A 57,671-nucleotide genomic window follows, 5' to 3' on the forward strand; every position below is an offset into this window, starting at 1 on the left:
GAAGACCGTTGTAAAAATTAATACCGTAAGCCTGCTGTACCGCACGGCTTCGGTGCTGGCCGAGCGGCAAGTGCACCCGGCGGCGAGCGTGCAACTGGGCATGTTTTACACCCCCAACACCGGCAAGATGTTCGACGACCGGGAGCTGTCGGGCTTTGGCATCACGCCCGAGGTGCGGTTTTATACCTCTGGCATCGCACTGCAAGGGTTCTACCTAGGGCTGTACACCCGCTACCAGCACTTTCAGGCGCACGAGGACATCAAGCAATCAATGTTCCCAACTCGCCCCGAAGACAACAACCTACCCGGACGGCCCATTGAGGGTTCCATCAACGCCGTCGGACTGGGCATGACGGCCGGTTATCAATTTGCTTTAACCAAACGCCTCCGGCTCGACCCATTCGTGGGCCTGGGTTTCAACATAGCCTTCAGCAACGTAACCACGCCGGGCTTTACCAACCACGAGTTTTACACCGCCCGAACCCACGACGGCGCCGAGCCACGACTGGGGCTGGCCGTGGGCTACGCGTTTTAGGACTTCGCGCGCAAGGCCGGCCGCTGCGTGATTTCGTGGTAGCAAATCACGTCCTCGGCGAAGTAGTGCAGCACCATGCTTTGGCGCGTGCGGTGGGCATCCTGAATGGGGGTGCCGCCGTGCAGCAGGTTGGCGTGCCACAGCAGCACGTCGCCGGCTTGGGCGTGGAACTCCTCAGGCTGTAGCTGGTTTTGCTGCACCACGGCATCGATGGCGTTTTCGTAGGCTTTGTAGGCCGATTCGCCGATGGTGAAGTGCGTGTTGTCGTGGGGGTAATCGTTGTTGAGCACGTAGGGCAGGCGGTGGCTGCCGGGGTAATAGAACACCGGGCCGTTGCTGGCGTCGATGTTCTCTAGGGCAATCCAGGCGGCCACCATGTACCCTAGGGGGTAGGTGGTCATGTGGATGGTATCGGAGTGGGCGCGCTGCTGACTGCCCTGGATGAAGTTGATGCTCTGGAACGGCTGCGTTACCGGTTTGCCCAGCAAAAAGCTGAGAACCGCGTGCAGCTCGGGCTTGGCTACAATGCGCCTTATCGCCTCCGATTGGTGAATGGCGAACATGATTTTGACGTGGCTGTAGCGCCAGTTGGCTTCGCCTTGCCCAATTAGCCGCTCAATTTCGCTGTTTATGGTGGCTACCTCATCGGCTGTAAAAAAGCCGCGCAATACCATGTAGCCGCGTTCCGACCACGACCGAATACCCTCCTGAATAGCCAGCGAAAACTGCTCGAATCCGGGGTAGCTGGCAGCCACTTGGCGGCTGTCGTGCACATCGAAGCGCGGCGGCTCGCCGGCACCTAGGGCTTTGAAGTCGTCGGACGATACAGACTGGTACACCCGCTTGCGCAACCCGTAGCGGCGGTACAACTGCTCGTTATGGCGCAGCTTGCGCTGGTGCAGAAAGTTGTAAACCGTGTAAGTAAGCTTCAGGGAGCGAAGCTGATTGCGCAGGTAATCGAGCATTGGTAAGCTGCCATTATCAGTTCCGAAGTTACCGAAAAGCTATTGGTGTGGTCTTATGCCGCAGCATGAAGGAATTGTAAAGCGCGTTTATCGCAGTTAGTGCGTTCTTTGCTCAGGAGGCGTAAATGGCACTGCGCTCCAAAATGTATGCGCATTGCTTTCGACCTAGACAATACCCTTATTCGTGGCGTACATGCCTTCCCGCCGGAAGCTCCCAAACGCCGCATGTTGGCTTGGTTATTTGGCAAAGAGCAACTGCGGCAAGGTATAGAAGAGCTCTGCGCTTACTGCCAGCAGCAGGGGCACGAGGTATGGGTATACACAACCTCCTACCGCAGCCTGGCATACATCCGGCGGTTGTTCTGGCTCTACGGCATTCAATTAAATGGGGTAATCAACCAAGCCCGGCACAACCGGGAAGCTCGTGTACAATGCAGCAAACATCCGCCGAGCTTTGGCATTGATTTGCTGATTGATGATGCTTCGGGTGTAGGAATTGAAGGAGACCGTTACGGGTTTCGGGTTATAATTATTGATCCGAAGGATGAGCAATGGACTGCTCGAGTTCGATCAGCTTTGCAGGAGAACCTTGCCAAGTAAGCCTTTGTACGCGTTTATGTCAGATACTAAACAACAGCTATACACCGCCTGCCAAACCTACGTGCAGCAGCGCATCGGTACTTGCCAGGCAGCCATACACACGGCGCAGGAGTCCGCCAACAGCGAAACCAAAAGCAGCGCCGGCGACAAGTACGAAACCGGCCGGGCCATGGCCCAAAACGAGCGCGACCGAAACGCTGTGCAGCTGCACGAGGCCAAGAAGCTACTGGCCGAGCTCGAGCGCATCGACCCCGATAAGCCTTGCGACGCTGTGCGGCCGGGTGCCTTGGTACGCACCAGCCTGGGGCAGTTTTACGTGGGCATCAGCGCCGGCAAGCTCGCCATTGATGGGGCTGAATACTTCGCGGTATCGGCTGCGGCGCCCATTGCGGCGGCGCTCAGCGGCAAGCGCGCGGGCGAGGAGGCCACTTTCAACGGAAAGAAGATCCGCATCGAGGCCGTAGAGTAAAGAAAAGTACCTTTGTTTGCCTGTGCCGCCCATTGCAGCAGGCACTTTCGCTAGCATGTCTTCTTTTCAGCCCCGCTCTCTTGCTCTCCTAGGTTCCACCGGCTCCATCGGCACGCAAACCCTCGAGGTAGTTCGTGCGCACCCCGGTCGTTTTCGGGTGGTGGCCCTTACGGCACAGCGCAGCACCGATTTACTGGTGGCGCAAGCCCGCGAGTTTCGGCCCGCTGTGGTGGTAATTGGCGACGGAACCCAATACGCCACAGTACGCGAAGCCCTGGCCAACCAGCCCGAAACGCAGGTGCTAACCGGGCACGATGCCTTGGCCGAAGTAGCCAGTCGCCCCGATGTGGATGTGGTACTAACGGCCTTGGTGGGTTACGCTGGCTTGCTGCCTACTGTAGCAGCCCTAAAGGCCGGTAAAACCATTGCACTTGCCAACAAAGAAACCCTGGTAGTAGCCGGGCAGCTGGTTACAACCTTAGCTAAGCAGTTCGGCTCGGCCATTTACCCCGTCGACTCAGAACACTCGGCCATTTTCCAGTGCTTAGTAGGGGAGGCGCCCGGCTCGGTGGAGAAGATTATTCTCACGGCATCGGGTGGGCCTTTCCGGGGGCGCTCGGCGCAGGAGTTGGCTACCGTAACCAAGGCCCAAGCCCTGAAGCACCCCAACTGGGACATGGGCGCCAAAATCACTATCGATTCGGCTTCGTTGATGAACAAGGGCTTGGAGGTGATTGAAGCCAAGTGGCTGTTTGGGCTGACGGATGAGCAGATTGAAGTGGTGGTGCACCCGCAAAGCATCATTCACTCGCTGGTGCAGTTCCGCGATGGTTCGCTGAAGGCGCAACTCGGCCTGCCCGACATGAAGCTGCCCATTCAGTACGCCCTAGGTTACCCCGAGCGCCTGCCCAACGACTTCCCTAGGTTCAGCTTCCTCGATTACCCGCAGCTCACCTTCGAGCGGCCCGATGGCGACACCTTCCGCAACCTGCCGCTGGCGTTCGAGGCCATGCGCCGGGGCGGCAACGCGCCGTGCGTGCTCAACGCCGCCAATGAGGTAGCCGTAGCCGCTTTCCTGCGCGACCAAATCGGCTTCCTGCAACTGCCCGATGTGGTCGAAAACTGCCTCGCGCGCGTTTCGTACCTTGCCGAGCCTTCGCTCGACGACTATGTATTCACCGATGCCGAAACTCGGCGGGTAGCTTCGGAGTTGGTAAAGTAACTTTACGATTCGCGCGTCATCCTGAGCTAAAGACCTTATCACGTGAGGCCGTCATGCTGAGCGAAGTCAATGCATGACGGCCTAAATAACTGTCTGAATGAAAAAAGGCTCTTCGCTTTGCTCAGGCTGACGACCACAAAAAACTGACAACTAACAACGAATGGATATTCTGGTAATGGCTGGCCAGCTGCTGCTGGGTCTCACCATTTTGGTGGGCGTGCACGAAGCAGGGCACATGCTGACGGCCAAGTGGTTTGGAATGCGCGTGGAGAAGTTCTCCATCGGCTTTCCGCCCAAAATTTTCGGCAAAACCATCGGCGAAACCGAATACATGCTGGGCGCTGTGCCCCTTGGTGGCTTCGTGAAAATCACGGGCATGGTGGATGAGTCGCTCGATACCGAGAGCCTCAGTCAAGAGCCCAAGCCCTACGAGTTTCGGGCCAAGCCAGCCTGGCAGCGCCTGATTGTGATGCTCGGCGGCATTATCGTAAACGTGCTCACGGGCATCCTCATCTTCTCGCTGCTCACCTATAAGTACGGCGAAAGCTACCTGCCCGCTTCGGAAGCGCAACGTTTTGGCGTGGTGCCCAACGAGCTGGGTAAGCAAATCGGTTTCCGGCCCGGCGACCGTATCGTGAAGATCAACGGCCGTCCGTTCGAGCAGTTCACCGATGTGTACGACGTGGACGTGGTGCTTGGCAACGGCAGCTACTACACCGTAGAGCGTGGCGGCCAGCTTATTGATATCCCGGTGCCGAAGGACTTCATGGACAAGATGGCCGACCAAGACCAGGCCTTGTTCGTGCAGCCGCTCGACCCCTTTGTGGTGGATGAAGTGGTACCGGGCGGCCCTGCCTCAAAAGGTGGTTTGCTGCCCTCCGACCGCATTGTGCGCGTGGGCAGCACCAGCATTCAGTTTTTTCCGGAGCTACAAGCAGCCCTGAAAGCCAACGCCGGCAAAGCAACCCCGGTGGTGGTGGAGCGCGGCGATGAAACCGTTACGCTCACGCTGAACGTGGACGAAGAGGGCAAGGTAGGTTTTCGGCCTAAGTCGTTGCTGAAGTATAACACCCGCGAGTACAGCCTAGTTGAAGCCATTCCGGCCGGTACCAAGCAGGCCTTTGGCATTGTGGGGGCGCAAGTGAAGGCCTTCGGCAAAATCTTCCGCGGCGAGGCTTCGGTAAGCAAGTCCCTAGGCGGCCCCATTGAAATTGCGCAGCAGTACGGCGGCCGTTTCGATTGGCTTAAGTTTTGGACCCTGACGGGCATGCTCTCGATGGTGTTGGCTTTCATGAACCTGCTGCCCATTCCGGCGCTGGATGGTGGCCACGTAATGTTCCTGACCTACGAAATGCTGTCGGGTCGCAAGCCTTCCGATAAGTTCCTTGAAAACGCGCAGAAGGTAGGCATGGTGCTGCTGCTCTCGCTGATGGCCTTTGTGCTCATCATCAACCCGTTCATCAAGTACGTGCTGTAGCCCTTCGGTAAGCTGCTCGTTACCGTTGTAATGCCATCTTCTTTGTAAGATGGCATTACTTTTTCTAGGCGGTTGTTAAGCCATTATCCCGCTACTTTCTTCCTTACACATGCGTCGTTTTGTTGTTTTCCTAGGTGCCTTACTGATAACCCTTGCGGCGTGGGCCCACCCGTACCATGCCAGCATCATGGAAGCCAAGCTAAATTCCAAAACGCAGCAGCTTGAAATAGCCCTGAAGGTGTTTACCGACGACTTGGAAACCGGCTTGTCGCAAGGAGCGGCGCGCCCTCTGCGCCTGCTCGAAACACCTGCTGCCCAACTCACGCCCGTTATCAGCAATTACCTGCGGCGCAGCATCACGGTGGGTACCAAACCCGGCGAAGCCTTGCCCCTGAACTACCTAGGAATGGAGCGCGAGAAAGATGCCCACTGGATTTATTTCAGCGTGAAGCTGAACAAGCGTACCCAAGCCATCAACCTCAGCCACCGCCTACTGATGGAACAATTCTCCGATCAGATGAACATTGTGAACCTCGAGGCCAACGGTAAGAAACAAAGCGCGCTGTTCCGCAGCGGCAACGAAACGCAGCGCATAAGCTTGTAGCCGTTCCCTTGGCTGTCATTGCGAGGAGGCACGACGAAGCAATCGGTCCTGAGCTGGGCACTACCGCTCACCCAGCACCAAGCGAAATCTACCTAGGGCAGCAGCTCTTCCCAGCTTGGGTTCAGGCTGGCCACAGCGTCCAGCTTTCAGCTGCTTCTCGCGTGCAATGGCTGCGTTAATGTCGGTGTGCTCTTCGAAGTAGATGAGCTTGGTTACGTTGTAGCGCTTGGTAAACCCTTTGTGCGCTCCGGACCGATGCTCGGCCATACGGCGCCCTAGGTCATTGGTAACGCCGACGTAGAGCACCGTGTGGTTTTGATTGTGATGATGTACACAAAGTAACGGTGGTCGCCCATGCCCAGTTTACGCTTGGTGCTGGGTGAGGAGTTGTGCCCTGCCCAGGGCCGATTGCTTCGTCCTTCGTCCTCGCAATGACAGCAGGTTATTGAAAAAAACCGCGGGCCCGGAGCTGATGCAGCTCCGGGCCCGCGGTTTTCGTGTAGGTACCTAGGGGCTAGTTCCAGCCGCCAGCATCTTTGTCGGCGGGTTTCTGCTCCGATTCGGGCTTGATCAGGCGGAACTCCACGCGGCGGTTGATGCGCATGTCTTCCTCGGTTACTTCCTCCTTCAGTGGCTCGGTGCTGCCGTAGCCGCGGCTATCGATGCGGTTGGGCTTGAGCTTGCCTTTGGTTTCGATGTAGCGGCGAATCGCGTCGGCGCGGTCTTGCGAAAGTTTCTCGTTCACGTCGGGGTCGCCTTTGGCGTCGGTGTGGCCCGAAATGCGCAAGCGGTGGTTGGGGTGGTCCACCATAAACACCACGATGCGGTCGAGGGTGACGTGCATCGAAGGGAGGATGTTCGATTTGCCTTGGTCGAACTCGATGTTGCGGAAAATCAGCGGGATGTTATAATCGATGCTGGTAGTCATCAGCTTCATCACCGTATCCTGCTTCAGGCTGAATTGCTTCTCGACGGTAAAGTACTCGGGGCTCTGAATGAGCATCACGTACTTCGAGCCGTCGATGAGGTCGAAATCGAAAGAGCCATCGGGGCGGATGTACTTCGAGGCCACCTCAATGCCGTTGTCCACGTCGATGATGCTCACGATGCCGCTCAGGGGCTTTTGCGTTACCGAATCGACGAGCGTACCCTCGAAGCGCGTGGTGGCCAGCGGCTGGGCCTCCATGGGCAGCGGGAAAGAGTACAGGTCGAGGTTCTTCATATTCTTTTCCTCCGAGCGGGCGTAATACAGGTTCTTCGATTCGCCGTCGATGGTGAAGTAGTACTCCGAGCCCTTGCCGTTCACCAGCGGGCCGATGTTAATGGGCTCCTGCCAGCGGCCTTTGGTGCGGTAGGCTTTGTAAATGTCGAAGTCGCCGAAGTTCAGCAGCTGCCCGCGCGACGAAAAGTACAGCACGTTGTAGAGCGGGTGGTAAAAGGGGCTTACCTCGCTTTCGCGCGTGTTGATAATGGGGCCCATGTTCTGGGCCTTGGCCCACTGCCCGTTCTTCAGCTTGTGGGTAAACCAGATGTCCGACATGCCGAAACCTCCCAGGCGGTCGGAGGCGAAGTACAAGGTGTCCTCGGTGCGCGACAGGGTGGGCTGCGAGTCCCAAGCCGTGGAGTTTACCTGCATACCTAGGCTTTGCGGCACCGTCCACTGGCCGTTCTTGAAGTGGCTCACGAACAAGTCGCAGTTGCCGTGGCAACTGGGGCACTCGCAGCGCGAAAAGTACATGGTGGTGCCGTCCTTGGTCAGGCAGGCCGAGCCCTCGTTGTAAGGCGAGCTGATGGGCTTGGGCAAAGCTTCGGCATCCGACCACGACTCGCCCTGGCGCTTGGCCATATACAGCTCCTCATCCACAATGTTGTGCAGGCCGCGCGTTTTGCGTTTCGAGGAGAAGATGAGTTGCTCCGAGTCGTCGTGGTAGCTGGGGCCGTAGTCCTCAACCTGCGAGTTGATGCCCTGGCCCATGTTGGTGTACACGCCCTTGGGCGGCCGGAAGGTGGCAATGTTCTTCCGGTACTCCACAATGTCGTAGTACGTTTTCAAGGGCACGTACAAGTCGGCGTCCTTCTTCTCCAGGGAGTCGTAGTACAGCTGAATTTTCGTGACGTCCTGCCGATGATGCTTAAGCGCCAGGCGGTAGTATGCCTTGGCCTTGTCCTCGTTGCCGGCGCGCTCAAACAGCTGCCCCAAGCGCCAGAGCATCATGTTATCCTTGTAGAAGTTCTCGATGCCGAAGTTGGCTACGTATTGCTCCAGCATGTTGCGGGCCGAAGTCCAGCTTTTGCGCTTTTCGGCACGGGCTATTTCGCGCAGCGCCTTTTTATCCTGGAAATAAGCAACGCGGTTGACGTTGATAAAGTCCGGGGTAGCATCGGGGCGCACCCGGAGCTGACGAACTTTGCCCGAAAGGGCACGCTGGCGGTATGGCTTATTTTGCGCTGCGAGCACACTCGCAAAACACAAACCCACCAGCAGCAGAAAAAGCGGGCGTATCAGACGAAACATATGGAGGTAGTCGGCACGGAAGCCCAACGTGGAGAGGGAGCTACGGCCTTCAAAAATATAGCTTTTAGCTGATGACGCAGTGCTTGGCTGACGCCTTGTCGGGGGCAAAGTGCTGCCATGGCGGCTGCTTGTGCCCTAGGTGCACGTGGCACGGCACTTGACAAAGAGGTATCTTCGTTTAGTGGACGGCCGCGTGGCTGCTTTTTGCTGCCAATCTGGCGCTGCTGTCGTTTCCTTCTCTATGTCGAAAAATTCGAATCCGCGCTTTCCAGCTTCCTTCCTGCTCATGACCGAAGACCCTGACGGAATGGTGTCGGTAGTTTCGTCCGACTCGGAGCAGGAACCCTCGGCGCAAAGCGAAGCGCCGGAAAAGCTGCCCATTTTGCCGGTGCGCAACACGGTGCTGTTTCCCGGGGTAGTGCTGCCGGTTACGGTTACGCGCAAAAAAAGCATTCGGCTGGTGCGCAAAGCCTACAAAGGCGATAAGCTGATTGGGGTAATAGCCCAAAAGAACTCCAATGCCGAAGACCCCGTGCTAGCCGACCTCTACGAGGTGGGTACCATGGCGCGTATTCTGAAGCTGTTGGAGCTTCCCGACGGCAACACCACCATTATCATTCAGGGCCAGCAGCGTTTCCGGTTGGGCGAAATGGTGCAAACCACGCCCTACTTTACGGCGCAGGTAGATTACCTGCCCGAGCTGCTGCCCACCCGCCAAACCAAAGAAGTAAAAGCCTTGATGGCCTCGCTGAAAGATGCGGCCACCAAGATGCTGAAGCTGAACCCCGAAATCCCGCAGGAGGCACAGGTTGCCCTCGACAACATCGAGTCGCCGGGCTTTTTGATTCACTTCCTGTCCTCTAACCTCAACGTAGAGGTTGGCCAAAAGCAGCGCCTGCTTGAGATAAACGAAGCCGTGGAGCGCGGCACGCAGCTGCTCGAGCTGCTGCTGAAGGAAATTCAGCTGCTCGAAATTAAGCACGAAATCCAGAGCAAGGTCCACACCGATATCGACCAGCAGCAGCGCGACTACTTTCTGCGCCAGCAGCTGAAGGTGCTGCAAGACGAACTCGGTCACGAAGGCCCCGACCAAGAGCTGGATAAGCTGCGCCAGCGTGCCAAGGACAAAAAATGGCCCGAAGGGGTGGCCAAGCACTTCCAGAAAGAGCTGGATAAGCTGAGCCGCATGAATCCGGCCGCCGCCGAGTACCCGGTGAGCCTGAACTACGTGGAGTTCCTGCTCGATTTGCCCTGGGCCGAGTACACCAAGGACAACTTCAACCTGAAGCGCACCCGCAAAATTCTCGACCAGGACCACTACGGCCTGGAGAAGGTAAAGGAGCGCATCTTGGAGTATTTGGCTGTGCTGAAGCTGAAGCAAGATTTGCGCGCGCCCATCCTGTGCTTGTACGGCCCTCCTGGCGTGGGCAAAACTTCCCTAGGTCGCTCTATCGCTACGGCCCTAGGGCGGAAGTACGTGCGCCTGTCGCTGGGCGGCGTGCGCGACGAAGCCGAAATCCGCGGGCACCGCAAAACCTACGTGGGCGCCATGCCGGGCCGTATCGTGTCGCAGATTAAGAAAGCCGGCGCCTCCAACCCGGTAATGATCCTGGACGAGGTGGATAAGCTGTCGTCGGACTTCCGCGGCGACCCCCAAGCGGCGCTGCTTGAGGTGCTCGATCCGGAGCAGAACTCGACTTTCACCGACAATTACCTGGAGGTGGAGTACGACCTCTCGCGCGTGCTATTCATTGCCACCGCCAACTCGCTCGATACCATTCACCCGGCCCTGCGCGACCGGATGGAAATTATCGACTTGACGGGCTACACGCTGGAAGAGAAAACCCAGATTGCCAAAAAGCACCTCTGGCCCAAGCAAGTAAGCGAGCACGGCCTCACCCAAAAGGATGTAACCATCAGCACCGCCGCCGTGCAGCGCGTGATTGATGATTACACACGCGAATCGGGCGTGCGCAGCTTGGAGCGTAAGCTGGGTGCGCTGGCGCGCAACATTGCCAAGCACAAGGCTATGGATGAGGCCTTCCCGGCCAAGCTGGAGCCCGATGATGTAAGCAAAATCCTAGGTGCTGCCATCTTCGACCGCGACCTGTACCAGGACAACGAAACCGCCGGGGTGGTAACCGGCTTGGCCTGGACCTCGGTAGGCGGCGACATCCTGTTCGTGGAAAGCCTGCTGAGCCGCGGCCGCGGCAAGCTCACGCTCTCGGGCCAGCTGGGCGACGTGATGAAGGAATCGGCCGTAACGGCGCTTAGCTACCTGCGCAGCCGCGCCGAGGAGCTGGGCATCGACTACCGCCTGTTCGATCAGTACGACCTGCACATCCACTTCCCCGAGGGCGCGGTGCCCAAGGATGGTCCGTCGGCCGGTATTGCCATTTTCACCAGCATTGCCTCGGTGTACACACAGCGCAAAATTCGCTCGCACTTGGCCATGACGGGCGAAATAACCCTGCGCGGTAAGGTACTGCCGGTAGGCGGCATCAAGGAAAAGCTGCTGGCCGCCAAGCGCGCCGGCATCCGCGACGTGATTTTGTGCGAGAAAAACCGCAAGGATCTGCAGGATATCCCGGCCGAGTACCTCAAGGGCATTACCATTCACTACGTCGATCAGGTTGATGACGTGGTGCGCGTAGCCTTGCTCGACGAACTGGTGAAAAAGCCGCTGAAGCTGACGGTACGCGACGAAACCGCCGCCCCCGCTCCGCTGCACGAGGTAGAAGTACACTAACCTGGTAGCTACTCCAGACGAAACGGCGCCGCACTACGTTAGTGCGGCGCCGTTTTGCTTCGTGGCGTGCGCTACATCCGCCGCTAGCCGGCTATCTTAGCTACGATGATTCGACCTGTACGCCGTTTCCTAGGTGCTCTGTTGGTGTTGCCTGCTTTGCTGCTGGGCAGCGAGGCGTACGCGCAAATAGGTGGGCAGCGGGCCTTTGCTTCCCTAGGTCTGCCACCTACAGCTTACCTAGCCGGGGTAGGAGGGGTAAGCGTTTCGGGCCGCAACAACGACCCCGGTATGCTCTACGGCAACCCGGCCCTGCTCAACAGCGACATGGACGGCCGCCTGGCCCTGAGCTACGGCGACTACCTGGCCGACATCCGGCAGAGCACGGCCGCCTACGTGCGCAATACCGAGCGGCTTGGGCGCTGGGGCTTCGGGCTGTCGTACCTGAGCTACGGCGACTTTGAGATGTACGACCCGGCCGGCACGCCCCTAGGTCAGTTTTCCGTCAACGATTACCACCTAAGCCTCACCAACGCCCACACCTTCGGCAACTTTACCATGGGCGCTACGGCGCGCTTGGCGGTAGCCGGTATTGCGGGCAACCACTCGGTGGCGGTGCTTACCGATGTAGGCAGCGTATTTAGGCACCCCGAGCAGGACTTTACCGTTGGCTTGGCCGTGAAGAACCTAGGCTACCAGCTGAAGCCATTTGAGGGCAGCAGCCGCGAACCAATGCCGTTTGACGTGCAGCTGGGCGCCAGCATCAAGCCCGAGCACATGCCCGTGCGCTTCACCATCACGGCGCACCACCTGTATCAGCTCGACATCGTGTACCTCGATACGCTGCAGCAACGCCGCCAAAGCCTCGATGGGCAGCAAGAAACACCCAAAAAAAGCCTAGGCGACAAAATTGCCCGGCACTTTGTGGTAGGCGGCGAGCTGATTTTGGGCAAGGGCCTGAACGTGCGCGTGGGCTACAATCACCTGCGCCGCCGTGAGCTGCGCCTCGATAATGCGTCGGGAGGGGCCGGCTTCTCGTTTGGCGCCCTGCTGAAACTTGGTGCCTACCAGTTCGAATACACGCGGGCGCTCTACCACGTTTCGGGCGGCACCAACTACCTCACGTTGTCGCGCAACGTGCACGAGCTGTTCGGCAAAAAGGAGTAATACCGTTTCGCTTGCTGTCATTGCGAGAAGACACGACGAAGCAATCGGTCCTGAGCTGGGCACGACCTTTCACCCAGTACCAACCGAAAACTACGTAGCGCGGGCTCTGTAAGTCCGCGTCCCAGGTTGGCAATTTCTATTTCTGACCTAGGACGGCGGCCCGTGTAGCGTGGGCTTCAGCCCGCGTTTGCGTGAACGATTGGTTCTGAGCGGTATTGCCTCAACGATTTCGTGCTGGCAAACGCGGGCTGAAGCCCACGCTACACCGCGCTACACGCAGCTAATCAGATTCCTATCCGGGGACGCGGACTTGCAGGGCCCGCGCTACATCGTTCTGCCACACCCTACGCTGTTTCCTCTTAGTGCTGGGTGACAGGTCGTGCCCTGCTCGAGACCGATTGCTTCGTCGTTCCTCCTCGCAATGACAGCTAGCGGAACGGTGCTACTTGCCTGCACCTGCCAGAACGGCACGCCTAGGTTTTCGTCACAGTTTTTGTAGCCTGGGCAACCCTTACCACATTGCTCAGTATCTAATCAGCTGGCGCGCCCTAAGCGCGGCCCCTTGCTCATGCTCGATTCTGCGACTTTCCTTACCCCGGCTCAAATTGTAGCCGAACTCGATAAATACATAGTTGGCCAGCACGATGCCAAGCGCAACGTAGCCATTGCGCTGCGCAACCGCTGGCGCCGCCTGCACGCGCCGCAGGAGATGCAGCGCGAAATTGTGCCCAACAACATTCTGATGATTGGCTCGACGGGCGTCGGCAAAACCGAAATTGCCCGCCGCTTGGCTGCCATTGCCGATGCGCCGTTCACCAAAGTAGAGGCCTCCAAGTTCACGGAGGTAGGCTATGTAGGCCGCGACGTGGAAAGCATGGTGCGCGACCTAGCCGAGCAGGCCGTGCATTTGGTAAAGCAACGCCGCAAAGAGGCCGTAAAAGTTCAGGCCGCGCAGGCCGTCGAAGATGCCATTCTCGATGCACTGATTCCGCCTATTCAAGGTGTGGGCACGTCGGTGGTGAACAAGCCAGGCGTGGGCTTTGGCGGTATGACCACCGCCGACGACATGCCCCAAACCGATATTGAGCTGAACGAGCGCACTCGCGAGCGTTTTCGCGAGAAGCTGCAGCGCGGCGAGCTGGAAGACCGCCGCATCGAGATTAAAGTGCAGCAGAGCAGCGGCCCCGGTATTGGCGTGTTGGGCGGGCAAGCCGGCCTCGACGAAGCCTCGCTGCAAGGCCTGCAGGATATGCTCGGCTCGATGGTACCCAAGAAAACGCGCAAGCGCAAGGTTACCATTGCCGAGGCGCGCAAAATTCTGCTCGACGAAGAAGCGGCCAAGCTTATCGACATGGATGAGGTGAAGGACGAAGCTATTCGCATCACCGAAAACGCCGGTATCATCTTCATCGACGAAATCGACAAGGTAGCGAGCAGCAGCGGCAGCCAGAAAGGCGGCCCCGATGTAAGCCGCGAGGGCGTGCAGCGCGATTTGCTGCCCATCGTGGAGGGTTCAGCCGTGAGCACCAAGTACGGCGTCGTCAACACCGACCACATCCTGTTTATTGCCGCCGGTGCGTTTCATGTCAGCAAACCCTCCGACCTGATTCCGGAGCTGCAGGGGCGTTTCCCCATCCGTGTGGAGCTGCAGAGCCTCACCAAGGAAGACTTCTTCCGCATCCTCAAAGACCCCAAAAACGCCCTCACCAAACAGTACGAAGCCCTGCTGAAGGCCGAAGACGTGGAGCTGACCTTCGACGACTCGGCCCTGGAGCGCCTGGCCGAAATTGCGTCTGAGGTGAATAGCGAGGTAGAGAACATTGGTGCCCGCCGCCTGCATACCGTGATGAGCCGCCTGCTCAACGATATTCTGTTCGATGTGCCCGACCGCATCGGTGCCAATGCCCACATCCTCATCGACCGGGCTTTGGTAGATGAACGCTTGCAGAACATGGTGAAGAACCGCGACCTGAGCCAGTACATTTTATAAGGCGCCCTAGGTGCCGCAACCGTAAAAAGGGCAGCCGAAGGGTTGCCCTTTTTGCTTTCTTACGTAGTGATTGGCAAACCCTCCGTTCCCAGTTATGCACTACTACATCATCACCGGTGCCAGCCGTGGCCTAGGCAAAGCCTTGGCCGAGCAGGCACTGGCCCGCCCCGATACCACCGTGCTAGGGGTGTCGCGGCATGCTACCATCGAACACCCGCGCTACCACCACCAACCGCTCGATTTCTCCGACGTGGTAGCCGTGGAAAACAACCTGCACAAAGTATTCACGGCGCGGCCCGATGCCAGCAGCATCACCCTCATTAACAACGCGGCCGTAGTAGGCGACATTGGCTATATAGGCGAGCATCAAAACGAGCACTTCGAGTTTGTGTTCGACGTGAACGTGATTGTGCCGGCCATGCTCATGAACACTTTCCTGAGTGCCTACGGCAACCTAGGGTGCCCGCGCACGGTGCTCAACATCAGCAGCGGAGCTGCCCAGCGCCCGGTCGATGGCTGGGGAGCGTACTGCGCCTCTAAAGCAGCCCTCGACATGCTCAGCCAAGTGGCCCAGCACGAGCAGGAGCTACGCGGCACAGGCGTGCGCATCCGCAGCCTGGCACCCGGCATTGTGGATACCGAAATGCAAGAGCAAATCCGCAGTTCCGATGAGCGGCAGTTCAGCCAGGTAGCGCGTTTCGAGGCATACCACCGGGAGGGGCACTTAGCCCAGCCGCAAGAGGTGGCCCAACGCATTATGCGCTGGATTACGCAACCGGCCGCTGCGCAAGAGCCCGTGGTGCTGCGCATCGATACCTTGCCTTAGGTACACGCACTATAAGTCAGCAAACACAAAGCCCCGACCAGAGCGAACTGGCCGGGGCTTTGTGCTAGGTGTTTTGGCGTAGCGTGGGCTATTGCGCAATGGCAATGGTGCCCGCAAAAGGCGCGGTGTTGAATGTAGGACTGTACACGATACGGCGCCCATCCTTCAGCACCAGTTCGTAGGTGAAGGTGAAGCTCTCGGTGGCGCGCAACGACGCTCGCGTTACCGGTACGCGGGCTCCGCCTGCGGTGGCGTTGGCCCGCGTTACGCCCGTAATCAGCTCGTTAATGCTTACCTCTACCGAGCCGCTGGTGGGAGGGAGACTCTTTACCAAGATGCGCGGCGCATTGCTGAGCGTACCGGCTGTGCCCGCACTGTTGAACCCGCGAAACGTGCTGAACAGCTCAATGGCCTCTACCTGGTTCAGGTCGCCGCCCTGCAACTCAATGTTGAAGCTGGCCGTGGGGTTGCCGGCGCTGCTTTGCACCGCCGCCGCGCTAAAGGTGCTTTGCGGCGTAAGGTTGGTAAAGATTTGCGGAAATTCCTCGGTTTCGGGGAATGGCAGATCCGGGTCGTCTTTGCAGCCGGGGGTACTTAGGGCCACAAACAGTAGGAGCAAGGCAACTATTACGTTTTTCATGGAAGGCTGAGTTAAAGTTGATTAAGCAGTTGCATGGCAAGTGAAAAGCAACTTTACCGGTCCCAGAAAACCCGTTCGGTGGTAATATCCGGCTGCGTTTGCGGCGCGTTCGGGTTCGAGAGCAAATCGTTGATGCGGTAGGGCAGGCGTACCGGGAAGCCGCCCGTAGCCACGGTTTGCGGGTCGTTGTCGGTGGCAGCGTTGGGCACGTTGGGGTAGCCCGTACGGCGGTAGTCGGTGTACACATCGGTGCCGGTGCCGAAGTTGGCTATGTACTTCTCCGTTATGATAACGTTTAGCTTGCCTTCGTTGCCAGCGGCGGCGTCGTAACGGGCCAGGGCTGCCGTTCTGTAAGCCGTGATGGTGGCCTCTGGTATGGTGGGGCTGCCATCGGCGGCGGCTATGGCATTCACCTTGGCAAACGAAGCATTTACCGCATCAGTAAATGCCGTACGAGCAGCTGTGGGGTTGTTAAGCACCGTTAGTTGCAGCTCGGCTTCGATGTACTTGCGCATGAAAAATGTAATGAAGCGCTGCGGCACGTTGCCCCGGCCCGAGTTGCCTGTAGCCGCGCCACCCGCGCCGTTGTCGTAGCGGCCGCCAATGGGGTAGAGGCCTTGCAGCGTGCGGGTGGTGCTGGTGTTAGCACCGGCTTGCGGGCCGATGCTGCCAAAGCGGATTGCAATGAACCGGCCATCTTGGTAATCGACGTTGGCGAGCGTAGCCGGCGAGGTTACCTGATTGTAGAAGTAATACGGAATGCGCGGATCCGAATTATCCTTCATCAGGTTGTAAAAGAATGGGTTGATGTAGTTCTCTCGGCTGGTCGAAACGTAGTCGCCCTGAAAGCCAGGGTGGCGGTTTTCGGGGTTGCCGGCGCCAATGCCGTACCGAAACTCGAAATCATCGGCCGCGGTAATCAGTTCGCCCGACAGCAGCGGGGTAACCTCGCTGGCCACGTTGCGCGTCAGCCTGATTTGGTTGTACAGCTTCAGCTTAAGCGTGTTGCCCAGCCTGATCCACTTGTTCCGGTCGCCGTTGTAAATCAGGTCTTCGGCACCGGGGTTGCGCGAGGCATCGGTGCGGCGCAGGTTGGCAATACCCTCGTCGATGAGCCGGAACAAATCGGCGTAGATAGCGGCATCGTCGTCGAAAGCCGGCGCCGGGTTGCCAATGCCCTGCAGTGCCTGCGAGTACGGAATGTCGCCCCACACGTCAACCATCTGGCTGAACACGTACGCTTTCTGAATTTGCGCAATGCCCACGTGCCCCCAGGCACTGGTAGCCGTGCCTCGGGTAATGATCTGCTCGTTGTTTTCGAGCATGGCCGTGTAGAGGCCCTGCCACTGGTTGTTCAGGGTGTTGCCATCGAGCGCAAACGAGCCAACCCGAAAGTTGACCAGCTGTTGCATAATGCCCGCAGTAGGCTGGCTCAGGCCCAGTACGCTGTGCCCTAGGTACGTCGACATCGACGCCTGAGCAGTAGGCAAGAGCAGCGGGATATCAACGTCGGTGGGGTTGATGGGGTCTTGGTTTACGTCCAAAAACTTGTCGCAGCCTGTTCCGCCCAGCATCAAGGCCAGCAGCGCCACCAAAATCTTTTTCGTGATGTTCATGGTGATGTGCTCGGTTAAGGGTTGAAGAGGGCTAGAAGTTGACGCGCAGGTTTACACCGTAGCGGCGGGCCGTCGGCGCGTTCGAAAAGTCGAAGCCTTGGGCATTGGCGTTGGCGTAGGTGCTAGTCTCGGGGTCAAAGTTCATGTGCTCCGGAATGTTAGGCGAGTACCAGAACAGGTTGCGCGCCGAAAAGCCAATGTTCACGCCCCGGATAAACTTCGTCTTGTCGAGCAGCTTCGTCGGAAGCTCGTACCCTAGGGTTACCTCACGCAGGCGAATGGTGGTTCCATCGTACACGGAGAATTCCGACGGCCCTCCAATCCCGAACGAACCCGCCCCGAAGTACAAGTCGTTCAGGCTAATGGCTGTGCGGTTCACAATGGCGCTGCCATCGGTATTGCGCAACGGCAAGCGCGAGTTAGGGTCGCCGTACACACCGTCAATCACCACCGTTTTGTTGCGGTCTTCGGTGTCTTTGGTTACCCCGCGGCCATACAGCGTCTGGATGGTAGTTGAGTAAATGTCGCCGCCTTGGCGGTAGTCAATCACGCCTTCCAGCGTAATACCCTTGTAGGTAAAGGTGTTGGTGAAGCCGAATTGGAAGTCCGGGTTCGGGTTGCCAATTACATCAGGAGTAGTCGAAACGATGGGGCGGCCTGTGGCAGCGTCGATGAGCACTTTGCCCGATTCTGGGTCGCGGGCAGCTACGGTGCCCACCAGCAAACCAAAGGGTTGGCCCGGCCGGTGCACCGATTGCGGATCGGAGAAGAAGGCACCCGTCAGGCCGTTCAGCTGCTGCTGCAGTCCTTCGCGCAGCTCTTCCACAATGTTGCGGTTGCGCGTGAAAGCGGTGTAGCTTGTCCAGCGGAAACCAGCCACATCCACCGGAATCAGCGTCAGCCCAACTTCGATGCCTTTGTTGGATACCTCGCCAAAGTTGGTGGTAAAGGCCGTAAAGCCCGTAGCGAAAGGCAGCGTTACGTTGGCAATTTGCGAGGTGGTGCGCCGGTCGTAATACGTGGCGCTAAGCACGATGCGGTCTTTGAGGAAGTTCAGGTCAACCCCGCCTTCCACTTCCTTCGTGAACTCCGGCGTGAGGTCGAGGTTGCCGACGGTGCCAAAGATGGATGCACCCGAGGTGGCTACCCCGCCCGTGGGGGTGAAGGGGAAACCTAGGCTAGCAGCGTTATTGCCCAAAAAGGGAGCGAGATTAAAGCGCGTCAGAATTTGGTAGGGCGTAGCGTCGTTACCGGCTTTTGCGTAGCTGAGCCGCAATTTCCCTAGGTTCAGCACATCCGATTGAATGCCGAAGGCCTCGGTGAAGATGACCGAACCGCTGACGCTCGGGTAGAAAAAGCTGCGGTTGTTACGAGCCAGCGTCGAGGTCCAGTCGTTGCGGCCAGTAGCGTTGATGTAGATGAAGTCGCGGAAGCCCAACGTCACGTCGCCAAGCACCCCAAACAGGCGCCGCTTCTGATTAAGCGTGCCATTTTGCGCCACGCTTCGGGTGTTGGTGATATCGTCGATATCGAACACCGTGTACGTGGAGCCTACTACCGAGGAGTTCTCGTAGTTGCGTTGGTTTACGTTGTGACCAATAATGGCACGTAGGCTGATATCCTCCGTCAGGTTGCGGTTAAAGGTGAGTAGGGTGGTGGCTTCGAGTTCGGTGTTGGTAATGTAATCCTGCACTACTTGACCCAAACCACCGGCCGCTACGGAGCCCGGGCGTAGGGCGGTATTGCGGCGGTCGGTGTACACGTTGGCGCCGCCCGTAAAGCTCAGGCTCACCCAATCGTTAAAATCATAGCTGGCGTTGAAGTTGCCAATTACCCTGTCAACCCGCGACTTGTAGCTGTTGTATCGCGTCGACCAGTAGGGGTTATCGGCTTGGCCCGTGAGCCAGCCCAGCAGCGAAGCCCTGGTAACAGGGTTTTCGAATGGCAGGCCAGAAAGGTCGAGGTTGCGAGGAATAAACAACGCCCGCCCGAATGCCGACGCGTTGCCTAGGGCGTTGGGGGCACCTAGGATGGGGCCGCGCTGATCGGAGTTGACGTAGGTAACCGTTGCGCCAACTGTGATTTTGTTGAACTGGCCCGAACCGCCGGCACTGATGCTGGTGCGGTCGAAGCTCGTAAATGGAATCATGCCCTCTTGGTCGGAGCGCGACAGTACAGCCGTGAACTTGCTGTTCTCGCCTGTGCCCGTCAGGTTCACGGAGTTTTCGAACAAGTGCCCCGTGTTGAAGAAATCCTCCACGTTATCTTCGAAAGCCTGATATGGGTATCGGGCTCCTCTAAACTGCGGTAGCGCTCCGTTTAGAGCTGGAGTGTCGTAGGGGTGGGGCACATCGGCGGGTGCCTGTGCACTGCCAAACGCCGGCCCCCACGAGCCGTTGGCCGCCGTGTAAGCGAAGTTTGCCCCTGAGCCATAGGTATTTTGGTAATCGGGCAAGCTGGCAATGCGCTCAATAGCATACGTAGAGTTATACCCCACGCGCAAGCCCTTGTCGCGCCGGTTGCGGCTACCGGTTTTGGTTGTAATAACAATTGCCCCGTTGGCTGCCCTCGAGCCGTACAGGGCGGCGGCCGCAATGCCTTTTAGCACGTTGATCGACTCAATGTTGTTCGGGTCGATGTCAGCCGCGCGGTTCGAGTACGAGGAGCTATTGCCCAGTGACGACGACGAGTTGTCTTGCCGGTTATCAAAGGGTATACCGTCGACTACGAACAAGGGCTGGTTCTCGCCCAGCAACGATGAGTTGCCCCTAATGGTGATGCGCGTTGCCGCCCCAGGCGAACCACTCGAGCCGCCAATGTTTACGCCCGGCAATTTGCCCTGCAGCGTCCGGAGTACGTCGGGTTCGGCTTTCTGCACCACCTGCGAGCTGTTAATCTCCGATACTGCATAGCCCAAAGCCCGCTTCTCCCGCTGGATACCTAGGGCCGTTACCACCACTTCGCCCAACTGCTGCGTGCTTGGCGCCAAGGCCAAGTTCACTTGGTTTGTTGTGCCAATGACTTGCTCCTGGTTATTATAACCCACCGAACTGAACACCAACGTGCCTCCCTCGGCCGGAACCGAAATGGTGTAGCTGCCATCAGCACCGGTAGCAGTACCGGTGGTAGTTCCTTTCAAAAGCACTGTTACCCCCGGGAGTCCCGTACCATTACTTCGGTCAGTTACCTGTCCCGTAATAGTTCTGTTTTGCGCTGCTACCTGCAGTACCAGCGTCACGATGAGCGCGAAGCTCAACAGTAGGCGTTTTTCCATGCTGCACCACAATTTTGATTGTCAAGCCACTGAGTATATAAGGTAACATTTAAAATTGAAATAATCATATATTGATGAGCTTCGTGAAAACAAAAAGCCCCAGCCGATTGGCTGGGGCTTTTTGTCTATACTAATAGAGTCGTGAGCTATTAGTAACCAGGATTCTGCTCTACAACGCCAGGCGAAGTTTGTAATTCGCGCTGCGGAATTGGCCAGAGGTTGCGGAACGTTTGCGTAACGTCGGCACGAGCTGCTTGCACCGTGTTGGTACGACGCAGGTCAAACCAGCGGTGGCCTTCCTGTGCCAACTCGATGCGGCGCTCCTTCAAAATGGCATCCGTCACGGCTGTAGCAGTGTTTGCAATCAGTACGTGCGGGGGAGGAGTCGTCGCGGGCGGAACTACGGGCGGAACTGTAAACGTGTAAGGAGCCAAGCCAGCACGCGTACGAATGCGGTTCACATCAACAAGAGCATCGTCAAGCTTACCCGTACGAGCATTAGCTTCAGCACGCGTCAGAATCACTTCAGCGAAGCGAACCAAAATAGCGTTGTCGTCGCCGGCTGCCACACGGAAGTACTTGCGGGTTGTGCCCGTGGGATACACGTTCGTAGCGTTAGCTGCTGTCACGGCATTAACTGGCAAGCGGGTGTCACCAGCCTCATGAGCACCAGGTAGACCAGTAGCGGGGTCAACCTCGTTACGGCCACCAGCTGCTGATGGGAACCAGAAGAATGCCAACGAGTTTGCGTCAACGGCATCGAAGGGAAGTTCCCAGATCGACTCACCCGAGTTTTTCTGAGTGAAGATGTTAGCATACTGCCCTTCAAGCGAGAAACCCGTGATCTGTGCGGTGTATTTGAGCACCTCATCGTAGTTGCGCTGGCGCAACTCGAAGCGTGAACGCAAAGCTAAAGCACCGGCTTTGGTGATGCGGGCCTTATTCGATCCACCCAGGTTCGCAATAGCGAAATCCAAGTCAGCACGAATAACAGCGTTTACGTCGGCTTCGCTAGCACGAGCTTGCGGCTGAATTTCGGTGCCTTCAATGTTGGTGGTCGGTGTCAGGCGCAGCGGCACACCTAAGCCCCCGGCATAACCGTAGCCTTGCGGAGTACCGCCCCAGTAGCCGAGCAAGTTCATGTAGTGAAATGCACGCAGCGCACGAGCCTCAGCAATTGCCTGGTTTTTGTTGAAAGCCGGGTCATTCAGCTTTTCAGCTTGCTGTATGATAAAGTTCGAACGGTTGACGCCATTGTAGATAGAGTTCCACATGGCCACCACCTCGGTATTATCCGGCAAAATCTGGTTTTGCGCAATCTGGGCAAACGAGGGGAAGGTACCCGTGTGGCGGGCATTATCAGCTCCTAGGTCAGCAAACAGCTGGTAGCGCAGGCCCCAGTAGTTGGCGCTTTGAACAATATCGTAAGCACCTAGCAAGCCAGCCTCAATGTCTTGGCGAGTTTCAAGGCCAGCTTGAGCGTCAAGGCTTGCCCGCGGCTCTACTTGCAGCGCGTCCTCGCAAGACGTAGTGCCAAAGCCTAGCGTCAGCAGGAAAGCTGCTGCCGTAGTGAATCGGCGAACGGAAGAGAAATTCATTTCTACAGTCGAGTTAATTTATTAGAAACCGAGGGAGATGCCGCCCGTAATGGTGCGGGCTTGGGGGTACACCAGGAAGTCGGTGCCCAGCGACGTGTTCGAGCCGCTGAAGGTGTTTACTTCCGGATCGAGGCCCGAGTAGTTCGTCAGCGTGATGAGGTTTTGAGCCTGCACGTACACGCGAGCAGAGTTCAATTTCACGCGACCAATAACCGACTTGGGCAGGGTGTAACCCAGCGTCACTTGCTTCAGACGAGCATACGAGCCATCCTCAATGAAGCGGTCAGATACGCGACGGTTGTTGTTGGGGTCGCCGTACACTGCACGCGGAATGTCGGTGTTCGTGTTAGTTGGCGTCCAGCGGTTCAGTACTGCTTTGTCCTGACCAAACACACCATTCATGCCCTGCGCGAACGAGATGTTGTTGTTGTAAATCTCGTTGCCAACGCTGTACTGAATAAAGGCCGTGAAGTCAAAGCCTTTGAAGCGGATCGTGTTGGTCAAACCGCCATAGAAGTCGGGCTGAGCACTACCGATGATTTCCTGGTCGTCGCCGGTAATGCGGCCGTCGCCATTCAGGTCGCGGAACTTGATGTCGCCGGGGCGGGTAAGCGTGGCTTGGTAGGTAGCAGTCGTGCCGTACAGAGCTTTTGCAGCTGCATCCAGCTCGTTAATTTCCTCCTGGGATTGGAAGATTTTCTCTACGCGGTAACCACGGAAGGCCCCGAGCGGCTGGCCTTCGGCAACCCAGTTGGCAAAACCAGAAGCGAAAGGCGTACCGTCTAACAGCTTGGTCACCTTGTTGCGGTTGAAGGCAATGTTGAAGTTGGTAGTCCACTCAAACGAGCCTTCCGATTCGCCACGCAGGTTCACAGTAGTCAGGGCTACTTCAAGACCTTTGTTTTCGATGCTGCCTACGTTGGCTTGGTAGGACGTAAAACCTGTATTACCAGGCAGCAAACGGTTTTGCAGCAGGTCGCGGGTATCGCGCTGGTAAGCATCAACTGCCAGCACTACGCGGTTGTTGAACAAACCTAGGTCCAAACCAATGTTGGTTTGGTTGGTACGTTCCCACTTTAGATTGGGGTTGGCTAGCTGCGACAGCGCCAGGCCACCAACTTGCTGGAAGTTGGCACCCGTGCCAATCAGGCCACGCGAGGCGAAGTTGGCAATTTCCTGGTTACCCGTTTGACCGTAGCTGGCGCGGATTTTCAGGTCGCTCAGAGCCGTTATGCCTTTCAGGAAACCTTCCTCCGATACACGCCAACCTACCGAAGCCGCTGGGAAGTAGCCGAAGCGGTTGTTCGCACCGAAACGCGACGAACCGTCGCGACGGACGCTAGCCGATACCAAGTACTTGTCGCGGAACGAGTAATTAGCACGGCCCAGCAGACCAAAGATGCGCCACTCTGTTTCGCTCGACGAAGCCCCTGTTTTCTGAGCGCCAGCTGATACTTGTTTTACTTCGTTACCGGGGAAGCCTGTAGCCGACGCAAATACTTCGTTGAAAACGCTTTGCTGGTATTCAGCTACCAACTGAGCACCTAGCGAGTGCGACTCGCCGATGGTTTTGTTATAGCTCAGGGCGCTGGTATGGTTCCAGTTCAGATCTTGGCGGTACGACGACGTAGCCGAGCCGTTCGTGCCAGCACCGGTGTTGGTGGTGGTTGGGAAGAACGTATCGTCTTTAAACGTCAGGTAGTCCAAGCCGAAGGTGGCACGGTACTTCAGGCCTTTCACAATATCGAATTCAGTGAACTGCGAACCGATAATACGGGCGCTAACACCTTTAATGGTGGGCTCGAGAGCGGCAGCCAGCGGGTTCTCGGTTGAAGCACCGGGGTCCTTGGCATAAGTGCCATTGGCGCGATATTTCGGAATGTCGCTTGCTACGAGAACAGCAGTGCTAAGTACGCCGTTGATGTTGTTGTCGTTCTGGATACGGTTGTTTACCGAACGGTTCAAACCAACGTTAACACCCATGCGCACACGGTCGCTGATGCTGTTTTCGAGGCTCAGGCGGGCACTGGCGCGCTTGAAGCCCGAACCCAGAATCGTACCTACGTTGTCGAAGTAGCCGGCGCCCACGCGGAAGCGCGTACGATCGTTTCCGCCCGAGAACGTCAGCTCGTAGTTAGTGATAGGGGAGGTACGGGAAATTTCTTTACCCCAGTCGGTATTAGGAGCTGAATCAGGATTCTGGAATTGGGCTAGGTCTCGAATACCATCGCCGTTGTCAACAGCAGTAAGTTGGCCATTCGCTGAACCAGCTCCAGCATCGCTGAACAGGTAAGTTGCAAGGTCGGCGTAAGAGCGCCAAGGAGTCGCGCTCAGGTTCGATGCGATAATCTGACCCGAAGCGTTACGGGGGTAACGATTCTCTACCTGATCCAAGAACAAACGAACCTGGTCGGGGCCGCTCAGGTTCTCAGGCATCTTCCACATGGTTTGAGCACCACGGTAGTAGTCCAACGTAATGTTGGTTTTGCCTGCTTTGCCACGCTTAGTAGTAATTAGTACTACACCATTAGAGGCGCGCGAACCGTAGATAGCAGCCGACGAAGCGTCTTTCAATACTTCGATCGATTCGATGTCGTTCGGGTTAATGTCCGACAAAGAGTTGGTGAGCTGACCACCGGCACCAATGTTGGTGTAGCTACCCGTGTTGATAGGCAAGCCGTCAACTACGTACAGCGGCTCGTTGCTTGCATTCAGCGAAGCGGCACCACGCACACGCACTGAAATACCCGAACCTGGAGTACCCGAGCTCTGCGTTACCTGCACACCGGCCGCACGGCCTTGCAACGCTTGGTCAACGCCGGCAATGGGTTGGTTTTTAAAATCCGAAGCTTTAACAGCGGCAATAGAGCCGGTTACTTCGCGACGCTCTTGTGCGTTGCCGAAACCCGTAACTACTACCTCCGTCAACTGCTTCGAATCCGTTGCCAGACCAATGTTGATCTGGGTGTCCGTGCCAATGGCACGCTCTACCTTTATGTAGCCGAGCGAGCTTACCTCTAGGGTGCCACCATCACCGGAAACACCCAGGGTGAAAGTGCCATCAGAGTTGGTTGAAACACCGGTAGTGGTGCCTTTCAGGAGTACCGTTGCGCCAGGAAGGCCTTCGCCGGTAGCCCGGTCGGTTACCCGACCAGAGATCTGTCGGGTTTGAGCATCCACATGGTGAGCTAGGGCTACCAATGGTACTAAACCCAGTAAAAATTTGTTCATGCGGTTAGAAGTGAGTGAAGTGACAACCGATTTCCAATTTATACAGGTAAAAGGATTTTACCTAGCAAGTGACGATGCTAAAAAATTACTATTTCGGAAATTTGGCAAGTACACGTCTGTTAATTGCCAATCTGGCAATTCAAAATTCGCCAGCACAGATGCCTTCCACACGATGCGCTCTTCAAAGTATGCTCTTGTGACTTGCCTATAAGAATAGCAGATATTTGCTGTGCAAGCAAATTCACTTATCCTTTTTTTAGATGAAGATCAATTAGCTGTATATACATAGGACTATTACAAGTTCTGACCAGCTTAAAACATAAATATTGAACTATTGCAATAATTGCTCGGCCTAGCAAGCTGTGCTTGCCATAAAACAAAAGCCCCGCCTGAACTCAGGCGGGGCTTTTGTTTTATGGCAAGCACAGCTTGCTTAGTATCCAGGGTTCTGCTGACTAGCCAGTGTGGGGTTGTTGGCAATTTCAGCAGCCGGAATCGGCCACAAGAAGCGGTAGTCGCTGTAAGGTATATCTGCAACCGAGCCGTTTATAACCGGACGAGTAGTGCAGTTATAGTTTGCACCGACTGCTTGCGATGCATCAAGTTTGCGCGGAATACCGCCACCCGGACGTGGGCTAAAGCGCACTGACGGGCCTGCCGATAGACGGTGGATGTCGTCCCAACGGAAACCTTCGCTAACCAACTCAATGCGGCGCTCATTCAAGATGGCGCGAATCAGTGCGTCGCCGGTTAGACCTGCGTACAAATCAGCAGCGCTAACAGCGCGGCCGCGGACTGCATTCAGCAACGTAAGAGCACGCACTTCGCCGGTAGCACCTAGGTTGGCTTCTGCTTCAGCTTGGTTCAGCAGAACTTCAGCGTAGCGGATGATAGGAGCGAAGTCGGAGTACGTAGCAGCGTCCTTGTACTTGGCACTAAAGACAGCACCAGCGGCACCGTTCTGCTGCGTCAGACCGGTACGGCGACGGTCGTCGCAGGGGACGAACGAGGCATTGAGCAGGTTGGGGCTGATGGATTCGAGACCACGACCGCCTATACCTGCCGGAGCAGCCGCGGGTGAGCCAAATACAGAACCCAACGAACCGTTAGTAGTAGAGTTGTCGTCGGAGCTGTTTTCAATCGAGAAGATATTCTCATTCGTTACCGACGCGCGGCCTTGCGAGGCAGCTTCCGGAGTAGCTTGCAGAGCATAGCCACCGTTGGCAGCCGGAGCCGTGAAGGTGGTGGTACCCGTAATTAGCTTATCACCCTCAACTTTGGCTTGTGCCCAGTTGCTTTGGTGAATGCGCAAGCGCTGCTTGAGAGCAATAGCAGCACCTTTGGTAGCACGAGTTACCTTTAAAGTGCCTGCGCGGTTGGCTGGCAACTTGCTTTCGGCGAAGTCGAGGTCTTCCAGCATTTTGGTGTACACCTCGTTTACCGGAGTGCGGCCGAGTGCACGTGCCCGCTCCAGGGCAGCAGGATTATTTACCGGGAAATCACGGTAGGGTACACCAGGGTTGTTGCCGTTGTTGTCGTTATAAGGCTTGGCGAAGTTGATCACCAACTCATGGTAGGAAAGAGCGCGCAGGAAACGCATCTCGCCTTCATAAGCTTCGGCATCAGTAGCCGAGATTACACCGTTTTGAGCAGCCGTACGAACACCGTCGATAACCAAGTTGGCTTGGTTGATGGTAGAGTACAAGTTGCTCCACATGTTCACGACGTTCGGGCTCGAAGGCGTGATGTTGTTCAGGCCTACGATGCCAAAGAAGCCGGCCATGTCTACAACGTCCTCGCCACGTACATCACCTAGGGCGGTGGCTGCCGAACCGAACGGGTAACCACGGGTACCTAGAGCGGTGCCGTTCAAGGGGTCGTAGTAGCCAGATTGGGCAGCGTTGTAAACACCAGTTACAGCTAAGCCAATGCGGTCGGGAGTGCTGAACGCAGCCGTTTCAGGCAGAGCGTCCAACGGCTGGAGGTCCGTCACATCGCACGATGCCATGCCCAGCGACAGGAAAGCGGCCAGTGCCATTACTCGCACCCGATGGGGGGCGAAAGCGGCCATAATGCGGTTATTCATGAATAAGAGTTGGCAGAAGTGATTAGAAACCTACGTTGAGACCAGCCGTGAACACGCGCTGCTGCGGGTTGCTGTTGTAGTCAATACCGAATTGGCTGTTCGAATCGTTGTTCGAGTTAACCTCGGGGTCAACGCCGGTGTACTTGGTAAAGGTGAATGCATTGCTAACCTGGCCGTAAACACGCACGCGAGCCAAGCCGGCGATAATGCCTTTGGGCAGAGTGTAGCCCAGCGAGATGTTCTGAATGCGTACGAAGTCGCCTTTCTCAACAAAGCGCGAGAGAGCCTCGCCCGAGCGGTTGATGAAGTCGGTGTTGGCGTAGCGCAGCTTCGGTACATCCGTTTCTTGGCCAGGCGTGGTCCAGCGGTCCAGAATCTTCGTGCTGTTGTTCAGGAAATCCTGACGGAGCAACTGGCGAGCGGTTTCGTTGAAAATCTTGTTGCCGCCCGAGAAGCGAATGAAGATCGACGCGTCGAAACCTTTGTAGGTAAACGAATTGGTTACACCGCCAAACCAGGTCGGGTTGGTGTTGCCAAGAATAACCTTATCCGTAGCGGCCAGAGGAGTAGTACGAGCCACTTGGCCAGCGGGAGTGGTGCCGGTAGCCGGCCCTAGGGCTGCACCAGGGTTAGCCGGATCGTAGGGGTAGAAGGTATTATTATCTACGTTGGCTTGTACCAACGAGCCATCAGCCTTGCGATAGATGGGGTAACCGTTGGCCGAGTTTATGCCTTGTGAGTCATACCCGAAGATTGAGCCGATTGGCTGACCTACGCGGTTCACAGTGTAGGTGAACAGAATGTCCTCGTTGCGGTACAGCTCCTTGATGGTGCTCTTGTTGGTCGAGAAGTTCACGTTGGTATTCCACGTGAAGTTTTCGCCTTGGATATTTTGGGAGTTGAAGTTGAATTCAAAGCCCTTGCTTTCGAGGCGACCAATGTTCGCAGCGTAGGAACTGCCCGGAACGCCAAACGACAGCGGCACCGGCACGCGCAGGATTTGGTCGTCGTTGTCGTTGATGTAGTAATCGGCGCTGAACGTGATACGGTTATCGAGCAAGCCAATTTCGAAGCCCGCGTCTTTTTTCTTCGACGTTTCCCACTTCAGGTCAGGGTTGCCGAACTGACCGTCGCGGTTGTAACCTAGACCGTTCTGCGCACCGTATTTGCCGGGGCCAAAAATACCCGAGTACGGGAAGAGACCGATATCGGTGTTGCCTACTACGGCGTAGCTAGCCCGGAACTTCAAGTCCGAAATTGCATTAAGCCCAAGGTTCTTGAAGAAAGGCTCTTCCGACACGCGCCAGCCCACCGAAGCACCGGGGAACAAGCCGTAGCGGTTTTCCTTAGGCAATGAGGACAGACCGTCGTAACGAGCTGTTACGCTGAACAGGTAACGATCTTTGAAACCGTAGTTCAAACGACCGAAGTACGACTGGAAGCCGTTCTCATTTACAGTACCACCAACCGTCGGCGCAGCAACAGTGCCCGATACAAGGTTTTCCGGGCCGAAGAAGGTGTCAGAAAGGCCGGTACCTTGAGCGAAGTACGACTGGAAGCGGGTGCGCTGGTATTCCAGACCACCTACGAAGCCAATCTTATGCGCGTCGGCAATGGTTTTGTTGTACGAAAGGGTGTTCTGCCAGTTCCAACGGAAGGTAGGAGCAAACTGCTGGAACACGATACCGTTCGGACCACGACCGTCGCCGTGGCGCGGGTCGTTGTACTGGAAGTCGTCGTTCAGCAGGAAGTCGGTGCCGTACTGCGTACGCAGACGCAAGTCTTTCAACGGTTCCACCTCGGCGTAAACGTTACCTAATGCCCGGTAAGTTGTGCCTCTATAAACGTTATTTTCCAACGGGAAAATAATGTTGGGGTAGTTGAAGGCAATGCCAAGGGTATTGCTACCCTGACCTACTACAGCGGGGTTGCTGGTGCTGATGTAAGGAGTGCCATCAGTGTTACGAGCCGGAACGTTCGGGAACAGCGACAAAGCGTTGGTCACGTTGCCCGACAAGCCGTTTACGCTGGTGTTCAAACCGTTGGTCTCCGTACGCGTCAAGCCCACGTTCAAGCCTACGCGCAGCCACTTCAGTACTTCCTGATCAACGTTGCTGCGGAAAGTGGCGCGTTGCAGTGAGTTGGCTTTCAGTACAGCGTTCTGATCGGTATAGCCAGCCGAGAAGAAGTAGTTCGTTTTTTCGGTAGCACCGCTGATCGAAACAGCGTGGTTTTGCTGGAAGCCCGTGCGGAAGATTTCATCCTGCCAATCGGTGCTTACAGGGCTGCCATTTTGCTCAAAGGGGAAAGCAATGGCACCTTGGTTGTTATTGCGACGCTTCTCGTTGTTGATTTCAATGAATTGATCAGCATTGAGAACCTCGTAACGCTTAACGGTTTTGGCCCAGCCAAACCAGTTATCGTAATTGATCTGGGCTTTACCCAGGCGGCCTTTTTTGGTCGTGATAAGAATTACGCCGTTTGCACCGCGCGAGCCGTAGATAGCCGTTGCCGAGCCATCTTTCAGCACTTCGTACGACTCAATATCAGAGGGGTTGATGTCGGCCAAGGCATTGCTTGCCACTACACCGCTCTGGTCGCCCGTAATTACAGGCACACCATCGATTACAACGAGCGGGCTTGCACCCGACGAAATCGAGTTAGTACCACGAACTCGGATGCGGGGCGCCTGGCCCAACAGACCCGAAGGCGTGGTGGCCTGCACACCAGCCGCACGGCCAGCCAGTTGCTGGTCGAAGCTAGGAGTGGGTAGGTTAGCAATTTCTTCGCCTTTCACCGAAGCAATCGAGCCAGTTACGTCGCGGCGCTCCTGCGTGCCGTAACCAGTTACTACTACCTCGCTTAGCTGCTTGTTGTCAGCTGCCAAACCAATGTTTACTTGGTTTTCGGTACCGAGTGCACGCTCAATTGAAACGAAGCCTACGGAGCTAATCACCAAAGTGCCGCCTGAAGCAGGGGCACTCAGGGTAAACGTGCCGTCGGAGTTGGTCGATACACCCGTTGTGGTGCCTTTCAGCAGCACCGTTGCCCCAGGAATACCTTCACCGGTAGCCCGGTCAGTTACTCGGCCTGAAACGGACCTGTCTTGGGCCACCGTCTGGTGCGCCATGGCCACCAGGGGTAGTAGTCCCAGTAAAAGTTTGTTCATGCGTTTAAATAGTGAATGAGATGGTGTCGAGCCTTAAAGCTCATCAAATGGTGCCAAAAGATAGCGAAGTAATTTCTTGGGCAAATGCTTTAATCGTTTTTTAAGTCAACCGGCCCAACTCTGTTCAATGCTTCACAGAGCCAATTTGATAGGTGAATAGTAGTACTAACATGTACCCATAGTTTATCTATGTAAGCATTGGACCACTTTATATATTGAATTAATCTTTCAGGGTATATAATTTTAATGTAAATATCAATTTTAAAATATTATTGCATTATATCAGAATAATTTAAAAGTATATTGGTTAAGTGCGTGAATTAATGATACCTTATCTTATTCACTCACCAAATCATCCTAACAAGCGTGCGTATGAAAACACTGTTAGCTGTATCCTTATTGGTAGCAGTTAGTGCCGTACAGCCTGCCGTAGCGCAAACGCGGCAGATAACCGGACGCGTTACCGATGCCTCAACGGGGCAGGGATTACCGGGAGTTACTGTGTTGGTTAAAGGAACCACGACCGGCGCTTCCACCGGAGCCGATGGTACGTTCTCGATCGACGCACCAGCCACTGCCACCACACTAGCCTTCAGCTTTGTGGGCTACAAAACAATTGAGCAGCCCATCGGTAGCTCAGGCGTCATCAACGTGTCGCTTGCTGCCGACACTCGCCAGTTGGAGGAAGTAGTAGTGTCGGGCTTGGCCACCACGGTGAAACGCTCCAACCTAGCCAACTCCGTAGCTACCATCTCGGCGCAAGAGCTAACGGGCATCACCCGTCCGGTAACTGTGGATGCTGCTATCAATGGCAAACTGGCTGGGGCCAACATTTCGCAGAACAGCGGCGCACCAGGCGGCGGCCTGTCGGTGCAATTGCGCGGTATTTCTACCATCACCGGTAGTTCGCAGCCACTCTATATTATAGATGGTGTATATGTGAACAACGAGCAGGTAGGTAACGGGGCAGGTTCGCCGGCTTTCTCGGGTGCATCGGCTTCAACCACCCGCACCACGCAAGACCAAACCATCAACCGCCTCTCTGACCTTAACCCCAACGACATTGAGTCGATTGAGGTACTAAAAGGCCCTAGTGCGGCGGCTATTTATGGAACGCGCGGCAATGCGGGCGTAATCATCATCCGTACAAAACGCGGTAGCGCTGGCAGAGCCAAAGTAAGCCTAACCCAAGACATAGGTATTGCTCGCGCTTGGCGCCTGTTGGGTAAGGAAGACTGGAACGAAGAGAAGATCCGGCGGGTGTTTACTGGGCAAACCGCCGAAGATGAAGTTGCACTGTGGCGCGAGCAAACCGCGGCTGGCCGCATCTACGACTACGAAGAGGAAATCTTTGGTAACACCGGCGTACTCTCAAACACTACGCTCAGCGTGGCAGGTGGGGCCGAGAATACCAAATTCTATGTATCTGGCTCAACCAACAACGAGTCGGGTATTGTGAAGAAAACGGGTTTTCAGCGCAATTCCATCCGAGCCAACATCGACCAGAAGATAGGTAAGCTGATTGACTTAGGCATTAGCACCAACTTCATCAACTCGCAAAACAACCGGGGCTGGACGGGCAACGATAACAACGGTATTTCTTATACCTATAGCCTGCCTTACACGCCGAGCTACCACGAATTGCACCGCTTGCCAAACGGTACTTTCCCAGATGCCCGCCGCACGCCCGATAACCCGCTGGCTATTGTGGAGCGGGCCGTTAACGACGAGTCGACCAATCGTTTCCTGACGGGCTTAAACGCTACCATCCGCATCATCGACCGCGACAACTCTTCGTTGCGCTTCAACCTGCAGGGCGGTACCGACTTTGCTTACACCGAAAACTTCTTGCACCTGCCTTCGGACCTGCAGTCGCAGCGCGACCTAGCAAACCCAGGAGCCTCGCGCCTCACCAAAACGCGCGCTTTCTTCACCAACCTGCAAGGGGGCTTGGTATACGATTGGCGCTTGCTCGATGGCAACCTGGCTATGACTTCGCAAGCTGGTACTGTACGCCTAAGCCGCAAGTTCAACCAGAGCTACACTCAGGGCATTGGATTGCTACCAGGGCAGGAAAGCACCAACACCGGTGCTATCATTACCCAAAACGCTTTCGAGAGCGAGCAAACCGACGTTGGCTTCTTCGCACAGCAGGAAGTTAACTGGCGCGACCGAATCGTGGTGACGGGCGGTATTCGCTTCGACAAGAGCAATGCCATCGGCGACCCGGACAAGCTATACCCGTTCCCGAAGGCTTCGATTGCTGTGAACGTGGCCAACTTCGATTTCTGGACGCTTGATGTGGTAAACGTGTTGAAGCCGCGTTTTGCCTACGGTCAAACGGCAGGGGTACCGCCTTTCACGGCTAAGTTCTTCCCATTGCAGCCAATTGGTGCTGGTGCTGGCCTAGGTCTGATTCAGCAAGTTTCGATTGGTAACCGCGACGTGGAGCCGGAGCGCGCCACCGAACTGGAAGCCGGTATCGACTTTGGCTTCTTCGAAAACCGACTCACTTTTGAGGCCACGGCTTACAAGAAATCTGTGTTCGATATCCTGCGCCAGTTCACGCTAGCTTCGAGTACGGGCGTGCAGCAAGTAGCCGGTATTGGTGACTTGTCGGCTACGGTGGGTGCTTACCCCGTGGGCGACTTGGAGAACAAGGGTATCGAGTTAACCCTAGGTATCAACCCAGTAAAGCAGGATAACTTCAACTGGAACTCGACCACGCAGTTCTGGTTCAACCGCAGCAAGGTTACGCGCTCCATCATTCCGGTAAACGGTGTAGGGTCGAGCTTTGGCAACACCTTTGGGCGTAACCTGTGGGCAGTAGGGGAGTCGCCCTCGCGTTGGTTTGGTACGCCAGCCGACCCCAACGGCTTGTTTGGCCTCACGCGCTACGAGGATGCGCAACCACGCTTCCAGATGTCGTTCCTGAACCAGATTTCGTTTCTGCGTAGCTTCGATTTGTCGTTCTTGCTGCACTGGAAAAACGGAGGCTACATCAGCAACCTGAGCCGAGTGCTGAAAGATGAGGGCGGTACTACCGAGGACTGGAGCGAAGACGATAACGGCAACGGCATTCCGAACGGCGTCGAGCGCCAGAGCGCTACCGCACGCGAGTTCATTCAGGATGGCAGCTACGTGCGTTTGCGCGAGGCGTCGTTGTACTACACCATTCCACAAGCTGCGCGCACAGCCGTGTTCGGCAACGTGGTTTCCAACATCCGCGTGGGTGTATCGGGCTACAACCTGATTACCTGGACGGATTATCCGGGCTATGACCCAGAGGTATCTAACTTCGGCAACGTAGCCAACGCTGCTCTTGTCGATGTAAGTGCCTTCCCGAACACGCGCCGCATGTTCTTCCACGTAGCCGTTGAGTTCTAACGCTGACCCCCTCCATTCTATGAAATACATTGTTCTTACTCTCCGTAGCCTAGGGTTTGCTGCGCTAGTACTATCGGCCTCTTCCTGTGCTTTCTTCGAAGTTGATGATGTTCAGGATCCGAATAACCCCGACGCAGCTGCTTTTCAGAGCAATCCTAGCTTAGCGCAAATCCAAGCCTTGGCTTCGGGTACCGAGGCATCCTTGCGCCTCGGCTACCAAGGCCAAGGTCCTTACCTGAACGTAACGGGTACTTTCGGGCGCGAAGTGGTGGTGCTGGCTACCAACGAATCGCGTTGGTATACCGAACTACTAGGTACCCGCGACCAAGACAACGCCGCCTTCTACAACTCGGCCTACCCAGATTTTGCTCGGGCGCGCCGCGTAGCTCAAATTCTACGGCAATCAGCTGCCACCGCCGCTGTGCTTTCCGATCAGCAGAAGCAAGCTGTGAACGGCTATGCTCACACCATGGAGGCTTTGGCGCAGTTGTACATTCTGAACCTACAGGGTGAAAATGGCATCCGCACCGATGTAGAAGACCCGCTGAATCCAGGACCATTCGTGAGCTATGAGGAAGGGCTGAATTTTATTACTCAGCTTTTGAACCAAGCTTCTACCGAGCTAGCTGCCGGTGGTGCTGCTTTCCCGTTCAAGTTCACGACGGGTGGGTTCACTGGCTTTGATACACCAGAGACCTTCAACCGGTTTAACCGAGCCATTGCTACTCGCGTGGCCGTGTACCGCCGCGATTGGGCTACCGCGCGGACATTGCTTGGGCAGTCGTTCTACAGCGAAACGGGTGACTTGACACTAGGTCCGAAAATCACCTACACGCCTGGGCAGCCACTCGACACCGGTAACCCGTACTTCCAAGCGCTGAATGCTAACCCGGCCACGCTGGTTACGGTGCAGCGCTCCATTCTTCAGGATACTTTAAAGCTGACTACAACTGGCCGTGATGCCCGTGTTCGAGCCAAAATTGGTCGTCGTACCACTCCTCGCAGCCTAGGTGGCATTACAGGTGCTTACCAACCACGGGTGTACTCATCCAATACGACACCCATTCCAATTATTCGAAATGAGGAGCTGATTCTGATAGCAGCCGAAGTCAACATCCAGCAGAGCAACTTGCCCGAGGCTGTACGATTGCTGAATATCATTCGCACGCGTTCCGGGAATATTGGGCCTTACACTGGAGCCGTTACGCAAGCCGCGCTAATTGATGAACTATTGCTGCAGCGCGAGTTCTCGTTGTTCTATGAAGGACATCGGTGGATAGACTACCGGCGTTATAACCGGCTTAACCAATTGGATTTAGAGTTGCCGACGCACAGGATATTTTCGGCAATGTTGCGCCCGTTTGCTGAGGTGGCTTGGGACGCCGCCAACCCGTAAGCTATTAGACTTTTGAGTGAAGCTTAACAGGGGCCGCGTGCATTAGCACGCGGCCCCTGTTTTTGTATTACTCATGGCTATGTAAGGGTACATTCTTGACTTATTATATAACTATGTTTATGCGAATTAGCCTTAAACATAGCCCAAACAGCATGGTTTTTAGACATAAGTAACATTTTAACTAATGAAGAATTCACAAAATCTTAGATTAAAGTTTCTTTAATATAAATGACTAAGGATTAGCGAGCTGTAGGTGCTTTTGTCTAAAATATAGGCGCAAGTTATTTGTACTATTAGGAAGAGGATGACTAATTCTTAGGTATGATACGATAATCTCTACTACCTTGCTTTTTCACTCACCATATTTTCCAATACCAAATCATTTATGAGAAAACTGTTAGCTGTACCCCTTCTAGGGGCAGTAGGTATCATCCAGCCTGCTGTAGCGCAGACAAGAGAAGTAAGTGGCCGGGTAACGGACGCTGCTTCGGGGCAAGGCCTACCCGGTGTCACTGTAATAGTTAAAGGAACTACTACCGGTGCATCGACGGACGCCAATGGCAGCTTTACCCTAAGCGTGCCGGCTGGTGCCACTACACTCACCTTCAGCTCGATTGGTTATGCAGCCGTAGAACGTACAATTGGTACTTCTTCGACCGTCGACGTAGCTCTTAGCGCCGACACCAAGCAGCTAAGCGAAGTAGTTGTAACTGCACTTGGCGTAGAAAGAACGCGCAACTCGTTGCCTTACTCGGCCACGCAGATTGAGAACGAGACCATCACGAAGGCCCGTAATACCAACGTGGTAAACGGCCTTTCGGGTAAGGTTGCTGGCGTACAAATCCGTCAAAGCAACTCGCTCGGCGGTTCGTCAAATATCCTGATTCGGGGTACTAAATCAGTAACTGGCAACAACCAACCGCTGTTCGTTGTTGACGGGGTGCCGATCAGTAACTCGAACACCAATACCTCCGACCAAGTTACTGGTCGTGGTGGCTACGACTACGGCAACGCTGCCGCCGACATTGCCCCCGACGACGTAGCTTCGGTTACAGTACTGAAAGGTGCTGCCGCAACCGCCCTGTACGGTGACCGTGCCGGCAACGGTGTTATCATGATCACGACTAAGAAAGGCCGTAAAGGCATGGGCGTGACTATTAACACTGGTCTAACAGTAGGCAAGGTTGATAAGAGCACCTTCATTAAATACCAGGACCGCTACGGCGCTGGCTACGGCAACTACTACGAGGACCCCTCGGGCAAGTTCCTGTACCGCGACATTGACGGCGACGGTAACGACGATCTAGTTGCTCCGCTTTCGGAGGATGCTTCGTACGGCGCGGCCTTCGACCCGAACCTGAACGTGTTTCAGTGGGATGCTTTCGACCCAACTTCGCCGAACTTCGGCAAAGCACGTCCGTGGGTAGCTGCTAAAAACGGTCCGATCTCGTTCTTCGAAACGGCTGTTTCCACCAACAACAGCGTTAGCATCGATGGTGGTAACGACAACGGTACTTTCAAGCTCGGCTACAACGACATCCGCGACAAGGGTATTCTGCCGAACAGTCAGGTTAATAAGAACATCCTCAACTTTGCTGGTTCGCTGAATATTACGCCCAAGCTGACTACCAGCGCCTCGGTAAACTTCACGCGTATCAAGGGCTTGGGCCGTTACGGTACTGGTTACTCGTCGCGCAACCTGATGACGAACTTCCGCCAGTGGTGGCAGACCAACGTCGACATCAAAGATCAGAAGGCCGCTTACGACCGCAACAACCAGAACGTAACCTGGAATTATCGCGATCCGGACGATCTGACCGCGATTTACTGGGATAACCCGTACTTCACGCGGTATCAGAACTTCCAAAACGACCAGCGTAACCGCGTATTCGGTAACGTAGTAGCTACCTACAAGTTTACTGATTGGTTTAACCTGATGGGCCGCGTAACCCTCGACTCTTACGACGAGATGCAGGAGGAGCGTCAGGCTATTGGTGCTACTACCAACGATGGTCCGGCTTTCTACTCCCGCTTCGACCGTACGTTCCGCGAGGCCAACTACGATCTGATTGGTAACTTCAACAAGAACATCACCGAGAACTTCTCGTTCCGTGGCTTGTTGGGTGCTAACCTTCGTCGTGAGCGCCGCCAGTCGATTCGTTCGACTACCAACGGTGGTCTGGTAGTGCCTGGTTTGTACTCCCTCTCGAACAGCGCACAGCTGCTTACTCCAGGCATCGAATCGGATTACCGTCGTGCGGTTGATGGCGTGTTTGCCAGCACCACCTTTGGTTTCCGCGAGATGGTGTTCCTCGATCTGACGCTGCGTCGCGATGTATCGTCGACGCTGCCGAAGAAGAACAATGCCTTCTACTACCCATCGGCTGCTGCAGGCTTTGTGTTCTCGGAACTGCTAAAAGACGTTACGTGGCTGTCGTACGCCAAGGCTCGCGCCAACTACGCAGAAGTAGGTTCGGGTGCCGAAGCGTATAACATAGTTGACGTATACGATAAACCGACGACCTTCGGCGACGTGCCGCTGTTCTCGGTACCGGGTACCAAAAACAATCCGGATTTGCGTTCGGAGCGCACCAAAGCTGCTGAGGTAGGCTTGGAAATGGCCTTCTTCCAGAGCCGTTTGGGCTTCGACGCCACCGTTTACCAGTCTAACTCGGTTGACCAAATCATTCCGGTTGCTATTTCGACTGCTACCGGCTATAACTCCCGCGTAGTAAACTCGGGTAATGTGCGTAACCGCGGCATTGAACTGACAGCGTACGTAACGCCGTTCCGTACGGATGATCTGAACTGGACCGTAAACGTGAACTGGACGCGCAACCGCAACCGCGTGATGTCGCTGTACGAGGGCGTTGACAACGTGCAGATTGCCAGCTACCAAGGCGGCGTAAGCTCGAACGCTACAGTAGGCCAGCCTTATGGTGTATTGCGCGGCTCGAACTACGTGTACGACAACAACGGTAACCGCCAAGTAACGGTAACTAAAAACGCTGCCGGAGTTCCTACTGCTGCTTACTACGCGCAGAGCACGACTGCCAACGAAGTTATCGGTGACCCGAACCCAGATTGGACGGGCGGCGTTGGCAACACGTTGTCGTGGAAAGGTATTTCGCTGTACGCCCTTGTTGATTTCCGGAAAGGTGGCGACGTGTTCTCGCTCGACCGTTACTACGGTCTTGCCACGGGTCTGACTCCAGAAACGGCTGGTGACAACGAACTTGGAAATCCCTCGCGTAATCCTGTTGTTCGTAACGCCGACGGATCTTATGCTCCCAACTCGGGTGGTGTAATCCTGGGCGGTACTTATGCTCCCGGCACCACCATCAATGGTGTAGATGTATCGGGCCAACCCAACACGGTTCGTACGAGCAACACCAACTATGGCCTCTATGGCTACGTTCGTAACCCTGCCGCTGGCTTTGTGTACGATGCTAGCTTCGTGAAGCTGCGTGAGGTGTCGCTGAGCTACTCGCTGCCGAAGAACCTGCTGGCTAAGTTTGGTCCGGTGCGCGGCATCGACGTGTCGCTCGTAGGCCGTAACCTGTGGATCATCCACAAAAACCTGCCTGATGCTGACCCGGAGGATGCTTTGAGCTCGGGCAACGCTGGACAGGGCTACCAAGTAGGCTCTTACCCCAACACCCGTACGGTAGGTGGTAATATCCGCTTCAGCTTCTAATTGATTTGTATTCTCAGAAATGAAAAAGCTTCTGTTATTCTGCATCCCGGCGCTGTTGTTTACAACGTCGTGTGTGGACTCGCTTGAGGAAGACTTCAACGTCAATCCTAAGGCTGCCACCAAAGTCCCGGGCACTACGCTGGTATCCAACGCTCAGCGTAACCTGGCGCGTACCATGGTAAGCGGTAGCGTTAACCTGAACGTATTCCGTTTGTACGTGCAGCAGTGGGCCCAAACCACGTACTTCGACGAAAGCGTTTACGACATCAATACCCGCAACATCAACGGTGCATTCTGGAATGCTTTGTACCGCGATGTACTGCGTGATTTGAATGAGGCTAAGGGTCTTATTCAGGCCGATAACACCTTGAATGCGAAGGTAAAAGCCAATCAGTTGGCTTCTATCGAAGTGCTGGAAGTGTACGCTTGGTCAACGCTGGTTAACACCTTTGGTGATATTCCTTACACCCAAGCGCTCGACTTCAACAAGTCTCAGCCAGCGTACGATGACGACAAAGCCATTTACAACGACCTGATCAATCGACTGAATACAGCTATCGGCCAGTTCGATGCCTCGGCTGAGGGTCTAGGTGGCGGTGACTTGCTGTACCACGGTGATGTTAGCCATTGGGTAATGTTTGCCAATTCGCTGAAGCTGCGCATGGCTATGACTATTGCCGATGATGACGCTACCAAGGCCAAAACGATGGCTGAGCAGGCTGCCGGCAAAGTGTTCAAGTCGAACGATGACAACGCTCAGGTAACCTTCCTCGACACGCCTCCCAACACGAACCCGTTGTGGGAAGACCTCGTGCAGAGCGGTCGTAAAGACTATGTAGGCACGAGCCTGTTCGTTGGTACCCTGAACGACCTGAAGGATCCGCGCTTGGACGAATACTTTAAGCCAGTTGGTACTACCAGTACCTACAAAGGTGGAGTTTACGGTGTGAACAACAGCTCAACCAATTTCTCCAATCCAGGTCCGGCGTTGGAGGAGCAAACGCTGCCAGGTGTGCTGATGTCTTACTCGCAGGTAGAATTCCTGTTGGCTGATGCTGCTTCGCGCGGCTTCAACGTAGGTGGTACGGTTGCTTCGCACTACAACGCTGGTGTAACCGCCTCGATCCTGCAGTGGGGCAACACCCAAGCCGAAGCTACTGCTTACCTGCTCCAACCGGAGGTAGCTTACCTCACCGCAACGGGCTCTGCTAAGGATAAGATTGGCCGTCAGGAATGGATTGCGCTTTACAACCAGCCGGTTGATGCGTGGACCGAGGTACGTCGCTTGGATTCGCCGAAACTGACTGCACCCACAGGCGCTCGTTCAGCTCTGCCGATTCGCTTGACTTATCCTATTGCCGAGCAGAACGTAAACGGTGCTAACTACGCCGCTGCTGCCTCTGCAATTGGTGGTGACAAGGTTGAATCGAGGATCTTCTGGGATAAGAATTAGTCCCTAAGATCAATACTCAAACAAAAAGGGCTGCCCAGTTGGGCAGCCCTTTTTGTTTATAAAGGAAAAATTGCAGACCGAAACAAAAGAGGCACCCCTAGGTAGGGGTGCCTCTTTCGCCTCACAGCACCTATGTGGCTGCGGCTTAGCTTTCCATCAAGAAGGCCTTAATGTACGGGTCCAGGTCTCCATCAAGCACGTTCTGCACATCGGAGCGCTCAACGCCGGTGCGCAGGTCTTTTACCAACTTGTAAGGGTGCAACACGTAGTTCCTGATCTGCGAGCCGAAATCGATGCGTTTTTTGCCGGCTTCTACCTCAGCTTTGGCGGCGTTGCGCTTCTCCATTTCGATCTGGTATAAGCGCGACTTGAGCATGCGCAGCGCGTGCTCCTTATTCATGAGCTGGCTGCGCTCAATTTGGACGGCAATGACGATACCAGACGGAGCGTGCGTTAGGCGTACGGCCGTTTCTACTTTGTTCACGTTCTGCCCACCTGCGCCGCCTGCCCGGAACGTATCCCAAGTAATGTCGGAGGGGTTGATGGCGATGTTGATCGTATCGTCGACAACGGGGTAGGCGAATACCGACGCGAAGGAAGTATGACGCCGACCGCTGCTGTCGAACGGCGAGATGCGCACCAAACGGTGTACCCCGATTTCGCTTTTCAGGTAGCCATAGGCAAACTGCCCTTCTATCTCGAGCGTGGCCGATTTGATGCCAGCTCCTTCGCCGGGTTGGTAGTTAACCTCGCGCACTGTGAAGCCGTGCTTCTCGCCCCACATGATATACATGCGCATGAGCATCTCGGCCCAATCCTGGCTTTCGGTACCTCCTGCGCCGGGGTTTATTTCGAGGATGGCCGAGAGCTGGTCTTCTTCACCGGAGAGCATACGCTTGAACTCGAGTTGCTCCACGGTTTGCACCGCGTGGTCGAACTCGGCTCGCATTTCAGCTTCGGTGGCTTCGCCTTCCTTGTAGAAGTCGAACAGTACATCGGCATCGTCGACGGACTTTTGGGCTCTTTCGAAGTCGTCAGTCCACACCTTAATGCTTTTCAGCTCCTTGAGTGTGGTTTCAGCCTTCTTGGAGTCGTCCCAAAAGCCTGCCGATTGGCTTAGCTCTTCGAGCCGGGTGACTTCGGTTTTGCGGTTATCGTAGTCAAAGATACCTCCTTAAGGCCTCCACGCGGCCCTTCAGGTCTTTCACTTGTTCAGTGGTCATCTGAGCGAAAGGGTAGGGGGTTGATGTATGAAATATAGGCTGCCTGACGGGGCGGCTTATCGGCAAAGGTAACCTGCCGCAAACGAAGCCGCCTGCTGCGACCTAGGGGCCACAGCAGGCGGCAGTATTTTTTAAGCTTGAGTAGATTAAACGCGCACCATCCAACCGTGCGGATCGGGAGCTTGGCCGCCACGAATGGCGTCCAGGGCTTCGCCTACGCGGCGCGAGAAAGCATCGGCACCTGCTTGGGGCAGGTCGTAATCGGTGCCTTCGTAGCCGATGGTGGCAATTGGGGCAATAGTGGCTGCGGTGCCTACTCCAAATGCTTCTTGCAGTTTGCCTTGCTTGAGGGCTTCAATGATTTCGAGTACCGAAACCTTGCGTTCCTCTACGGTCATTCCCCAGTCGCGGGCGAGTTGGAGCACGCTCTTGCGGGTAATGCCATCGAGGATGGAAGAACTGAGGGCAGGCGTAACCACACGGCCATCAATCACGAAGATGGCGTTCATGGTACCCGATTCTTCCACGTAGCGGTGCTCTGAGGCATCCGTCCAGATGAGCTGGTTGTAGCCTTGCTGCTGCGCCAGTTTGGTGGGGTACATAGCCGCACCGTAATTACCGGCATTTTTGGCATAGCCGGCACCTCCTTCGGCCGAGCGTACGTACTTCTGCTCGAAGCGCACACGCAGGGGCTTGTTGTAGTACTTGCCCACGGGGCAAGTAAAGATCATGAAACGATAGTTATCGGAGGGGCGCACACCGATGAAGCCATCCGTGGCAAACATGAACGGACGGATGTACAGCGAGCTGCCCGTTGCACTAGGTACCCAGCCGGCATCGAGGCGAATGAGCTGCGACAAACCTTGCATGAAAAGCTCCTCTGGAATTTCGGGCATGCACATGCGCACAGCCGATTCGTTGAGGCGGCGCCAGTTGTCGAGGGGGCGGAACAGCGCAATTTCGCCGTTGGGGGCTTTGTAGGCCTTCATGCCCTCGAATATGGCTTGGCCATAATGCAGGGCCGAGTTGGCAGGGCTAACGGCCATGTCGCCGTAGGGCACAATTTGTGGTGCCTGCCACTCACCATCAGCATAATCGACGGCAAACATGTGGTCGGCGAAGATTTTGCCAAACTCAATATTGGCGGGGTCCAGCTCACCCAGGCGCGAGGCAGTGGTGGGCTGAATAGAAATCGTCAGCGTATCAAGCATGACTAACAGGAAAAATCTGTGGGGGAATGCGAGGAAAGTGCGGGTGCTTGGTTCTGAAACGGGGCAGTTACTGGCGCGGTTGCCAAATAATTTCTTCGGCCCCTAGGTCTTGCGCCATGCGGCGGGCTAGTACGAACAAGTAGTCGGAGAGCCGGTTTAAATACTTGACTACCAGATCGGGTACAAACGAATCCTCGCGCAAGGCTATGGCCAGGCGTTCGGCGCGGCGGCATACGCAGCGGGTTACGTGGGCTTGCGAAACAGCAGGATGCCCACCCGGCAGAATAAAGTGACGCAGCTCGGGTAACGATTCGTTAAGGCGGTCCATCTCCTTCTCCAACTCCTCAACGTCGGAATCGAGCAGATCGGGCAATTGCATGCGTGAACGTTCGGGGTCGGAGGCCAAGGTGGCGCCAATAGTGAACAGCCGATCCTGAATGTGCTTGAGCAGCGCGCGGTGCGGCAAGTTTACCTCCTGATCGCGCACAAGGCCAACCCAGGAGTTCAGTTCATCTACAGTGCCGTAGGCCTCGATGCGCAGGCTCGATTTGGGTACGCGCGTACCTCCGATAAGCGAAGTAAGTCCTTGGTCGCCGGTGCGGGTGTATATCTTCACAGATGCTGGTGAAAACGAGCTAGGCTAAGGCCAAGCCTCAAGCGAAATTAACAGGTAAAAAAGAAAGTGCCCCACCGGGTAGGTTGGGGCACTAAATCAAACAACACAACCTAGGGCACAACAGTAAATTAGCCTTGGGTGTTTAGGGCAATGTGGTGCGTAGCTACGTCGTGGTTGGGCAAGTCGCTTTCGATAAGGCCATCGCGCAGGCGCACAATGCGGTGCGAGTAGCGGGCAATATCCTCTTCGTGCGTGACCATAATAATGGTGTTGCCTTTCACGTACAGGGCCTCAAACAAGTCCATAATTTCATAGCTTGTTTTGGTATCGAGGTTGCCCGTAGGCTCGTCGGCGAGGATGATGCTGGGGTTATTTACCAGTGCGCGGGCAATGGCCACACGTTGGCGCTGGCCCCCCGACAACTCGTTGGGGCGGTGCTTGGCACGGGATTCGAGCCCAACACTGCGCAACGATTCCATGGCGCGCTCCTCGCGCTCCGATTTGGAGTAGCCCGCGTAGATAAGCGGCAAAGCCACGTTATCGAGAGCCGTAGCACGCGGCAGCAGGTTGAAGGTTTGGAACACGAAGCCAATTTCCCGATTGCGCACGTCGGCCAATTGGTTGTCCGTCATGCGGCTCACTTTGTGCCCGTTCAGGATATACTCGCCGGTAGTAGGCGTATCCAAACAGCCCACGATGTTCATGAGCGTCGACTTGCCCGAGCCCGAAGGACCCATGAAGGCAACATACTCGCCGCGCTGAATCCGGATTGTAACCGAGCGCAAAGCATGGATTTCCTCAGTGCCCATCCGGTACACTTTGGATATGTCGGTAGTTTCGATGACAGGCGGCAGCATGACAGCGTGGGGTTAGTTCCAGGGTGCTACGGCGGCCCGGTGGGCGGCACGCCGCTTGTCGTAATTGTTACGAAAGGTAATATATTCTGATGATGGAAGCAACGTGCCAAGTTTAGCAAAAGAAGTCGTTGCATACTCCTCTAAACCAGCATCAGCCGCAGCTAGCACAAACCCTTGCAACAGTGCCACTGATTCGGGATTGTAGGACAATGCTCGGCGCATGATTTCGTAAGCGGTAATAGGATCTTGGCGCTGTGTAAAGAAATCGGATGCTTGCACTACACCGGACTCGTCGAAGGGGTCGGCTTGCGTAAGCTTCTGATACTGTTGGGCCGCTGCTTTCGAATCCTTGGCTGCCGTGGAAGCCGCATTGGCGTATGCCTGCGCCAGCGGGCGTGCAGCTTTGGGTGCCGGCAGGATTGCGCCCGCCAAAATGCCGCGCAGGCTGCTTGCGCTGGCGGGTGTAGCCACAATGGCGCGTTGTGCAACAACGCGCGCCGAGTCGGGTTGGCCTGCCCAGGCTAATGCGTATGCCCTAGGTAGCAAAGCGGCGGTGTTGCCAGCTTGCTCGGCCAATGCCAAACGTGCCGCTGCCGAAGCGTACAGGCCGCGCTCGAGCAGGTAAATGCCCAGTACTTGGTGATAGTAGCCACTGGTTGCGCCGGTAGCAAGGGCCTCGAGCTGATCGAAGCCCGGCGCCGGACGTGCGCTGCGTAGCAATTGCAGGCCGCCTACAAACGTGAGCTGATCGGCGTAAGCATCGTTGGCTTGTACTCGGAGCAAGTTCTGTACAAGCGGCAAAGCAGCTGTGTCGTGCCGCGCCGCTTCGGCAAGCCCTAGGTGGTACAACTGTGCAAACTGCGCAACTGTAAGTGCCGAATCGACTGCCAGCTTAGTATCGGCTACTTGCTGATAGCGGCCACGTAGCAAGTCGAGCACCAGGGTGTTGTTCTGCCAAGCGGGCCACTTCGGATTAGGGTTGTCGTTGGCTGAGGCTCGGGCGCCCTCGAGCTGATTGTTCTTGAGCAGAAAGGCCAGCCAGTTGGTGTGCGGTACCGGGTCGGCGTCGTTCGCAGCAGTAGCCCGGCCGTAGTAATGCAGCACCGAGTCGGGCAGCGAGGAACGCGAGTACAGTTGAGCCATTTCGGCATTGAGGCGGCCACTGGCCGGAAAAGCCCCCAAGCCTTGCCGTAGCACCTGTTGGCGCTCGAAAAAGTCGGTGGGTTGGTCGAAGCGAGCTGCCAACCGGAGCCAAACCTTTTCGTTGGGTTCGCGACGCAACGTGCTGCGCAGGATGTTGATTTCGTTTTGACGCTGCGACTTGGCTTGGTACAAAGCCGCTCTACCTAGGGCCGCACGGGCATTTAGCGGGTCCAGTTGGTCGGCCTCGGCGTAGTAGCGTTCTGCCAGCAGCGCCAAATACAGGTTATCGGGCTGCTGCTCGCTTTGCAGGCGAGTGAGGTCGCCGAACTGAATGTACTGCCCGGCGCGTGCCCGGTCGTACAAGTCAAATTGGTTGCGCATCAGCACTACCACGATAATGCCAATACCCAACGCATACATCATATAAAAGGGCATCCGACGTGGGTCGTACGCTACGCGGTGCACCTGTAGGCGTTGCTTGATAAGCGTCCCGAAGTTGAGCATCACGTACAGGAAGAACGCCAAGCCTAGGGCACCTAGGGCCAGAGCTACGAAGTCGCGGGTTGCCTGCAGCAGGGGCTCGTTGAGAGTTGCCGAAGCATACCCAAAGGTGCCAATTGCCACAAGCAGCAAGGCAACGTACAGCCAGGTTGCGGCTTGGCGAGGCACCCACGCACGATAAGTAGGTTCGCGCAGGGGCAAGGTGTACCACCCGATGGCCGCTGCCGCGAGTAGCAGTAAGTAGGGGTTGAGGTACACGCCCGGCAGGATGGCCAACTTGCCAGCGTTCCAGTAGTACATCAGCAGTATGCCCAGCAGCAAGGCGCTCGAAAGCACAAACGGCACCAACCCAAAACGGCCTTTTTGGGTTGCTCCTTGCGTATTCAGCCACAGCAGGCCGTAGATCAGCTCACCCCCAAGCCACACTGCCAGCAGAGCAATGGCTGCTGCCCCGGCCAAGGTTCCGTAGGCTGCCAGGTGCAGCACCACAAAGCTGGCTGGGTGCCTGGTTTTGGCAAGCAGTAAGGCACCTAGGGCTGCTACCAGTACCGCAAACAGTACTAGGCGCCACCCAAAAGATAGGCCCTCTAAAAAAGCATGCAGTACAAAGGCCGCGCCGATCAATACCGCAATGCTCAGCATCAGAAAATACTGATCCTGCTCGCCGAATATGCCCAACAAGTCCATGTTGAGCGACATCAGCAGGAAGATGGCCGCTGCCGCGCCCGCTACAAACGCCAACCGGCTTAGTTGGCTGATTGCAGCTAGCCAAACCGCTAAGCCAATACCAAGCAACACTACCCAAGCTCCCGCCGCCGCAGGCCACAGCATAGGGCCTGCTACGTCGTAGGTTTGGGTAACTAAGTACGCATTGGCTGGCAGCGCGAGGGTGTCGGTACCTGCCGGTAGCTTAGCAATGGTAGTTGGTACGGGTGTGAGTTGTGCAATCGTGCCTACGGGCAGAGTATGCTCGGGGCCCGCAAAGTAGAAGTAAAGTGCTAGGCCTAACGCAGCGAAGAGCACCCCCAGTAGGCCCCATAGCAAACCGCGCGGAGTAGCTGGCTTAACCAGTGGAAGTTCGCGCACGTCTTACTCCAGTACTTTAGGCACGCGGAAGTAATCCGAATCCTTGCGGGGAGCATTGAGTAAGCCCTCCGCGTGGGAAATAGTATTCTGGGGATTGTCGGCCCGGAGCACGTTGATTTCGTGCGACAGATGCACGAGCGGCTCCACGGTCGAGGTATCGAGGGCGCGCAGTTGCTCCACCCAATCAAGAATTTTGTTGAGGTCGGCCAACATCTGTTGCTCGTTGCTTTCGTCGAACTCAAGGCGGGCAAGGTGGGCCAGTTGGCGAAGGGTATTTAGATCGGTGCTCACGGGTGAGGCGAAAAAGTTAACGTCGTGGATTGAAAATTAACGAGTTACTGAAGTATTGCTTGGCTCGGCAGTAGCTTGTGTGGTGCGCACTTTTACAAACGGGCTGGGAGCCGGCACACCTGCGGCTTTGGGGTCAAATTCGCTGGCAATGATAGCACGTACGCGTTCTTTCAGCGCGGGTAAATCGTCGGGGGTGAGTCCTTGCGTTGAAATTGGCGCGTGCAACACGATGCGCAGCGGCGAATAGCGTACCCGCAGCCCACCAACATCGGGCATAAAGCGGTGGTTGTAGGGCATCGTTACTGGTACAATGGGCACACCAGCAGCTATAGCCAACAGAAAAGGCCCATCCTTAAAAGGGAGCAGTTCCTCTCCGGGCCTTTCGGCAATGGCACCCTCCGGAAAAATGACAACGGAACGGCCTGCATCGAGCGTCTGGCGAGCCTGCACCAACGCACGGCCACGGCTAACGCGACTTTCCCGATCAACGCTGATGTAGCCGCGCTCAAAAATGGGGCCCCACAGCGGCACCTTAGATAAGGAGCTTTTGCCCATGATATTCAGGTGGCCCGGTATGGCTTTGAACAGCAGCGGAATGTCGATATAAGAGCTGTGATTGGGAACGTACACGCACGGTTGGCCAGCCGGGAGCGGCTGCTTGCGCACCACCGCAACAGGTATTCCCCACATGCGAATAAAGAGGATAGACCAAACCCGGTTGAGGGCGTGCAGGTACCGGTGCCACTTGGGCTGACGCGAAAGCAGCCACTGTAATGGGTACGTCACCACAAAGGGCATCACAAACCAAAAGGTTGCCCACGTGGTGTAAATGCGGTGCCCCAGATATTGCAACAGCCTACGCATAACCACAAAGGTAAGGTAACCGTGCCTCTCGGCACGGCAGCTTTACCGCCAAATCGTGGTTAACCTAGGTGCCGCTCGCGCAAAATGCGCTCGGCCTTCAGCAAGCCGGCCACGCTTATGGCATCGGTTATGCGGTTGTTCATGCACATCTGCACGGCCTCGGCCAGGGGCAACTTCCAGAGGTGTAGCTCTTCGGTTTCTTCGGGCGCTACTTCGCCGTATTCCAGGTCTTCGGCCAGGAATACGAAGCCCTCTTCATCGGTAACCGAATTGGAGGTATGCAGGCGGGCAATGTTCGTCCAGCGGCGAGCATTCATGCCGGTTTCCTCCTTTAACTCCCGCTGCGCCGATTCAAGAATGTCCAGTTCTACCGGCCCGCCGCCCATGGGTATTTCCCACGAGTACTCGTTGAGCGGGTAGCGGTACTGGCCCACCAACCAGGTGTTGCCCTCCGCGTCGACCGGGATAATACCTAGGGCTTTGTTCTTCATCGACACCACGCCGTAAATGCCACGCCCACCAGTCGGATTGATGACCTGATCCTCACGCACACTGATCCAGGGGTTCTGATACTTGGCCTCGGTGCTGAGGGTTTGCCACGGGTTGCGCGTTTCGTCGGGAAGCACTTGCATGAGCTTGGTAAGTAATTGGAATGGTAAAGCTAACTAGACTGATAAGTGCACTGGCAGATGTTCGAAGAGTTATCAAAATATCAATATTCTTGATTCGATAATTAGGTAATGTTAAGCGCTGATTTTTTGGCCCTTACGAGTGATTGATAAGTGAGGGTTTTATTGAAATCTGGGTGTGGAGGATGTTTTAGGCTTAAGTAGTCAGTTTTTCTGTGAAAGTAACCGCTCTGGATAAACCAGTATGTTCGATAAGCTTTTGTATAGCTGCACAGCAAGGAGTTCAATACGCGAGGGATTGAACGCTACCGTTCGCATAGGAGAATTACGGTTTCGCTAAGCCACACAGCGGCTTGGGTTAAAATGCCGAAAAGCAGGGTGGGGGCAAAATACTTTTGATGGCCTAACGACAAATTCTGGCCAACCCAAGAGTTCCATCCACTCAATTACCACACCATAATGAAAGTACTTTTACGCTTAGCTGCCACAGCCATGGCTTGGGCTAGTTTAGGTGTTTTGGTTGCAGAGGCGGCGCCTCCTGTGCCCGTCGCGGTTACCGCCAACGTGGGTTCCGATGAAATTGGACCCTTCCAGCTTGCTAACCTGAGTGTTACCGATCCGAATGGCACGCCTGATTTGGCGGCTTATCGTTTTGTAACGCTGCCTACAACCGGGCGACTGTATGCATACAATATCTCTACAGGAGCTTCTGTTGAAATTACCTCAGCGAATCAACAGGTCGATCCGTTTCTGTATCCCAATCTTGTTTTCGATCCGGCCTCGGCTACGGCTAACTACACCGTTAGCTTTCAGTACACGGCCGTTGATGAAGCAGGGGAGGTAGGTACTCCCGCAACCTACACCATCAATGTAACCAATGCTACTGCGGCGGCAAATATTCAGCCGATTACGGCTGAGCGTACCAACGTGCTGATTGCCCATGGCTTTGGCGCGCAAACGCTTTCGCCCGGCTTGTTTGGTGTTGATACTGACGGTGCAGTTGCAAACTACAGCGTTACGCCTCCGGCAACAGGTGGCACGCTTTCACTTGATGGTGTTGCTATCACGGCAGCTCGTACAGTGTCGGCTACGGAGGCAACCCGCCTCGCATTCACGCCCGCAGCCAACTTTTTCGGTACGGTTGTAATTCAGTATCGCGCACTCGATAACAGCGGAGCTCAGGATGGTTCCCCCGCTAACTATGTAATTCCGGTTGCTAAATCGGGGTCGAGCAAAGGTGGCTTGCTGAATTTTACTTCGCGCACCAACCTAGAGGACTGGACCGAAGCGCGCAGCACAACTGCCGATGAGGTTGTATTCAACTCTACTTACAGCGCCAGCACGCAGGGTAAAACGGCTTTTCGCATCGAGCCGAACCCGACTATGCCAGGCAAGGCGCTTACATGGAGCTCTGACTATCAGGCCAACGCAACAAATAAGATGGCCGAAGCCAATTTCAACTTTGGCAAGGCTCTGAGTGGCTTCACCCTTAGCATTGGTGATATTGATATTTCGGCCGCTAACACAACGGTTACGCCCAATGTGCCCGCCGGCGGTACCTGGATTGACCGTTTAGTGTTTGAGGGTTTTCGTGCTGATGGTACAATTGTTACCCTAACCAGTGTTGATGTGAAGCCTGGCGCAGCAGCTCGCTTTGATGCTGGCCTGAATTCGCTTACCGGCACCGTTAACACGGGTGCTGCAACCAGCAACAGCATAATCACTTTCCCCGAGCCCATCGTTAGGCTGCGTATTCGTTATTACAACGATGCCACAGGCACCGATCCGGTATTGCAGGTTGTCACTTTCGATTCGTTCTCGTGGTACACGCAGGACGTAAGCACCGTAGCGAGTGGTCCAGTAATTGCCAATCCTGCGTCAACGGTTTCTTATACGGTAGTTACCGACAACGACGGCCCTTACACCGCTATCAACGTGGTGCCGACGCTGCAACTTGTTCCGAACTTGACTAACGTAACCATCAACGGATCGGCGGCCGGTAGCAGCTACGTTAGCGCCACGGGTTTGCTTACGCTGCCAACCGTGTCCAACCTCGCTTCGGGCCAAGAGGTAACCAACACCGTAGGATTTACGATGCCGAACACGACTGTTACGGGTACTGCCCGCAACACCTCAAACAGCATCGACGAAGAGCCGTCCAACAACAACGGCAGCCTAGCCTCAGCGCAGGTAACCACCGTACCCAATCAAGCGCCGGTGGCTCGCAATATTACTGCACCTACGCTAAGCAATGGCAGCTCTGCTACACCAATTCCGAGCTTAGTAGCCAATGACCCCAATGGCGATAATACCATCGTTAGCTACCTGATTAGCGTGCCTAGCGCCGGTGGTGTATTGAGCTATTTGGAGGATAATGGCACCACCGTTACTATTTCCGGAACCTCGACGGTTGGGCAGCGTACGTTGTCACCCACTGAAATTGCTCGCTTGAGTTTTGATCCTAACGCGGGTTTCGTTGGCAATGCTTCGTTTACTTATACTGCTACCGACGACCTCTTGCTGACCTCAAATACTGCTACCTATACCATTCCGGTAGGTGCTGCTGTGGGTGCGACTGACTTAGCAGTAACGCAGCAAGTAGTGCTGGGCCCGTACGTTGTTGGTGATGAAGTGGTTTATACCATCACAGCCTACAACCTAGGCACCAGTCCGGCGCTAAACGCACAAGTGCAGGATGCTTTGCCCCAAGGATTGACGTTTGTTAGCGCCACTGCCTCTACGGGTACATCATACAGCAACGCCACTGGGGTATGGACGATTACATCAGGCGTAACCACCTTTAACGCTGGAGCAACGGCAACGCTCACCATCCGCGCCCTGATCAATCGTGAAGGTGAGTTCACCAACACCTCGATTGTTACTTCTTCGACGGTAGACTCGAACCCAGCCAACAACGAAGCCAACGAAACCATCAACCCTGGTACGGCGGCCTACGCACAAGATTTTGAAGGACGTGTCGTGCCCGATAACTGCGAACCGGTATCGACTGGTGTGAGCATACTCACGGGCAGCACGGCATTGGCCGAAGGCAACTCGCTCACAACCGGCACGCTCTCTACAACTGCCAGCACCTACACTACGCCCTTCCTGCGTTTGGCTGGCAACTCGGTTCTCTCATTCCGCGCACAAGCCTCCGCAACTACCAACACGCCGCAGTACCGCGTAGTACTTGTTGATGCCAGCGGTAACCGCACTACTCTGCAAGCTGCTACAAATCTTTCGGCCACGAACTCAGGCTACACACTCAACCTGACGCAAGCTGGCGTGTATCGTATTGAGATTGGTTTCTTAACTACCGCAAACGGTACGAGCAACCCTACGGCCCGCCTCGATGAAGTACTGGTTACAAATGCCACGGTGGCTAGCCAAGCCAACTGCACTGCCAACGTTCTGCCCGTTGCAAATAACGTATCGACGCGCATTGCAAACAGCCGCGCTGCTACTTCTATTCCGGCACTTTCAGGTTCGGATACTGCTCCTGGTACTGTCGATTCTTACCGCATCGAATCTATCTTGGATCTTAACACCCAGGGTGTACTTACCCTGAACGGCGTGCCGCTGACCATCGGGCAAGAAATCTTGGCTGCTGATGCCGACAAGCTTCAGTTTGATCCGGTAAGTGGCTATGTTGGTACGGCTACGTTCCGGTTCAGCGCCCGCGACAATAGCAACGAGTTGAGTGCAGCGCCAGCAACCTATTCCATCTCAGTTGAAAACGCGACTAGCATTGCAGGGGTAGTATTTGACGATGTGAACTACGGTGGTGGTGCTGGCCGCAGCTTCACCGAGGCCAACACCTCGGCCGTTGCAAGCTCGTTCGCTAACAACGCCATTGCGCGTCCGAACGCCGTGGTTGAGCTGTACGACAATGCTTCGGGCGAGATTCTGGAAACTCAGCAAACCAACGCAAGCGGTAGCTACCAGTTTACGCAAGTGCTCAGTGGCAACTATTCGGTACGTGTTGTAAACAGCACGGTAACCTCGGTGCGCAACTCCGCTGCAGTTGGTGTAGTACCCGTGCAAACATTCGTGAACGGTGCGACCAACGTTGTAGGTGGTGTTGCGCCCAGCAAAACCGATGCCCCGGCTAATACCGGCTCACAACTGCTGGCCGACCTTACAACCACTAATACGGAAGCCCAGTCGGTTGCGCAAGTAAGCATTCCGGCCGTGGTAGCGCCGGTGTCTAACGTTAACTTCGGATTCAACTTCGATGTTGTATCGAACACTAATGCTACTGGACAAGGGTCGCTGGCGCAATTCATTACCAATGCCAATGCCCTGCCCAATACCAACCTGGCGCAAAGTGGCACGGGCCTAGTAGCCGGACGCGAAACCAGCATCTTCATGATCAGTGATGGCCGCACCACTGGCGTACCAGCGGGTCTGCGTGCCGGCGTATCGGGCGGTGCCGCGAGCGGTTCAGCTACCATCACGTTGCCTTCGGGCCAGCCACTGCCTGTCATTACCGATGCCGGTACCACTATCGATGGTGGTCGTCAGAGCTTGGTTACCGGTAATGCCATTGCAAGCGCCGCAGAGCTAACGACGGGCCCCGAGGTAATCATCAACTTTGGTGGTGGCCGTGGCCTAAATACCTCGGCAGCCAATACCACGTTCGCAGGCCTAGGTTTGACCAACGCTGATGCTGGTACGAGCAACAACCCTGCAGTGTACTTTACCGCAGCCGCCACGACTGGCTCGTCGTTACGCAACAGCACGGTGTACAACAACGGCGTAAACGTGCGCCTCGACAACGCCACCGGAATTACAATTGCCGATAACGTTATCCGTAATGCGACCCGGGCTGCAGCCGATGGCATTGAGTTGAACGGAGCTGCTAGCAACATCATCTCGAACAACCAGATTCTCAGCAACGCTGGCTACGGCATTGACTTCATCAGCGGTGCCAACAACAGCAATCAGATTACGGGTAACCTGTTCAAGAACAACGGCAATGCTACCGGTAGTGTGCAAACCTCGGGCATCGGCTTGCGCAGCGGCAGCGGCAACACCATCCAGGGCAACACCTTCACCAGCAACATCGGCGACGGTATCACGGTGCTGAATGGCCAAAATGGCAACCGCATCACGCAGAACAGCTTCTCGAACAACGGCGACCTAGCTATTGACCTAGGTTCTGATAACTCGACCACAGGCAACGGGGTGTCGATCAACGACAATACCGACGCTGATGGGGGTGGCAACACAGGCCTGAACTTCCCAGTGTTCACGCAGGCAACCATCAGCGGTGGCAACCTGCAGGTAACAGGTTATGCTGCTCCCGGTGCAATCATCGAACTATACGTAGCCGCTACCGACCCCAGCAACTTTGGCGAAGGCCAGGTTTACTTAACCACAGTTACGGAGGGCAGTTCGCAGGATGGCGACGGGAAAACAGCTTCGTACAGCGGCGCTATCAACGGCGGACCCAACTCGGGCTCGGAGAACAACCAAAACCGCTTTGTTTTCTCTATACCGCTCTCGTCGCTGAATGCCACGCAGCAAGCAGCCCTAGGTGCCGCTACCGTGCGTCTCACGGCAACTGCCAGCCAAGCTGTGAGCAGCACCAACCCTGTGCAATACAACACGTCGGAATTTGCTGGCGTGATTACGCTGCGCAACGGTCCGCTGCCCGTTGAGCTGGTTGAGTTCACGGCTAAATCTTTGAACGCCGACGCTCTGCTGACTTGGAAAACCGCTCAGGAGAAAAACAACGACCGTTTCGAGGTAGAGCGCTCCATCGACGGGGTTAACTACGAGAAGGTAGGGCAGATAGCTGGCCACGGCACTACCTCGGCGCCACAGAACTACAGCTACACCGATGCCAACGTGGGCACGAGTGCTGCGCAGGTGTACTACCGCCTGAAGCAAATTGACCGCGACGGTACCACTGCTTACTCGCCGGTGCGTGCGGTATCGTTCGGCAAAGAACTGGCGCAGGGCAACCTCACGCTGTACCCCAACCCCGCTCACGATGAGCTGACGGTAAGCCTAGGTACTGCCTCGCAAAACGCCATGGTAGAGGTGTACACGGTAAACGGCTTGTTTGTGCGCAAGCAGTCGTTTGATGCCGCCGCTACTACCAAGCTCAACGTAAGCTCGCTGCCGCAAGGCACTTACCTGCTGAAGGTAACGACCGCAACGGGCTCGGTGCTTACTAGCCGCTTCGTGAAGAACTAGGGTGGATGGAATAACCTTTCATGAACGGCAAACGCCGCTGCTCCTCGGAGCAGCGGCGTTTTGGCTTAGTAGGCACTTAACATAGACTTAACTCCATATTAGGTAAAGCCGTAACTTAATACAGCCGGCCGCCCACATCCCGGTCGGTATACCGTACGTATGGCCAATTCGCAGAAAAAAGGCGCTACCAACCAAGACACTAACAACATCGGCGACCCGCTATTTAACCTTAAGCACGCCCAAGTAGAAGCAGAACTGCAACAGCAAACCGGCGGCCTAGGTCCGCTCACCAACGAATACATCAGCACCGACGAAGACGGAGAGCTTGACGAAGGCCCGCGCGACAGCCAGGGCCGCCGCCGCGGCGAACCCGGTATAGATTTAGGCAGCACCGCGGGCAAGCATTAGCCTTGCCTGTTCGCTGCTCATCAATGCAAGTCGTCCTTCTGGCAGCCGGCCGGGAGGACGATTTTTTTGTGTGCTTACCTAGGCGTGGTTCGTACCTAGCTTTGCGGCCATTATGCTGCTTGCTTCTTATACTGGTAAGCCTTTGGAGGCCGGGCTCGACGAAGCCGGCCGGGGCTGCCTGGCCGGGCCGGTATTTGCCGCCGCCGTAATTCTGCCCCCCCATTTGGCTATACCCGGTCTCAAAGACTCAAAACAATTAAGCGCCCGCCGACGCGAGCAACTGCGCGAGCTAATTTGCCGCGAGGCCGTGGCCTGGGCCGTAGCCGAAGCCTCGCCCGAAGAAATTGCCAGCATCAATATTGCGCAGGCTAGCTACTTGGCTATGCACCGCGCCGTGGGCAACCTAGGTGTAGTGCCCGAGCATTTGGTGGTGGATGGCAACCGGTTCAAAGCCTACCCGGGCATTGAGCACACGTGCATCGTAAAGGGCGATGCAAAGTACCTGAACATTGCCGCTGCCTCGGTACTGGCCAAAACCTTCCGCGACGACCGCATGCGCGAGCTGCATGCCGAGTTTCCGGTTTACGGTTGGGGCCAGAATGCAGGCTACCCCACCATACAGCACCGCAGTGCTATTCGGGAGCATGGCCCTACACCGCACCACCGCATGGGCTTTCGACTACTCTAAACCCCCTAGGTAGCAAGGTGCCCACCAACACAAAGGCCCGATTGGTACTTCCAATCGGGCCTTTGTGTTGGTGTAAGTAAGGTCAGTGAGGTTGCTCCTTGAGCTGTAGCAGATCCAGAAACAAGCTAAAACCATCGACGGTAGCGCCGCCTTCGCCAAACTTATCGAAGCTTAGGGGCTTGATGATGTAGCCGCTTACGGCTAGTTCGCGTGCTTTCAGCCGATCCGATTCAAGGTCGGAAGTGGTCATGATGAACACATTCAGGCCCACAAATTCGGTGTCGGAGCGGAGAGCTTCCAGCAGCTCCAGGCCATTCATGCGTGGCATATTGATGTCGAGCATTACCACGTTGGGCTTCGGGATGCGCTCCTTGCCGTTTTCGCCGCGCAACATCGACAGCGCCTCGCGGCCATTGCGGGCAATGTGCAGCGGTACTTCGATATTGTGCTTACGCAGCTCGCGTTGCACGTTCATAATGTCCATCTGGTCGTCTTCAACGAGCAGAATGCTGGGTGAGGCGTGGGTATCGGCAGACATAAGTATCGGGGTAGGGAAGGGCTACTGAGCTGGGTGAGGGTGGAGCAGCACCAGTCCTATACGGCATTTTGCTTTACGGGATAACCTTGCCAGCCCGCTGACTGGCCACGGTGTGTGCCGCCGACGTTTTGGGCCAGGTAAATGTGAAGGTGGCGCCGGCGCCCTCGCTCGATTCGAGGCGAATGGTGCCGCCGTGCCGCTCGATGATTTTTTTCACGATGGCCAAGCCTACGCCGGTGCTTTCCAGCGTGTCGCGTTCGGTGAGCGTTTGGAAGATGACAAAAACCCGCTCGTGGTATTCCGGCGCGATGCCGGGGCCGTTGTCGGCTACGGCAAAGGTGTACTCCTCGGGGCTTTCGCGCAGCGTAATGCGCACCATGCCGTTGGCCGGTTCGTGGTGGTACTTTAGCGCGTTGCTGATGAGGTTGCTGAACACCTGATGCAGCTCTACGCGCGAGGCGGTAAGAGTGGGCAGGTAGGGAGGCAGCACAATCCGGAAGCCCTCTGGCGGAGCCAGCGAGTCGCTGATTTCGGTAAGCAGCTCGCGCAGGTTTACGCGCTCTTGCTGCTCCTTCACGCGGCCAATGCGCGCCAGCTCCAGAATGCCGCTAATGAGGTTTTCCATACGGTGCACACGCGTGCGCATCAGCACCAGAAACTCCCGAATGTGCTCGGGCAGGTTTTCGCCCATGTCTTCCTCAATCCAATGCGAGGCGCTTTCGATACCCCGGAGCGGTGCTTTTAGGTCG

37 protein-coding genes (2 of these 37 running past the window's edge) are annotated in these 57,671 nt (G+C 55.8%); 17 read left to right on the top strand and 20 right to left on the bottom strand.

Annotated features, from left to right (window positions below; genetic code table 11):
• On the top strand, positions 1–535 hold the 3' portion of the coding sequence (locus tag ASU33_RS19420; RefSeq protein ID WP_059072452.1) for a DUF3575 domain-containing protein. 59 nt of this gene lie to the left of the window's left edge; 535 of the gene's 594 nt are visible here — the last part of the coding sequence; its start codon lies beyond the left edge, outside the window; its stop codon occupies positions 533–535.
• On the opposite strand, the gene ASU33_RS19425 is transcribed toward ASU33_RS19420, so the two are convergent.
• The gene (locus ASU33_RS19425; RefSeq protein ID WP_059072453.1) at positions 532–1,500 is read right to left on the bottom strand and encodes a phytanoyl-CoA dioxygenase family protein; all 969 of its coding nucleotides are present in this window, start codon (positions 1,498–1,500) and stop codon (positions 532–534) included. The two genes, ASU33_RS19420 and ASU33_RS19425, sit on opposite strands and share 4 nt — an antisense overlap.
• 147 nt (positions 1,501–1,647) lie before the next feature.
• Here ASU33_RS19425 and ASU33_RS19430 point away from each other — a divergent pair, with 147 nt between their 5' ends.
• From ASU33_RS19430 to ASU33_RS19450, 5 genes are all read left to right on the top strand, one after another.
• Positions 1,648–2,100 (top strand): helicase C-terminal domain-containing protein, encoded by a 453-nt coding sequence (locus ASU33_RS19430; RefSeq protein ID WP_059072454.1) that lies wholly within the window; start codon positions 1,648–1,650, stop codon positions 2,098–2,100.
• Between the two features lie 16 nt (positions 2,101–2,116).
• On the top strand, positions 2,117–2,569 hold the full coding sequence (locus ASU33_RS19435) for a hypothetical protein (RefSeq protein WP_059072455.1): 453 nt from the start codon (positions 2,117–2,119) through the stop codon (positions 2,567–2,569).
• 55 nt (positions 2,570–2,624) lie between these two features.
• Entirely contained in the window at positions 2,625–3,791 is a 1,167-nt protein-coding gene (locus tag ASU33_RS19440) for a 1-deoxy-D-xylulose-5-phosphate reductoisomerase (protein WP_059072456.1), read from the top strand.
• A gap of 160 nt (positions 3,792–3,951) precedes the next feature.
• Positions 3,952–5,268 carry an RIP metalloprotease RseP gene (gene rseP / locus ASU33_RS19445; protein WP_059072457.1) on the top strand — a complete coding sequence of 439 codons (1,317 nt, stop codon included), beginning with the start codon at positions 3,952–3,954 and terminating at the stop codon, positions 5,266–5,268.
• A 109-nt stretch (positions 5,269–5,377) separates the two neighbouring features.
• The gene (locus tag ASU33_RS19450; protein ID WP_059072458.1) at positions 5,378–5,872 is read left to right on the top strand and encodes a DUF6702 family protein; all 495 of its coding nucleotides are present in this window, start codon (positions 5,378–5,380) and stop codon (positions 5,870–5,872) included.
• 60 nt (positions 5,873–5,932) lie between these two features.
• Here ASU33_RS19450 and ASU33_RS19455 read toward each other — a convergent pair whose 3' ends face one another.
• Together ASU33_RS19455 and ASU33_RS19460 are read right to left on the bottom strand one after the other, a co-directional pair.
• A complete protein-coding gene (locus tag ASU33_RS19455; RefSeq protein ID WP_149867315.1) occupies positions 5,933–6,178 on the bottom strand; it encodes a GIY-YIG nuclease family protein in 246 nt (81 codons plus the stop codon).
• A 208-nt stretch (positions 6,179–6,386) separates the two neighbouring features.
• Entirely contained in the window at positions 6,387–8,387 is a 2,001-nt protein-coding gene (locus tag ASU33_RS19460) for an OmpA family protein (protein ID WP_078063328.1), read from the bottom strand.
• A 286-nt stretch (positions 8,388–8,673) separates the two neighbouring features.
• Between ASU33_RS19460 and lon the strand changes: the two genes are divergently transcribed.
• The 4 genes from lon (at position 8,674) to ASU33_RS19480 (ending at position 15,116) form a co-directional block, all read left to right on the top strand.
• The gene (gene lon / locus ASU33_RS19465) at positions 8,674–11,136 is read left to right on the top strand and encodes an endopeptidase La (RefSeq protein WP_078063329.1); all 2,463 of its coding nucleotides are present in this window, start codon (positions 8,674–8,676) and stop codon (positions 11,134–11,136) included.
• Between the two features lie 105 nt (positions 11,137–11,241).
• Positions 11,242–12,300 carry a type IX secretion system protein PorQ gene (porQ, locus tag ASU33_RS19470; protein ID WP_059072461.1) on the top strand — a complete coding sequence of 353 codons (1,059 nt, stop codon included), beginning with the start codon at positions 11,242–11,244 and terminating at the stop codon, positions 12,298–12,300.
• A gap of 568 nt (positions 12,301–12,868) precedes the next feature.
• Positions 12,869–14,290 carry an ATP-dependent protease ATPase subunit HslU gene (gene hslU / locus ASU33_RS19475; RefSeq protein WP_059072462.1) on the top strand — a complete coding sequence of 474 codons (1,422 nt, stop codon included), beginning with the start codon at positions 12,869–12,871 and terminating at the stop codon, positions 14,288–14,290.
• Positions 14,291–14,384: 94 nt separating this feature from the next.
• On the top strand, positions 14,385–15,116 hold the full coding sequence (locus ASU33_RS19480) for an SDR family NAD(P)-dependent oxidoreductase (protein WP_059072463.1): 732 nt from the start codon (positions 14,385–14,387) through the stop codon (positions 15,114–15,116).
• Positions 15,117–15,204: 88 nt separating this feature from the next.
• Here the strand turns inward: ASU33_RS19480 and ASU33_RS19485 are convergent, their stop codons facing one another.
• The 7 genes from ASU33_RS19485 to ASU33_RS19515 all read right to left on the bottom strand — a co-directional run bounded on the left by ASU33_RS19485 (position 15,205) and on the right by ASU33_RS19515 (position 30,730).
• The gene (locus tag ASU33_RS19485) at positions 15,205–15,756 is read right to left on the bottom strand and encodes a hypothetical protein (RefSeq protein ID WP_059072464.1); all 552 of its coding nucleotides are present in this window, start codon (positions 15,754–15,756) and stop codon (positions 15,205–15,207) included.
• Positions 15,757–15,809: 53 nt separating this feature from the next.
• Positions 15,810–17,372 (bottom strand): SusD/RagB family nutrient-binding outer membrane lipoprotein, encoded by a 1,563-nt coding sequence (locus ASU33_RS19490; RefSeq protein WP_059072465.1) that lies wholly within the window; start codon positions 17,370–17,372, stop codon positions 15,810–15,812.
• 31 nt (positions 17,373–17,403) lie between these two features.
• The gene (locus ASU33_RS19495; protein WP_059072466.1) at positions 17,404–20,646 is read right to left on the bottom strand and encodes a SusC/RagA family TonB-linked outer membrane protein; all 3,243 of its coding nucleotides are present in this window, start codon (positions 20,644–20,646) and stop codon (positions 17,404–17,406) included.
• A gap of 149 nt (positions 20,647–20,795) precedes the next feature.
• Positions 20,796–22,244 (bottom strand): RagB/SusD family nutrient uptake outer membrane protein, encoded by a 1,449-nt coding sequence (locus tag ASU33_RS19500; protein ID WP_059072467.1) that lies wholly within the window; start codon positions 22,242–22,244, stop codon positions 20,796–20,798.
• A gap of 21 nt (positions 22,245–22,265) precedes the next feature.
• Positions 22,266–25,475 carry a SusC/RagA family TonB-linked outer membrane protein gene (locus ASU33_RS19505; protein WP_078063268.1) on the bottom strand — a complete coding sequence of 1,070 codons (3,210 nt, stop codon included), beginning with the start codon at positions 25,473–25,475 and terminating at the stop codon, positions 22,266–22,268.
• A 433-nt stretch (positions 25,476–25,908) separates the two neighbouring features.
• Complete coding sequence (locus tag ASU33_RS19510; protein ID WP_059072469.1) at positions 25,909–27,561, bottom strand: RagB/SusD family nutrient uptake outer membrane protein; 1,653 nt, start codon at positions 27,559–27,561, stop codon at positions 25,909–25,911.
• A gap of 22 nt (positions 27,562–27,583) precedes the next feature.
• Positions 27,584–30,730: a SusC/RagA family TonB-linked outer membrane protein gene (locus tag ASU33_RS19515; protein WP_078063269.1), complete on the bottom strand. Its 3,147-nt coding sequence runs from the start codon at positions 30,728–30,730 to the stop codon at positions 27,584–27,586.
• Between the two features lie 372 nt (positions 30,731–31,102).
• Here ASU33_RS19515 and ASU33_RS19520 point away from each other — a divergent pair, with 372 nt between their 5' ends.
• The 4 genes from ASU33_RS19520 to ASU33_RS19535 all read left to right on the top strand — a co-directional run bounded on the left by ASU33_RS19520 (position 31,103) and on the right by ASU33_RS19535 (position 40,663).
• Entirely contained in the window at positions 31,103–34,117 is a 3,015-nt protein-coding gene (locus ASU33_RS19520; protein ID WP_078063270.1) for a SusC/RagA family TonB-linked outer membrane protein, read from the top strand.
• 19 nt (positions 34,118–34,136) lie between these two features.
• A complete protein-coding gene (locus ASU33_RS19525) occupies positions 34,137–35,513 on the top strand; it encodes a RagB/SusD family nutrient uptake outer membrane protein (RefSeq protein WP_059072472.1) in 1,377 nt (458 codons plus the stop codon).
• A 385-nt stretch (positions 35,514–35,898) separates the two neighbouring features.
• Positions 35,899–39,210: a SusC/RagA family TonB-linked outer membrane protein gene (locus ASU33_RS19530; RefSeq protein ID WP_059072473.1), complete on the top strand. Its 3,312-nt coding sequence runs from the start codon at positions 35,899–35,901 to the stop codon at positions 39,208–39,210.
• 19 nt (positions 39,211–39,229) lie between these two features.
• Positions 39,230–40,663, top strand: a complete 1,434-nt coding sequence (locus tag ASU33_RS19535) for a SusD/RagB family nutrient-binding outer membrane lipoprotein (RefSeq protein ID WP_059072474.1) — start codon at positions 39,230–39,232, stop codon at positions 40,661–40,663.
• 145 nt (positions 40,664–40,808) lie between these two features.
• Here ASU33_RS19535 and prfB read toward each other — a convergent pair.
• The 8 genes from prfB to ASU33_RS19575 all read right to left on the bottom strand — a co-directional run bounded on the left by prfB (position 40,809) and on the right by ASU33_RS19575 (position 49,087).
• A protein-coding gene (gene prfB / locus ASU33_RS19540; RefSeq protein WP_216818577.1) for a peptide chain release factor 2 occupies positions 40,809–41,886 on the bottom strand; the annotation gives its coding sequence in 2 pieces (ribosomal slippage) (positions 40,809–41,834 and positions 41,836–41,886; 1,077 coding nt in all).
• 146 nt (positions 41,887–42,032) lie between these two features.
• Entirely contained in the window at positions 42,033–43,097 is a 1,065-nt protein-coding gene (locus ASU33_RS19545) for a branched-chain amino acid aminotransferase (RefSeq protein WP_059072476.1), read from the bottom strand.
• Positions 43,098–43,164: 67 nt separating this feature from the next.
• Positions 43,165–43,713 (bottom strand): cob(I)yrinic acid a,c-diamide adenosyltransferase, encoded by a 549-nt coding sequence (locus tag ASU33_RS19550; RefSeq protein ID WP_059072477.1) that lies wholly within the window; start codon positions 43,711–43,713, stop codon positions 43,165–43,167.
• A gap of 128 nt (positions 43,714–43,841) precedes the next feature.
• Positions 43,842–44,570 carry an ABC transporter ATP-binding protein gene (locus ASU33_RS19555; protein WP_059072478.1) on the bottom strand — a complete coding sequence of 243 codons (729 nt, stop codon included), beginning with the start codon at positions 44,568–44,570 and terminating at the stop codon, positions 43,842–43,844.
• A 12-nt stretch (positions 44,571–44,582) separates the two neighbouring features.
• Positions 44,583–47,300, bottom strand: a complete 2,718-nt coding sequence (locus tag ASU33_RS19560; protein ID WP_149867317.1) for a tetratricopeptide repeat protein — start codon at positions 47,298–47,300, stop codon at positions 44,583–44,585.
• 3 nt (positions 47,301–47,303) lie between these two features.
• Positions 47,304–47,591, bottom strand: coding sequence for an Asp-tRNA(Asn)/Glu-tRNA(Gln) amidotransferase subunit GatC (gene gatC / locus ASU33_RS19565; protein WP_059072480.1), 288 nt, complete (start codon positions 47,589–47,591; stop codon positions 47,304–47,306).
• Between the two features lie 36 nt (positions 47,592–47,627).
• Positions 47,628–48,455: a lysophospholipid acyltransferase family protein gene (locus ASU33_RS19570; RefSeq protein WP_286130684.1), complete on the bottom strand. Its 828-nt coding sequence runs from the start codon at positions 48,453–48,455 to the stop codon at positions 47,628–47,630.
• Between the two features lie 59 nt (positions 48,456–48,514).
• Positions 48,515–49,087: an NUDIX domain-containing protein gene (locus ASU33_RS19575; RefSeq protein WP_059072481.1), complete on the bottom strand. Its 573-nt coding sequence runs from the start codon at positions 49,085–49,087 to the stop codon at positions 48,515–48,517.
• A 456-nt stretch (positions 49,088–49,543) separates the two neighbouring features.
• Here ASU33_RS19575 and ASU33_RS19580 point away from each other — a divergent pair, with 456 nt between their 5' ends.
• From ASU33_RS19580 to rnhB, 3 genes are all read left to right on the top strand, one after another.
• The gene (locus ASU33_RS19580) at positions 49,544–55,288 is read left to right on the top strand and encodes a T9SS type A sorting domain-containing protein (protein WP_078063271.1); all 5,745 of its coding nucleotides are present in this window, start codon (positions 49,544–49,546) and stop codon (positions 55,286–55,288) included.
• 159 nt (positions 55,289–55,447) lie between these two features.
• A complete protein-coding gene (locus ASU33_RS19585) occupies positions 55,448–55,696 on the top strand; it encodes a hypothetical protein (RefSeq protein ID WP_059072483.1) in 249 nt (82 codons plus the stop codon).
• Between the two features lie 112 nt (positions 55,697–55,808).
• Positions 55,809–56,384, top strand: a complete 576-nt coding sequence (gene rnhB / locus ASU33_RS19590; RefSeq protein WP_059072484.1) for a ribonuclease HII — start codon at positions 55,809–55,811, stop codon at positions 56,382–56,384.
• 82 nt (positions 56,385–56,466) lie between these two features.
• On the opposite strand, the gene ASU33_RS19595 is transcribed toward rnhB, so the two are convergent.
• Both ASU33_RS19595 and ASU33_RS19600 read right to left on the bottom strand, forming a co-directional pair.
• Positions 56,467–56,922, bottom strand: a complete 456-nt coding sequence (locus ASU33_RS19595; protein WP_059072485.1) for a response regulator — start codon at positions 56,920–56,922, stop codon at positions 56,467–56,469.
• A 73-nt stretch (positions 56,923–56,995) separates the two neighbouring features.
• Positions 56,996–57,671, bottom strand: partial view of a sensor histidine kinase gene (locus ASU33_RS19600; protein WP_059072486.1) — the 3' end only. It continues 857 nt past the right edge of the window; the window shows 676 of its 1,533 coding nt (coding positions 858–1,533); its start codon lies beyond the right edge, outside the window — the gene reads right to left on this strand; it ends in the stop codon at positions 56,996–56,998.

It is taken from the genome of Solirubrum puertoriconensis, from assembly GCF_001483135.1.
GTDB lineage: Bacteria > Bacteroidota > Bacteroidia > Cytophagales > Hymenobacteraceae > Solirubrum > Solirubrum puertoriconensis.

What these genes read in the sequence shown, in the direction of transcription:
- ASU33_RS19510 (WP_059072469.1), bottom strand. Translation starts at nt 27,561, where the DNA reads ATGAATAACCGCATTATGGCCGCTTTCGCCCCCCATCGGGTGCGAGTA.
- ASU33_RS19555 (WP_059072478.1), bottom strand. Translation starts at nt 44,570, where the DNA reads ATGCTGCCGCCTGTCATCGAAACTACCGACATATCCAAAGTGTACCGG.
- ASU33_RS19515 (WP_078063269.1), bottom strand. Translation starts at nt 30,730, where the DNA reads ATGAACAAACTTTTACTGGGACTACTACCCCTGGTGGCCATGGCGCAC.
- ASU33_RS19535 (WP_059072474.1), top strand. Translation starts at nt 39,230, where the DNA reads ATGAAAAAGCTTCTGTTATTCTGCATCCCGGCGCTGTTGTTTACAACG.
- ASU33_RS19430 (WP_059072454.1), top strand. Translation starts at nt 1,648, where the DNA reads ATGCGCATTGCTTTCGACCTAGACAATACCCTTATTCGTGGCGTACAT.
- rseP (WP_059072457.1), top strand. Translation starts at nt 3,952, where the DNA reads ATGGATATTCTGGTAATGGCTGGCCAGCTGCTGCTGGGTCTCACCATT.
- ASU33_RS19480 (WP_059072463.1), top strand. Translation starts at nt 14,385, where the DNA reads ATGCACTACTACATCATCACCGGTGCCAGCCGTGGCCTAGGCAAAGCC.
- lon (WP_078063329.1), top strand. Translation starts at nt 8,674, where the DNA reads ATGACCGAAGACCCTGACGGAATGGTGTCGGTAGTTTCGTCCGACTCG.
- ASU33_RS19545 (WP_059072476.1), bottom strand. Translation starts at nt 43,097, where the DNA reads ATGCTTGATACGCTGACGATTTCTATTCAGCCCACCACTGCCTCGCGC.
- ASU33_RS19520 (WP_078063270.1), top strand. Translation starts at nt 31,103, where the DNA reads ATGAAAACACTGTTAGCTGTATCCTTATTGGTAGCAGTTAGTGCCGTA.
- hslU (WP_059072462.1), top strand. Translation starts at nt 12,869, where the DNA reads ATGCTCGATTCTGCGACTTTCCTTACCCCGGCTCAAATTGTAGCCGAA.
- ASU33_RS19490 (WP_059072465.1), bottom strand. Translation starts at nt 17,372, where the DNA reads ATGAACATCACGAAAAAGATTTTGGTGGCGCTGCTGGCCTTGATGCTG.
- ASU33_RS19500 (WP_059072467.1), bottom strand. Translation starts at nt 22,244, where the DNA reads ATGAATTTCTCTTCCGTTCGCCGATTCACTACGGCAGCAGCTTTCCTG.
- ASU33_RS19525 (WP_059072472.1), top strand. Translation starts at nt 34,137, where the DNA reads ATGAAATACATTGTTCTTACTCTCCGTAGCCTAGGGTTTGCTGCGCTA.
- ASU33_RS19440 (WP_059072456.1), top strand. Translation starts at nt 2,625, where the DNA reads ATGTCTTCTTTTCAGCCCCGCTCTCTTGCTCTCCTAGGTTCCACCGGC.
- ASU33_RS19495 (WP_059072466.1), bottom strand. Translation starts at nt 20,646, where the DNA reads ATGGAAAAACGCCTACTGTTGAGCTTCGCGCTCATCGTGACGCTGGTA.
- ASU33_RS19595 (WP_059072485.1), bottom strand. Translation starts at nt 56,922, where the DNA reads ATGTCTGCCGATACCCACGCCTCACCCAGCATTCTGCTCGTTGAAGAC.
- ASU33_RS19450 (WP_059072458.1), top strand. Translation starts at nt 5,378, where the DNA reads ATGCGTCGTTTTGTTGTTTTCCTAGGTGCCTTACTGATAACCCTTGCG.
- porQ (WP_059072461.1), top strand. Translation starts at nt 11,242, where the DNA reads ATGATTCGACCTGTACGCCGTTTCCTAGGTGCTCTGTTGGTGTTGCCT.
- ASU33_RS19585 (WP_059072483.1), top strand. Translation starts at nt 55,448, where the DNA reads ATGGCCAATTCGCAGAAAAAAGGCGCTACCAACCAAGACACTAACAAC.
- ASU33_RS19530 (WP_059072473.1), top strand. Translation starts at nt 35,899, where the DNA reads ATGAGAAAACTGTTAGCTGTACCCCTTCTAGGGGCAGTAGGTATCATC.
- ASU33_RS19505 (WP_078063268.1), bottom strand. Translation starts at nt 25,475, where the DNA reads ATGAACAAATTTTTACTGGGTTTAGTACCATTGGTAGCCCTAGCTCAC.
- ASU33_RS19485 (WP_059072464.1), bottom strand. Translation starts at nt 15,756, where the DNA reads ATGAAAAACGTAATAGTTGCCTTGCTCCTACTGTTTGTGGCCCTAAGT.
- ASU33_RS19435 (WP_059072455.1), top strand. Translation starts at nt 2,117, where the DNA reads ATGTCAGATACTAAACAACAGCTATACACCGCCTGCCAAACCTACGTG.
- ASU33_RS19460 (WP_078063328.1), bottom strand. Translation starts at nt 8,387, where the DNA reads ATGTTTCGTCTGATACGCCCGCTTTTTCTGCTGCTGGTGGGTTTGTGT.
- ASU33_RS19580 (WP_078063271.1), top strand. Translation starts at nt 49,544, where the DNA reads ATGAAAGTACTTTTACGCTTAGCTGCCACAGCCATGGCTTGGGCTAGT.
- ASU33_RS19575 (WP_059072481.1), bottom strand. Translation starts at nt 49,087, where the DNA reads ATGCAAGTGCTTCCCGACGAAACGCGCAACCCGTGGCAAACCCTCAGC.
- ASU33_RS19570 (WP_286130684.1), bottom strand. Translation starts at nt 48,455, where the DNA reads ATGCGTAGGCTGTTGCAATATCTGGGGCACCGCATTTACACCACGTGG.
- rnhB (WP_059072484.1), top strand. Translation starts at nt 55,809, where the DNA reads ATGCTGCTTGCTTCTTATACTGGTAAGCCTTTGGAGGCCGGGCTCGAC.
- ASU33_RS19425 (WP_059072453.1), bottom strand. Translation starts at nt 1,500, where the DNA reads ATGCTCGATTACCTGCGCAATCAGCTTCGCTCCCTGAAGCTTACTTAC.